Raw genomic sequence first — 57,407 nt, 5'->3', positions numbered from 1 at the left:
CAGAGCTGATCCAGGAATCGGGGTTCAACGACCTTAAGGTCGCCGACATCTGCAAGCGCGCCGGATTTGCTCACGGCACCTTCTATCTGCACTGGCAGGACAGACGCGGCATCGCCCATGATGTGCTCACGGCCTTCATGGAAGCCATCCGCCAGCACCGCCCTCCTCGCCAGCCAGGCCAGGACTTCTATGGCCGGCTCGTCGCGGGCCATCTCTACTATATCGATGTCTACCGCCGGAATGTCGGCCTGATGCGTTGCCAGGGCCAGCTCGCCGACCAGCTCGCCGATTTTGCCCAGATCGGCCTCCAGGCGAATGTGGCGCTTGCCCGTCGCGTCGTACGCTCCGTCGATCGCGAACTGGCGGGCGACGTCCGCGAACCCGAGCCGCAACGCCTGGCCACGGCGCTCAGCTGCATCGCGATGGTCGACAAGCTGCTTCACGAGGTTTTCGCGCGGGGCCTCGACCTGGGGCTGGACGATCGCGGCCTCGCCGAAAACCTTTCCCGGAGCTGGTACCGCGCGCTGACTGGAGGCGATGTCTCCTGCGGTTGAGGCTGCCCATGCTTCGCCGCTGGGAACATAAAAAATCCCACTGGCGTTGAGGGATCGCAGGGGACGATCCGTGACAGGCAAGCTCCAGAGCTATCGCGCCAAGCGCGACTTCAAAAAGACCAGCGAGCCGACCGACGCGGTCGCCGTGGCGGCCTCGGATCGGCTGCGCTTCGTCATCCAGAAGCACGATGCGACGCGGCTGCATTACGATCTGCGGCTCGAGCTCGACGGCGTCTTCAAATCCTGGGCCGTGACCAGGGGACCGTCGCTGGATCCGAGTGACAAGCGGCTTGCGGTCGAGGTCGAGGATCATCCGCTGGCCTATGGCGACTTCGAGGGAACGATCCCCAAGGGTGAATATGGCGGCGGTACCGTGCTGCTGTGGGACCGTGGGTTCTGGGAGCCCGAAGGCAAGCTCAGCCCGCAGCGCCAGCTCGAGAAGGGCGACCTTAAGTTCACGCTCGAGGGCGAGCGCCTGCACGGCAGCTTCGTCCTGGTGCGCATGCAGCGCGACCGGAACGGCGGCAAGCGCACCAACTGGCTCCTGATCAAGCATCGTGACGATCATTCGACCGAGGACGATGGCGAAGCGGTTCTGGAGGCAGACAGATCTGTCGCCTCGGGCCGCTCGATGGCGGCAATAGCGGCTGGGGAAGGCCGCTCGCCAAAGCCATTCATGCTGGCCCGGGACGTCCTGACGCCGGACGCAGAGTGGGATAGTCGCAAGGGCCTGGCTGCGCGGCAACGCCAGCAGCCGGCCAAGTCGACCTCAGCGCGCACCACGATGGCGACTGCGATGCCGGCTTTCGTCGAGCCGCAATTGTGCAAGAGCGTGGAACGCCCGGCCAACGGTGCCGGATGGGTGCATGAGATCAAGTTCGACGGTTACCGCATCCAGATGCGGATCGAGGCCGGCGAGGTCACGCTGAAGACCCGCAAGGGGCTGGACTGGACTGAGAAGTTCGGCGCGATCGCCAAGGCTGCGAAAGGCCTGCCCGATGCGATCATCGATGGCGAAATCGTCGCGCTCGACAGCCACGGCTCGCCCGATTTCGCGGCGCTTCAGGCTGCGCTGTCCGAGGACAGGACCGAGGATCTCGTCTTCTTTGCGTTCGACATGCTGTTCGACGCGACGACGGACCTGCGCGAGATGCCGTTGCTGCCGCGCAAGGAGCGCCTCAAGGCTTATCTCGATGAGCACGCCGACGGCGTCATCCTGCGCTATGTCGAGCATTTCGAGACCGGCGGCGATGCCGTGCTGAAATCCGCGTGCAGGATGTCCCTCGAGGGCATCGTATCGAAGGCCGTCGACGCGCCCTATGTCTCGGGACGCAGCGACAGCTGGAGGAAGGCCAAGTGCCGCGCCGGCCACGAGGTCGTCGTCGGCGGCTGGTCCACCACGGATGGCAAGTTTCGGTCGCTGCTCGTCGGCGTCAACCGCGGCTCGCATTTCGTTTATATCGGCCGCGTTGGTACCGGCTATGGCGCAGCCAAGGTCAAGGCGCTGCTGCCGCGGCTGGAAGCTGCCGCCGCGAAAGCATCGCCGTTCACAGGTGTCGGCGCTCCAAAGCGCGCGCCGGGCGTGACCTGGGTCCGGCCGGAACTGGTCGCCGAGATCGAGTTCGCGGGCTGGACAGGCGATGGCATGGTCCGCCAGGCCGCCTTCAAGGGCCTGCGCGAGGACAAGCCGGCCGAGGAGGTCGAGACGGAGCTTCCGGCCGACCCGGAGACGACCGAGACACCGCAGCCCAATCTCAAGCCCAACCCGAGGCCACAGCCGGCCCGAGCTCGGGGCCGTGCGGGGAGGGCGGAGGTCATGGGGGTCAGCATCAGCCACCTCGACAAGGCGCTCTGGCCAGATGCCGAGGATGACCGGCCCGTCACCAAGCAGGACCTCGCCGCGTATTTCGAGTCGGTCGGAGAATGGATGCTGCCGCATATCAAGGGGCGGCCCTGCTCCCTCGTTCGCGCCCCGGACGGCATCGGTGGCGAGACGTTCTTCCAGCGCCATGCGGGCATGGGTACTTCCAACCTGTTCGAGTTGGTCCGCGTGTTCGGCGACAAGAAGCCCTACCTGCAGATCGATCGCGTCGAGGCGCTGGCGGCTGCGGCCCAGGTCGGCGGCATCGAGCTCCACCCGTGGAATTGCGTTCCCGGCGATCCCGAGACGCCCGGGCGCCTGGTCTTCGATCTCGATCCCGGCCCCGGCCTGGACTTCGACGACGTGATCGCTGCCGCGACCACGATGCGCGACAGGCTCGATGCGCTGGGGCTGGCCAGCTTCTGCAAGACGACGGGAGGCAAGGGCCTGCATGTGGTCGCCCCGCTGGCCTCGGCCAAGCGTGCGACTGTCGAGTGGCCAGCAGCCAAGGATTTCGCCCGTCGCGTCTGCGCTGAATTGGCCAGCGACGAACCATCGCGCTATGTCGTCAACATGGCCAAGCGCCTGCGCAACGGGAAGATTTTCCTCGACTATCTCCGCAATGATCGCATGGCGACGGCTGTCGCACCGCTATCGCCACGAGTGCGTCCTGGCGCCCACGCGTCGATGCCGCTGACCTGGTCGCAGGTGAAGCCGGGTCTCGATCCCGCGCGCTTCACGGTCAGGACTGTCCCCGGCCTGCTCAGGAAGACCAAGGCCTGGGAGGGGTATGACGAGGCCGCCGGATCGATTGTCGATGCAATCAAGAAGCTAGGCCAGCGCAGTGAGGCGGCCTGACGGGTTGCCGCAATCTCCGGCATTGGAACGAACTGTCCTGGCGCCGCGTTCACCGGGACTGTCGGGAGGGATCTGAGCATGGCGCCGCGGACGTTCTGGAAGGGCTATCTGAAGCTGTCGCTGGTGACCTGCCCGGTGGCCATGATGCCCGCCCATTCCGAAAGCGAGAAGGTCCGCTTCCATACGCTGAACCGCCAGACCGGCAATCGAATCCAGAGCCGTTTCGTCGATGCGGTCACCGGCAAGCCGGTTGCCGACGATGACGAGGTCAAGGGCTACCCGAAGGGCGACGACGAATACGTCATGCTCGAGGATGACGAGCTTGATGCCGTCGCGCTTGAGAGCACCCGGACGATCGACATCCAGACCTTCGCCCCACGCTCCTCGGTCGGCTGGATCTGGTACGATACCCCGCACTACCTCGTGCCCGACTCCAAGGTCGGCGAGGAAGCCTTCTCGGTCATCCGGGAGGCGATGAAGCGCACCAAGACCGTCGGGATCTCCCGGGTTGTGCTGTACCGGCGCGAGCGGGCCGTGCTGCTCGATGCGCGGGACAATGGCATCGTCCTGTGGACGCTGCGCTACGGCGACGAGGTGCGGCCAGAGAAGGATTATTTCGCCGGGATCAAGGACGCCGAGCCCGACGCCGATCTGCGCCCGCTGATGGACAAGTTGATTACGACCCGCACCCGGGACTGGTCTCCCGACCTCGCCAGGGACCCCGTCCAGGACGAGCTGCTCTCGATCATCAAGGCCAAGCAGAAGGGCCGCAAGGTTACGAAGGCCACGGCAGCTCAGCCTGCCGACAGCAATGTCGTCAGCATCATGGACGCGCTGAAGAAAAGCCTCGAACCCCGTCGGAAATGATCAACTCGCCTTCTTGCGTTGCGTCGGCTTCGCGGTGACAGGCGGCTTTTGCGCGGTCTTGGCCGCGCCGCCCTTGGCGCTCTCGCGCAGCGCGTCGAGAAGGCTGACGACCTTGGTCGGTTCAGGCCGCTTCTGCGGCTTGATCTTGCGACCCTCGATCTTCGCCTGGACGAGTTCGGCGAGGGCGCTTTCATAGCGATCGTCGAATTCCCGGGGATCGAAGCTGCCGGCCTTGGTCTTGATGATGTGCTCGGCAAGCTCGAGCATCTCGTCGTCGATCTTGATCTTCGGAATATCGCTGAACGCATCCTCGGCGGAGCGAACCTCGTAATCGAAGTTGAGCGTCGTCGCGATCAGGCCAGCGCCCTGCGGCCGGATCAGGATGGATCGCATCCGGCGGAAGATCACGGTCCTGGCCAGTGCGGCGGATGACTGCTTTTTCATGCCCTCGCGGATCAGCGCGAAAGCCTCAGACGCGACGGGCGTGCTGGGCGCGACGTAATACGGCTTGTCGAAGAAGATGTCGTCGATCTCGTCGCAGGGCAGGAAGGTTTCGACGGTGAGCGTCTTGTCGCTTTCGGGAATGGCAGCTGCGATCTCCTCGGGCTCGAGGATGACGTATTCGCCATTGCCCTTGTCGTAGCCCTTCACCTGGTCGGCGCTCTCGACCGGCTTGCCGGAGGCCTCGTCGATGAACTGACGCTGGACGCGATTTCCGGTCTTGCGGTTGAGGGTGTGGAAGGAGATCCGCTCGGACGTGGATGCGGCGGTATAGAGCGACACCGGGCATGTCACCTCGGCTATCTTGAGAACGCCCTTCCAGACAGCACGTGGAGCCATGGCCGTTCCCCCTCGGACACGCCCACGCGGGCGCAGGCGGGAAACGAGCAGGCGACGCCAATGGTTCCCTGCTCAGGGGCTGGTAGCCTGGCGTGCCATCCGACGCGCAAGGGCGATCTCGCTGCGTCGGACGCTCTTCGGTGAGCCCGCTTACTCGATCGCCTTGAACAGGTTGAGATAGCGCTCGCGTTCCTTGCTCGGCATGGCGGCGGGCAGGGGCGGAAGCTGGAAGCTCCAGGTCTCCGTCAGCTTGCGCCCGTCGAGTTCGAGAGCGGCCGTCAGATCGGACGCCACGGTCGAATCCTTGACCCTGACCCGGTAGGTCAGGCGCCAGCCCTTGATCGCGGGGTTGGGCCGAAGCTCAGTGCCCACGATATCGACATTGTCGTTGGCGCCCACGCGAGCGACGAGTGCGGCGTCGGGCTTGAGCTCGCTCAGTGCCGGTCCCTTGAAGTCGACCAGGAAGGCGAGGGTGCCGTCATAGGCGCGGATCAGGTTGGGCTGATAGACCTCGCCCGAACTGCGCATGGTCTGCCAGACATAGGATGGCCCGTCTTTCAGGATCGCGGGCTCGTCCATGGTCCAGTGGACGCGATAGTCGAACTGCATGGGCTGGCCCGGAGGCGGCAGGGTATCGGGCGCCCAGAGGCTCACGATATTGTCGTTGGTCTCGTCGGCCGTGGGGATCTCGACGAGGCGGACATGGCCCTTGCCCCAGTCATTCGTCGGCTCGATCCAGGCGCTCGGGCGCAGATCGTAGCGATCCTTCAGGTCCTCGTAGCGCGAGAAGTCGCGGCCGCGCTGGAGCAGGCCGAAGCCCTTGGGATTCTCGACGGCATAGTTGCTGATCGCGACCTTGCCGACAGGGTTGTTGAGCGGACGCCAGATCCACTCTCCTGAACCGGTGCGGATCGCAAGACCGTTGGAATCGTGGATGGCAGGCCGGAAATTATGGGCCAGTGCCGGCTGGTTCGGCCCGTGCAGGAACATGCTGGTCAGCGGTGCGATGCCGAGGGTGCCCGGCGCGACGTCCGCACGCAGGAAGACCCGCGCCTTGACGCCGAGCACGGAGTCGGACCCCGGCGTCAGGGTGAATTCATACGCGCCGGTCGCGCGCGGGGAGTCGAGCAGGCCGTAGAAGGTCACGGACTGGTCCTGCTTGGCGGGGCGGCGGATCCAGAATTCGCGGAAAGCGGGAAACTCCTCCGGGATCGGCAGGCCCGTGTCGATGGCCAGGCCGCGCCCTGAAAGCCCGTAGATCTGGTCCTTTCCGATGACGCGGAAATAGCTCGCGCCCAGCACGCTCATGATCTCGTCATGCTTGCCGGGCTGGTTGATCGGATAGGTCACCCGGAACCCGGCCCAGCCGAGTTTGCTGGTCTGCTCGCGGTCGAAATGCAGGTCGCCGAAATCGAAGCGGTCGGGATCGTAGGGGATCTCCTTCGCGGCGCCGTCGATGATCTCGTTGATCTTCACCGGCGTGTTGAAGTGCATGCCCTGGTGGTAGAAGGCGAGCTGGAACGGGGAGTCGATCTCTGCCCAGGCGAAGCGTTCGCGCCGCGGCTGCAGCTTCAGATAGTCGGAAAACTGCATCTTGCTGAAGACTTCGGGCAGGTTGCTGACCGGCGCCACATAGGGCGCATCCGCCAGCGCCTTGGCGCGGGCCGTGACCTGCTCCAGGCCGAAGCCGGCGCGCCGGTCCTGCGCGAATGCAGGGCTGCCGAAGGCCAGCGCGCCCAGGGCCAGCCAGCCCAGGGCCGCGCCTGCGAAACAGGGCTTGCTACGGGACAATCTGGACCAGACCGAAGTCAAGCTGCGCCGGATCGGGAGGCGAGGGCCCTGATCGCAGAGCCCCGCCGCGGGACGGGTCGACAAGTTCACAGAAGCTCCTTTAAGAAGGCCCTACGGCAGGACGGCGCGCCCGTACTGCATTGGCCGCAGCGCGCAGAGCACAAATGCCTATCATCGAGACAAGGGTCAAGGAATGAGCGCCAGACAGCTTGACCCGCGCCCGCGATGTCTCCTGCCTCCACAATCGAAGTGAACAAGCACGACATGGATGAAGCAAACGGTGTGCCCCCAGCCCACGGGCGGGTGGCCGACTCTGTCGCGGATGCAAACATGCAGGGCCTCTCGCGGCGCCAGGCCCTCGGGGCCATCGCCTCGGCCATGGCGGCAGGAATGGCCGCAAACCTCGGTGTGAGCGGGCCGGTCCTGGCCAAGACGCCGGCCGTTCAGGCCGCCAAGAAGGCGCTCGTCGATGATTTGATCGCGCGCATGACGGTCGAGGAAAAGGTCGGCCAGCTCCGCCTGATCAGCATCGGGCCGGAGATGACGCACGCCCAGCTGATGGACGAAATCGCGGCCGGGCGCATCGGCGCGTCGTTCAATACCGTCATCAGGCGCGACAACCGGCCGCTGCAGGAAGCGGCGATCAAGCGCAGCCGTCTCAAGATCCCGCTGTTCTTTGCCTATGACGTCGTGCACGGCCATCGCACGACCTTCCCGATCCCGCTCGGGCTCGCTTCGAGCTTCGACATGGCTGTGATCGAGCGCATGGCGCGCGTTTCCGCCGTCGAGGCCTGCAATGACGGCGTCGACATGACCTTCGCGCCGATGGTCGACATCAGCCACGATCCGCGCTGGGGCCGCACCTCGGAAGGGTTCGGCGAGGACCCCTATCTCGTCAGCGAGGCGGCGCGCGCCGCTGTTCGCGGCTTCCAGGGCGAGGCTGTGGACCGCTCCGACAGCATCATGGCTGCCGTGAAGCACTTCGCTCTCTACGGCGCCGTCGAGGGCGGCCGCGACTACAACACGGTCGATATGAGCCCGCTGCGCATGCATCAGGTCTATCTGCCGCCTTATCGCGCTGCGATCGACGCCGGTTCGGGCGGGGTCATGGTCGCGCTGAACTCGGTCAACGGCGTGCCGGCTACCGCCGATACCTGGCTGCTGCAGGACCTGCTGCGCGATCAGTGGGGCTTTGCCGGCATCACGATCAGCGATCACGGTGCGATCACCGAACTGATGAAGCACGGCATTGCGCGCGATGCGCGTGAAGCCGCCAAGCTCGCGATCAAGGCCGGCGTCGACCTCAGCATGGCCGACCAGGTCTATCTGGCGGAGCTGCCTGGCCTGCTCACTGCGGGCGAGATCTCCATGGCAGAGCTCGATGCGCGCGTCCGCGCGGTCCTGGGCGTAAAGTACGATCTCGGCCTCTTCGCCGATCCGTTCCTGCGCATGGGCAAGCCGGAGGATGACCCGGTCAACGAGAAGGCGGACAGCCGCCTGCATCGCCAGCCGGCGCGCGAGATCGCCCGCGACACCATCGTGCTGCTCGAAAACCGCAACCAGACCCTTCCGCTGAAGAAGGCCGGGACGGTCGCGCTCGTCGGCCCGCTGGCAGATTCAGGCCTCGATATCCTGGGCAGCTGGTCGGCCCAGGGCGTGGCCACGCAGGCCGTGACCGTGCGTGCCGGCTTCGAGACCGCGCTCGCCGGCAAGGCGCAGATCCTGCATGCGCGCGGCTGCAACATCACCGACGATCCCAAGATCGTGGAGTACCTGAACTACCTGAACTGGGACACGCCTGAGGTCATCCAGGACCCGCGCACGCCGGAGGCGATGATCGCCGAGGCCGTGGCGCAGGCGCAGAAGGCGGATGTCGTCGTTGCCGTGATCGGCGAAGTGCGCGGCATGTCGCATGAATCCTCCAGCCGCGTCAGCCTCGAGCTGCCGGGCTCGCAGCGGGCGCTGCTCAAGGCGCTGAAGGCGACGGGCAAGCCGCTGGTCGTGGTTTTGATGAATGGCAGGCCGCTCGCGGTCACCTGGGAAAAGGACAACGCCGACGCGTTGCTGGAGACCTGGTACACCGGAACGGAGGGCGGCAACGCCATCGCGGACGTTCTGTTCGGCGATCACAATCCGTCGGCCAAGCTGCCGATCAGCTTCCCGCGCTCGGTCGGCCAGATCCCGACCTACTACAACCACCTGCGCATCGGCCGCCCGCTAACCGAAGGCAAGCCCGGCAACTACACCTCGCAGTATTTCGAGGAGGCGAACGGGCCGCTCTATCACTTCGGCTATGGCCTCAGCTTCAGCCGCTTCAAGCTGTCGGGCCTCAAGCTGTCGGCGACGCGGATCTCGCGCGGCCAGACGCTGACCGCCGAGGCGACGCTGACCAATGAGGGCGCCTATGCGGGCGCCAACGTCGTGCAGCTCTACATCTCCGACACCTACGCCTCGATCGCGCGGCCGGTGAAGGAGCTGAAGGGCTTCCAGAAGGTCATGCTTAAGCCGGGCGAGAGCCGCGTCGTGCGCTTCGAGATCGGCGAGGAGCAGCTGAAGTTCGTCAACGGCAAGCTGGTCGAAGTCGTCGAGAGCGGGCACTTCAACGTGCAGCTTGGCCTCGACTCGCGCGATGTGCTCGAGCAGGGCTTCGACCTCGCCTGATCGCGCCATAGGCCGCGACAGCTTGGCCTGACCTCTGAGGCGCCTGTCATGCAGGCGTCATCGAGGCGCGTCATGGCCCATCCCCCTGCGGCTCCGCCGCAGGCGACGGGAGCGGGCCATGGCTATTCACATCACCGGCGGGCGCGTCCTGCTCGACGATCTCGAGCAGGTCGACATCGCGACCGACGGCGCATCCATCTCTGCGATCGACGGCGTCGAGCCCAGGCGTGGCCTGCGCCTCGATGCGACCGGGCTGCTCGTGCTGCCGGGCCTCGTCGACTGCCATGGCGATGCCTTCGAGCGTCATATCATGCCGCGTCCCAAGGTCGGCTTCGACATCGATCTCGCGCTGCGCGATACCGACCGGGCGCTGGTTTCCAGCGGCATCACCACAGCCTTCCATGGCGTGACCTGGTCGTGGGAGCCGGGGCTCCGCGGCGCCGGTAATGCCAGGCGCCTGTTCGAGCGCATCGACGCGCTTACGTCCGATCTCGCCGTGGATACGCGCTTTCACCTGCGCCACGAGACCTTCAATCTCGACGCCGAGGACGAGATCATAGCGTGGCTCGCGACGGGGCGCGTCGGCCTGCTCGCCTTCAACGACCACACAGAAGGCACGCTGCAAAGCCGGCATCGCGCGGACAAGGTCGGCAAGATGGCGGAGCGCTCCGGCCTCGGCGCCGATGACTTCGCCGCACTCGTCGAGCGAGTCTATGCCCGAAAGGGCGAGGTCGCGGCCTCGGTGACGCGGCTCGCCGCGGCCGCCCGCGCCCATGGCGTGCCGATGCTCTCGCATGACGACATGACCCCACAGATGCGGCGCTGGTATCGCGGGCTCGGCGTCGGGGTCGCCGAGTTTCCGATCGACGAGGCGACGGCACGCGAGGCTGCCGACCATGGCGAGGCGATCGTCTTCGGCGCCCCCAATGTCGTGCGCGGGGGCTCGCATCTCGGCTGCCCCGGCGCCGAGGATATGGTGCGCGCCCGCCTCTGCACGATCCTCGCCTCGGACTATTATTACCCGGCCCTGCTGCATGCGCCCTTCATCCTCGCCCGCAACGGCTCGGCCGGCTTCGCCGATGCGTGGGCGCTTGCCTCGAAAGCGCCGGCCCAGGCTTTCGGGCTGGACGATCGCGGCGTGATAGCACCCGGAAAGCGTGCCGATCTCGTGCTGGTCGACGATAACGATCAGCCGCGCGTCGTCGCGGTGGTCGCGGCCGGCAGGCTGGTTCACCTGACCGATCAGGCCGTGCTGGACTGAGCCGGGCCGCGACGTCGGATCTGCCCTTCCGGCAGCGTGGCCCGTGCGCCGCTCTCCCCTGCAATCTGCGAATTGAGCGGTCCGGTTTATCGAGCCTTAACCCTGTCACCATACGCATCGAAGGCAGGTTAACAGAATGCAGTGCTCGCGAATCCGATGCGTAAATTCCAGATCCTACCCGCCGCCAATGACCGCACTTCCGACGAGCTCCTGCCGGCGCGCGGGACGCGCAATCCGGGCGCGGCTTCGTCCGGCAGGGCTGAACTGAACGATGCCGTCGGGCAGTCATCCATCCCGCCGAGTGTCCGCTTTACCCGGACGCCCGACAGGCTCCGTCCTGGCCGGGCCGAAGTGCCGGCGATGCCGGTCGTCGACGCCGCTCCCGTTCCGGCAGAGCCCCAGCCTCAGCAACAGCCCCAGGCGCAAGCGCAGTCCGCCATTCCGACTGGCCGCGTCCTGTTCGGACGTACGCCGGATCGGTTCCTTCGGCAGACCTGGGTCGAGCCGGCCGTGGTCGAGCCGATGCAGCCTGAGGAGTATGTCGCGGAGGTCGAACCTCAGGAGTTCGGCGGGCACGAAGACGACGCAGCGTACGCGAGCGCCGAGCCCGTAGCCGAGGTTCACAGGCCCGCCGAGGCGCCCCGCGCGCCCGTCACGCCATTCAGCTTCCTGTCGGATTCGGCGTTCTGGGAATTCGTCCCGGGCGCGGAGCAGGGCGACGACGAGCCCGAATGCGATACCCTCGAGATTGAGCCTGTATCGGCGAGCGCCGAGCCCGAGATCTACGACGAGCCGCAGGTGGATGAACCCGCGCCGCTCGCTCGGGCGAAGCCTGTTCCAGTCCCCGCGGCCCCGGCCGTGGCCCGGCAGGCGGATGCCGGCCGCTTCACCTGGCAGCAGCCCTACAGCGTCAACCTCAGTGCATTTGCGCGCCTCGCACCCACGGTCGTTCAGGCAGCCAAGCAGCCCGTCGAGCCGGTTGCCGCGGTCGCAGTCCCGGTGGCGGGCAGGGGAGTTGTCGTGTCCCGAACGGCGCGCGCGAAGACCGCGCCACTTGCCGGCTTGCCCGTCGCTCCCGCGGTCGAGCCGGCTGCGCCTGTATCGCAGTTCGCCGGGTTCGAGCTGCCGCCGATCACGCTTCTGGCCGAGCCGAAGATCTCGTCCGAGCCGGTGATGCCCATCGAGATGCTTCAGCAGAACGCCGGTGTGCTCGAGGGCGTGCTGGAGGATTTCAACGTCAAGGGCGAGATCGTCCAGGCCTGTCCCGGCCCGGTCGTGACCTTGTACGAACTCGAGCCCGCGCCAGGCATCAAATCCTCGCGGGTCATCGCGCTGGCCGACGACATCGCGCGCTCGATGAGCGCGATTGCGGCCCGCGTCGCGGTCATCCCCGGCAAGAACGCGATCGGCATCGAGCTGCCCAATGCCAAGCGCGAGACGGTTTTCCTGCGCGAATTGCTCTCCAGCCCCGAATTCGAGAGCTCCAAGCACAAGCTGGCGCTCGGGCTGGGCAAGACGATCGGCGGCGAGCCGATGATCGTCGACCTCGCCCGGATGCCGCATCTGCTCGTCGCCGGCACCACCGGCTCGGGCAAGTCGGTCGCGATCAACACCATGATCCTGTCGCTGCTCTATCGGCTCACGCCCGAGCAGTGCCGCCTGATCATGGTCGACCCCAAGATGCTGGAACTGTCGGTCTATGACGGCATCCCGCATCTCCTCACCCCCGTCGTGACCGACCCGAAGAAGGCCGTCGTCGCGCTCAAATGGGCGGTGCGCGAGATGGAGGAGCGCTACAAGAAGATGTCGAAGCTCGCCGTGCGCAACATCGACGGCTTCAACGCCCGTGTCGGCGAGGCCAAGGCTGCCGGCGAGATCATCACCCGCACGGTGCAGACCGGCTTCGACAAGCACAGTGGCGAGGCGATCTACGAGGAAGAGGTCATGGACCTCGAGCCCTTGCCCTACATCGTCGTCATCGTCGACGAGATGGCCGATCTGATGATGGTCGCCGGCAAGGAGATCGAAGGCACGATCCAGCGCCTCGCCCAGATGGCGCGCGCGGCCGGCATCCACGTCGTGCTCGCCACCCAGCGCCCCTCGGTCGATGTCATCACCGGCACGATCAAGGCGAACTTCCCGACCCGGATCTCCTTCCAGGTGACCTCGAAGATCGACTCGCGCACCATCCTGGGCGAGCAGGGCGCCGAGCAGCTCTTGGGCCAGGGCGACATGCTCTACATGGCCGGCGGCGGCCGGATCACCCGCGTGCACGGCCCCTTCGTCTCGGACGCCGAGGTCGAGAAGGTGGTGGCCCATCTCAAGACCCAAGGCCGGCCGCAATATCTCGAGGCCGTCACCTCCGAGGAGGAGCCGGCGGGCGAGGGCGAGGACGGCGCCGTCTTCGACAAGAGCGCGATGGGCCAGGCCGAGAGCGACGACCCCTACGAGCAAGCGGTGGCGGTCGTGCTGCGCGACAAGAAGGCCTCGACCTCCTACATCCAGCGCCGCCTCCAGATCGGCTACAACCGCGCCGCCTCGATCATGGAGCGGATGGAGAACGAGGGCATCGTCGGCCCCGCCAACCATGCCGGCAAGCGCGAGATCATGGTTGAAGCCGCCCAGCCTCGCGTCGAGGAGGACTGAGCGGTGATGCAGGCTGCTGCCGCGGCTCTCGTGGCAGCGGATATCGCGATTTTACGATGGACTTCGCTGCGCCAGTTCGCGCATGGGAGGTCATGGAATTCGACGACCCGGCCACCGGCAGTATCTGGCATATCGTGATCCCCGTGGTCATCGCCGTGCTGATGAACGTCTTTGCAGTATTTCTCCTGGCAAAGGCGTTCCCGCCGCAGCGCCATGCCGCGCAACAGGAAAGCCCGGCCCCGGTGTCGAAGCCCGCGCTCTGACCCGCGCATCCTGTCCCGGGACCTGATCCGGAGTTCAGCTGTTCAAGTGACGAAGGGGCAGTTGCCGTGTTAGCAGGCAGTGCGATGCGAACCCTGCCAGCGAGTTGCCCATGACTGTGCCGTTCAACGATCTCAAGCGCCGCCACGCGCCGCTGCGTACCGAGATCCTGGCGGACGTCGGCGCCTTGCTCGACAGTGGCTGGCTGATCGGCGGCAAGCCCGTCACGGATTTCGAGCAGGCCTTTGCGAGATGGTGCGGCGTAGCCCATGCTGTCGGGGTCGCCAATGGCACCGACGCTCTTGAGTTCGCCCTGCGAGCGGTCGGCGTCGGCGCGGGCGACGAGGTCATTTGCGTGGCCAATGCCGGGGGCTACGCCACCGTCGCCTGCCAGACCATCGGCGCGCGACCGGTCTACATCGATGTCGATCCGGAGACGCTCCAGCTCGACTTCGGCCAGATCGGCGCGACCCTGTCTGCCAGCAGCCGGGCGATCATCGTCACGCATCTCTACGGCCTGATGAACGATGTCGCGGCCATTCGCGCGGAGCTCGTCCGGCTCGGCCGCGGCGATGTCCGGATCGTCGAGGACTGCGCGCAGGCTCATGGCGCGATGCGCTGCAGCGCACGCGCCGGCTCGCTCGGCGACATCGCGGCCTTCAGTTTCTATCCCACCAAGAATCTCGGCGCGATCGGGGACGCCGGCTGCGTGGTTTGCCAGGAACAGGACCTGGCGACCGCCGTCTCGGAACTGCGCCAATATGGCTGGCGCGGCAAATACCATGTCGCTCGTCCGCATGGACGCAACAGCCGGCTCGATCCGATCCAGGCGCTCGGCCTGCTGCGGCAATTGCCTTTGGTCGATGAGGACAATCGCCGGCGCCGAGCCCTGTGCAGCTTCTACCGCGAGAACCTGCCGCCTGGCTGGCGCTTAATCGGGAACGATGATCCGAGCTTCGTCGGGCATCTCGCGGTGCTGGTTGCGCCCGACGAGCCCAGCCGCGAGGCGATGCGGGCGGCGCTCACCCAGAGCGCCATCGGTACGGACATTCACTACCCCGTCCTCGATTGCGACCAGGCCGCGTGGCAGGGGCTTGGCCGCGTTGTCGGATCGCTCGATGTCAGCCGCTCCGCGACGAAGCGCATCCTGAGCCTTCCCTGTTTTCCCGAACTGAGCCGGGCCGAGCAGGCCGAGGTCGTCCAGGCCGTCAGCAAGGGCGGTTCGCGCGCATGACGACAGATGCCCCTGTCCTGGCGAGCCGGATAGCGCACAGCCTGGTGATCCCCGTCTATCGCAACGAGTGCAACATCCCGGCCCTGCTGGCGGCGCTTGAAGCTCTGTCCCGCGAGATCGCCGATTTCGAGGTCGTCTTCGTCGTCGACGGCTCGCCTGACCATTCGGCGCAACTGCTGCAGGCCGGCCTGAAGGCCGCGCCCTATGCCTGGCAGCTGGCGGAGCTTTCGCGCAATTTCGGGTCCTTTGCCGCGATCCGGCAAGGTCTCGGTTTGGCGCGCGGCAAGTTCGTGGCCGTGATGGCGGCCGATCTGCAGGAGCCGCCGGAACTGATCACACGCTTCTTCGCGGAACTTGCGAGCGGGGAGGTGGATGTCGTCGTCGGCAGCCGCAGCGCCCGCAGCGACCCGGTCCTGTCCTCCTTGTCCTCGCGCATTTTCTGGGCGCTCTATCGCCGCCTCATCATGCCGCAGGTGCCGGAGGGCGGCGTCGATGTCTTCGCGTGCAACACCGTGTTCAAGCGCGCCCTGCTGTCGCTCGAGGAGCGCGAGAGCTTTCTGATCGGGCAGTTGTTCTGGGTCGGTTTCCGCCGGCGGGAGGTCACGTACGAGCGGCGCGAGCGCGAGGTCGGCACGAGCGCCTGGACCTTCCGGAAGAAGCTCTCCTACATGCTCGACGGCATCTTCGCCTTTTCCTCGCTGCCGATCAGCCTGCTGCTCTGGATCGGCGTGCTGGGCACGCTGGTCTCGACGATCTCGATCGCCGCCGTGTTCGGTTCGTGGTTGGCTGGCGCGATCCGCGTTCCCGGCTATGCACCGATCATGCTGGCAATCATGTTCTTCGGTTCGCTAACGACATTGGGGCTGGGTACGCTCGGCGGCTATGTCTGGCGCATCGCCGAGAACGGCCGGCGCCGGCCGCTCTCGCTGATCATGAGCCATCGCAGCGCCGATGCGCCGCCGCATGGAGACGACCGGATCGGCGATCGCCCGTAATCCGGACGATCTCGGCTTCGCCAGCGCTACAGCAGCGTCGCGACGCGCGTCAGGGCTTCCTCGGTCGAGGCGAGGTCGGAGACCAGCGCGATGCGGATATAGGCCTGCATCGGGTTGGGACCCTCGGGATGCTTGGTGAGATAGGCGCCCGGCAGGACCTTTACGCCCCCCTCGGCCCAGAGCTTGCGCGCCGCGACCTCGCCGTCGCCGACATCGAGCCAGAGGTAGAAGCCGCCCTCGGGGCGATAGAAGCCGAATCGGCCGGCGAGCAGGCGCTCGGCGATATCGAATTTGGCGCGGTAGAGCGCGCGTGCCTCGACGACATGGGTCTCGTCGCTCCACAGCGCGGTCGCGGCCTCCATCGTCGCGAACGGCGTCGCGGCGCAGCTATAGTTGCGCAGGCGGGTCAGCAGGTCGATCGCGTGCGGCGAGCCCACCGTGAAGCCCGACCGCAGCCCGGGCGCGCTCGAGCGCTTCGAGAGCGTGTGGCACACCATCAGATTGTCGAGCGAGCCGCCCAGCGCCGCCGCGACTTCGAGCGCGCCCGTCGGTGGCAGGTCGGTGGAGTAGATCTCCGAATAGCACTCGTCGGAAACCAGCAGGAAGTCGTGCTTGCGCGCGAGTTTGAGGGCCCGCTCGATATAGGCGAAATCGGCGACAGCGCCCTGTGGGTTGGCGGGCGTGCACAGATACATGATCTGCGTGCGGTCGAGCATCTCGGGCGTCAGGGAGTCCAGATCTGGCAGGAAGCCGGTTTCCTTGGTGGCGGTCAGGAACACCGGCTCCGCGCCGGCAATAACCGATGCGCCGACATAGGCCTGGTAGAAAGGGTTCGGCATCAAGGCGAGCGGCTTTGGGCCGCCTTCGGTCGCGTTGATCGCCACCGTCGCGGCCATGTACAGCGATTCGCGGGAGCCGGCGCAGGGTGCGATCATCGTCTCGGGATCGATCATGCCGGCCGGTAGCGTGTAGCGCCGGGTCAGCCAGGCCGCGCAAGCGGCACGGAAATCAGGCGTGCCGTTGATCGGCGGATAGCGGTTCCAGCTGTCGCTGCGCGAATTGATGATCTCGCCGACGAAGGCTGGCGGCTGATGCCGGGGCTCGCCGACCGAGAGATCGATGGGCGGTCGGTTGGAGGCAGGCGTCGCCCCGGCGATGAGTGCGGCCAGCCGGCGGAACGGGTAGTCGCGCAGGCCCTCGATACGCTGGTTCAGCATGGTCTCGTCGTTCCTCCCACGATATCGGCGCTTCTCGATAGCGACGCGCAGAGCCTGCGTCGTCGGGCGCCGGAGACGCGTAGCGAAGCTCCGGCCCAGGGCATAGCCCTCTCGATGGCATGGTGGGGTTGATCAGGCCGCGGCCGCCCTGGTGAGCGCGCGCTGGGTTTCCACCAGTTCGACGGTGGCCTTCAGCGGAAGATGATCGGAGGCGAGCCGGGAAAGCGGCGTGTCATGCGCGGCCAGTTCGGTAATCAAACCCTGCGGCCAGCCCAAGATCCTGTCCAGCGCAAGCATCGGGCGCCGCGACGGAAAGCTCGCCGGCGGCTTTTGGCCGCTGAAATAAGGCTCCAGCACGTCGAGCGCGGATCTGCGGCGGCGGCGCCATTCGTTGAAATCGCCGAGCAGGATCGTCGGCATCGGCGCGAGTTCCAGGAAGGCATGCAGCAGCGTCGCGGCCTGGTCGACCCGCGAACGTCGCAGCAAGCCCAGATGCGCGGCGATTACGCGGAACCGGCCCTCTCCGAGATCGAGCTCGGCCACGACCGCGCCGCGTGGCTCGATGCCGGGCAGCGTCAGGCGGAAACGCCGGTAGAAGGAGGGCTCGCCGCGCACCAGCAGGGCGTTGCCATGCCAGCCATGGCCGTCGACGACGTCCGACTGGACGAGCAGGTGCAGGCCGGTCTCGCGCTGGAGCAGATCGGGATCAAGCAGGCCGGTGCGCTTGCCGAAACGGCGGTCGACCTCCTGCAGGGCGACGAGATCGGCGCCGATCTCGCCGAGTACGTCGATGATCCGGCCGGGCCGTACCAGCCGGTCCATGCCGCGGCATTTGTGGATGTTGTAGGAAGCGACCTTCAAGAGAACCTCGGACGTCCAGACGGAGAGGGCAGGCTAGAGATAAGGCATCAGCAGCCGCGCGGCGGCGTCGCGGATCTTCACGAGACCCCAGCGCGCGTCGATCTCGGCCAGCGTGATCGGCTCGATGCACTTGGCGTCGATGATCCGACTGAGCGTTTGCGCGAGATCGCCATCATGAAACTCCACGGTCAGCTCGAAGTTCAGCCGAAGGCTGCGCGCATCCCAGTTGGCGCTTCCGATCAGGCACCATGAATCGTCCACCGTCATCAGCTTCGAGTGGTCGAAGGGCGGCGGCGAACGCCAGAGCCGGCAGCCTGTCTTCAGCAGCGGCCTGACATGAGCCCGCGCCGCCCACCCCATCAGCCGGTGATTGTTGATCGCCGGCATGACGAGGTTGACGCAGACTCCGCGCAACGCTGCAAGTTGCAATGCCGTGATCACCTGCTCGTCGGGCAGGAAATAGGGTGTGGCGATCCGGATGGTCGACTTGGCCCCGTTGATCGCCGAGAGCAGCACCAATACGAGCTGGTCGACGCTCTGGTCGGGCCCCGAGCCGATAGCGCGCGCGGGAGCGCCCTTGCGGTCGACCGCATCCTTGAACCAGGTCGGGCCTGCCAGCACTTCCGACGTCGTGAAGCTCCAGTCGTCCTGGAAGCTCTCGGTGATCTGCGTGACGACGGGGCCCTCGACCCGGAAGTGGATGTCGCGCACCGGCTCCTTCGGCTGCGTCGCCAGCAGGTTCTCGGCCCCGATGTTCAGGCCTCCCACAAAGGCGGTCTCCGCGTCGATCACGAGGATCTTCTTGTGCAGCCTCAGGTCCAGCAGCGGCATTTTCCACGGCACGATGGAATGCAAATACCGCGCCGCCGGTACGCCGGCCAGCCGCAGGCGGTGATACGCCGCCGATCGCAGGAAGCCGCCGCCGAAGCCGTCGATCAGCACGCGCACCGCGACCCCACGCTGATGCGCCCGCGTAAAAGCGTCGATGAACTGTTCGCCGAGATGGTCGGTACGGAAGATGAAGGTCGCGAAGGCGATGCTGGTCTGCGCGGCCTCGATCGCGGCCAGCATCTCCGGATAGGCTTCGTCGCCGCTGTCGAAGATCGCGGTGACCCGGCCGGGCTCGCTGGGCGTCCCCGTGATTTTCTCGACTGCGACGAGCAGGCTGTGCCCCGCCGCGCTCGTACGCCTGCCGGACGAGGAACGGGGCGTTCCTGAATCCGGACCGCGCAGCCGTTGGGCCCGGCGCTTTACGCGGTTGATCCCGAAGGCGAAGTAGAGCAACGCGCCGAAGAAGGGGGACAGCCAGGCCAGCCCGATCCAGCCGATGGCGGCGGGCACGTCGCGCTTGCGCATCAGCGCATGGATCGTCACCGCGCCCGCGCTGGCGAAATGGAGGATCGTGAGGGCGAGGGTCCCGTTTGAAAGCAGGATCGACGATAGCGCTGCGGTATCCATGTAACGCTTGCGTACTACGAATTCGGGCGCTCAGGAACTGCAGCCTGACACGCCGCGCCCGGCTCCGCAGTGCGACGCGTCAGGTCCCGCAGAAGGTCTGGAGGACGCGCTCTTGCTGCGTCGGCGGTTTCGCATAATGCGACAGGCCCGGCCGGTCCTCGAAGGGAGCGGAGAGGACAGCGAGCAATTCCTCGAAGGGCGCGAAATCGTCACGCTCGACGGCAGCCTCGATCACGGCTTCGATGCGATGATTGCGCGGGATGAACAGCGGGTTGACCGCGCGCATCGACGCCGCGCGTTCGCCGTCGAATTGGGGCTCGAGCGTCAGGCGCTGCCGCCAGTCGACAAGCCAGGTGTCTAGCCCGGCAGGGTCGGCGTAGAGGGTACGCAACAGGGTCGCGTCGCAGAGGGGATCGGAGGCCTCCGCGAGATGGCGCATGGTTAGGGTATAGTCGGCGCCACCCTGCTGCATCACCGACATCAGCTTGCCGATCAGCACGACGTCGTCAGGCTGCTGCGTGAACAGCCCGAGCTTGCGTCGCATTCCGGCGAGGAACGCGGCTTCGAAAGCGCCCGCAAAGCCCGCCAGCGCAGCCTCCGCCAGCGTGATGGCCTGGTTCTGGTCGTCAGGGAGCAAAGGCAGCAGTGCCTCCGCCAGCCGAGTTAGGTTCCAGCGCGCGATCGGCGGCTGGTTGGCGAAGGCATAGCGGCCGCGCTCGTCGATCGCGCTGAACACGGTGGCGGGGTCGTAGGCGTCCATGAAGGCGCAGGGGCCGTAGTCGATGGTCTCGCCGGAGATCGACATGTTGTCGGTGTTCATCACGCCATGGATGAAGCCCACCAGCATCCATTGCGCCACCAAGCTGGCCTGCGCGGCGATGACCGCTTCCAGCAAGGCGAGGTAGGGCATCTCGCGCGTCGCGACCTCGGGATAGTGCCGGGCGATGACGTGGTCGGCGAGAAGCCGCAACGCCTCGGCGTCTCCACGCGCGGCGAAGAACTGGAACGTGCCGACACGGATATGGCTCGAGGCGACACGGGTCAGGATCGCGCCCGGCAGGGGCTCCTCGCGCATCACGGTTTCGCCGGTCAACGCTGCGGCAAGCGCCCGGGTCGTGGGAATGCCGAGCACAGCCATCGCTTCGCTGACGAGATATTCGCGCAGAACAGGCCCCAGCGCTGCGCGCCCGTCGCCGCGCCGCGAGAAGGGCGTGCGGCCGGGGCCCTTGAGCTGGATGTCGCGACGCCGGCCCTGGCGGTCGATCACCTCGCCCAGCAGGATCGCGCGGCCGTCGCCGAGCTGCGGGCTGAACTGGCCGAACTGATGCCCGGAATAGGCGGTCGCGATCGGCTCCGCGCCGTCTGGAATGCGATTTCCGGTCAGGACCTCAACGCCTTCCGGGCTGCCCAGCCAGGCGGGGTCGAGCCCCAGCTCCTCGGCCAGCGCATGGTTCAGGCGGATCAGCCGCGGCGCGCGCACTTCGCTCGGCAGCGTGCGCGCGAAAAAGCGCTCCGGCAGGCGCGCATAGCTGTTCTCGAATGCGATGACCGTCATAACCGACCCAATATCCTGACAGGCGCGCGCTGCGCGACGCGGCGCGCATGTCCGCTCCGCTCAAGATGTGACGGCAATCGCCGTGATCAAGGGGCGGCCCTGCATTGCACCCCGGCGCCAATCATGCTCGCTAGGCTGCAGCTCCCGCACCGGATTCTCCATGACGCGCTTCACATTTCTGCACGCCGCAGACCTTCATCTTGGCAGCCCGCTCACCGGGCTGGCAATGAAGGACGAGGATGTCGCGCGGCGCTTCGCAGCTGCCAGCCGCGGCGCCTTCACTGATCTGGTGTCTCAAGCCATCTCGGAGCAGGTCGCCTTCGTGCTCGTTGCCGGCGACATCTATGACGGCGACTGGAAGGACACCGCCATCGGTCTGTTCTTCAACCGCGAGGTGGCGCGGCTCGCTCGCGCCGGCATTCCGCTCTTCATGATCCGCGGCAACCACGACGCCGAAAGCGAGATCACCAAGGCGGTGACGCTACCCGACAATGTCGTCGAATTCTCCAGCCGCAAGGCTGAGACGCAGCGGCTCGAGGCGCTGAAGGTCGCAATCCACGGCCGCAGCTTCGCCGATCGCGCCGCGACCGAAAACTACGCGCTGGCCTATCCCGCGCCTGTCCCGGGTTGGCTGAACATCGGCATGCTGCATACCTCCTGCGAGGGCAATGCGGCCCATGCCGTCTACGCGCCGTGCAGCATCGCCGAGCTCGTCGGGCGCGGTTACGACTACTGGGCGCTGGGCCACATCCACGAGCAGGCGGTGCTGCATCGCGATCCCTGGATCGTTTATTCGGGTAATCTGCAGGGGCGCAGCGTGCGCGAATGCGGACCCAAGGGCGCCATGCTGGTCGATGTCGCCGATGGGCGCATCGCCGGCACGAGACCTCTGGTGGTCGATCGCGCCCGCTGGCTGCACCTCACCATTCCTGTTGAGGGCATCGTGGACGAGGCGGCAGTGTTGCACACCCTGCGCGAAGCCATGCAGGCGCCGCTCGGCGAGAGCGCAGGGCGGATGACGGCGCTGCGCGTCACGCTGACCGGAGCGACTGCCTTGCATGGCGCCTTGCGCGCGCGCCGCAACGACCTGCGCGACGAAGTGCAGGCGCTGGCAAACCATGTCCATGAGGATGCGTGGCTGGAGGCGTTCAAGCTCGCCACGACGGAACTGCCGGCGGTGCGAGACGTCGCGGCCGATACCAGTGGGCAGGACCCTGCCGCGCTGCTGCTCGGCCTTGAGCATGACGACGAGTTGCGCCAGCGAGCTGGAGAACTGGTTGCCCTGGTGCGCGGAAAACTGCCCGGAGGGCTCAGCGAAACCGCACTCGACGATCTCGACGCGATCCTGGCCGAAGCGCGCTCGCTCGCCGCCGCGCGCGTGCTCGGGAGCGTGGCCTGAACCATGCGGCTGCTCTCGCTCGATCTGGAACGCTATGGTCCCTTCACGGGCAAGCGCCTCGAATTCCGCCCCGACGCCCGGCTGCATGTCGTGTTCGGCCCCAATGAGGCCGGCAAGAGTTCCTCGCTTGCCGCCGTCACTGATCTCCTGTTCGGCGTCAAGCGGCAAACGCCCGACGACTTCCTGCGACCCGGCAAGGAAATGCGCCTGGGCGCGACGATCCGCGACCGCAACGGCAATGATGTCTTCTTCTGGCGGCGCAAGCTCAAGCCGCTGCTCAGCGATGCCGCCAATGTGCCCTTGTCGGATGACGCGCTGGCGCCGTTCCTGGGCGGGCTCTCGCGCGAAATCTTCCGGCGCGCCTTCGGGCTCGACGCGGAGGCCTTGCGTCGCAGCGGCGACGAGTTGAAGGCGAGCGACGGCGAACTCGGCGCCGCCCTGTTCTCGGCGGCTTCCGGCCTGCGCGGCGTGAGCGAAATCAAGAACGCGATGGAGCGCGAGGCGGATGGCATTTTTGCGAAGACCAAATCGCAAAACAGGGTCTTCTATCAGGCGTTGGATCGCTTCGAAGCTGCGCGCAAAGCGCTGCGGCAACATGAGACCCGCACCGGTGATCTGAAGGCGCTGCGCGAGGAGCTCGGTACGCAGGCGGAGCGCGGCAGCCAGATCACCCGCCGCCGCGCCGAGATCGCGGTCGAGCGTGCACGGCTCGAGAGCCTTCGCCGCGCCGCTCCGATCCTGCGCGCCATCGACGCCGACGAGGCGCTTCTGGCCGGGCTTGGCGCCTTGCCCGCCGCGCCAGAGGGGGCAGGGGGCCGGCTGGTCGATGCCGTCGGCAAGGCCGGCCTCAGCGAGGCTGCACGGCAGGACGCGGAGCGTCTCGCTCAACGCCTCCGCGAAGAGCATGACGCGATCCGGTTCGACCAGCGCCTGCTTGAGCGAGCGGCCGAGATCGAACGGCTTCAGACGGATCTCGGCGCCTACCAAAAGGGCCTGATCGACCTGCCGGCGGTCGAGCGCGAGGAGGAGGCCGCCGCGCGCCAACTCGCCGAGATCGCCTTGCGGCTCGGCCTGCCCGATGTCGAGACATTGGTCGGACGGCGGCCCGACGATGCCGGTTTTGCCCGGCTGTCCGATCTCGTCGAAGCAGGGCTGCGGCTCGATCAGGCGCGCGTGGCAAGGGTCGCAGACCTCCAGCGCGAACGGGGTCTCCTCGAAGAGCGGCGACGCGACCATGGTCAGCGCGCCATCCTCGGCGATCCCCGTCCGCTCCGCGAACGCCTCTCGGCGTTGGCGGATCTGCGCCGCCTTGCCGAAATCGCCCATGATCACGCCGCCGCCAACGCAAGCGAGACTGCGGTGCTGGAGAAGGAGGCCGCCCGGCTTTCGCCTCCCGTCGCGGATCTCGCGGCGCTCGCCTCGACCTCGCTGCCGTCGCGCGAGACCGTCGCCGGCTTCGCAACGCGCCTTGCTGTGCTCGACGATGAAATGCGGGCTCAGCGGCAGGATTTGCAGGCGGTACGCCGCGAGGCGGCCGGCTTCGCCGAGCGCCTTGCCAATCTCGCAGCCGGCGCGCCGCTTCCGACACCGGAGCGCATTTTGGAGGCACGCGCGCGGCGCGACCAGCATTGGCAGTCTGCGCGCGCAGCATTGTTTGGTGAGTCCGTCTCAGGTTCTGCGCTGGCGCAGGCTGCCGCCGGTTTCGAGACGGCGCGCGCGGAGGCCGACGCGCTCGCCGACGCTGCGATCAGCGATGCACAACGTCTGGCCGCCCATGAAGAGGCCAGCCGGGGGCGCCTGCGTAGCGATGCGCTTGTCGCGAGCCACGTCGAGCAGCTTGCGGTCGTCGAAGGGCAGCGTGAGCTCATTCTGGCAGAATGGGTGAAACTCTGGGAGCCCACGCACATCGCGCCGCTGTCGCCAATCGAGATGGCGGCCTGGCTCCAGGTTGCGTCAGGACTGCTCGAACGCCACGGCCGCTTGCTTGGGCGTCGCGAGCAGGAGCGTGGCATCGTCGCGCAGCTCGATGCGGCGCGGCCGGCGCTCACGGAGCTGCTTGCCGATCTCGGCTTGCCCCTGATGCCGGGCCTGCCGGTCGCGGCGGAGCTGAAGCGAGCCGCCGCCGAAATCGACAGGATGGCGCAAGGCTGGGAGGCGGTGCGCACCGCGCAGACGCTGCTGGATGACATCGAGTTCCGCATTCGCCACGCCGAGGCCGATGCAAAGACCCTCGACGCGGAACTGGAAACCTGGAGACAGGCCTTCCGCACAGCCTTGCCGCTGATCGGTCTCGCCGAGACCGCGACGATACCCGAGGCGCAGGCGAGCCTCGCGGCCTGGCGGGAGGTTCCGGCCCTGGCCAGCGAACGCGACCGGCTGAAGCGACGTGTCAGCGGCATCAGGCGGGACGCGGCCCGCTTTTCCGCCGATGTCGGCGGGCTTGCTAGCGAACTCGCACCGGACGTCGCGGGGAGCCCCGACCAGATCCTGCGCCATGTCGGCCAGCAACTGACCCTGACGCGCGAGGCCCGGGTCAAGAGCGAGGCGATGGCGCGCCGCATCACTGAGGCCCATTCCGCCGCGCAGACCGCGCAGGCGCTTCGCGATTCTGCACAGCAGGCGCTAGCCGCCCTCGCGAGCGGGCTCGGCCTGGGGGCCGATGCCGCACTGTCAGAGATAGGCGCTGCGCTGGCGCAACGCGACGCGATCGTAACCGCGCTGCGGCAGCGCCGCAACGAACTGGCCAATGCCACGGACGGCCGCGACGAGGCCGAATTGCGCAGTGCGCTCCTCGATTGCGATCCGGCGCTGGCCGCAGCCGAGATCGAGCGGCTCGAGCAGGAACGGCTCCGCCTTGAAGCGGAAGGGCAGGAGGCTTTTGCTGCCGCAAAGCAGGTCGGCGCGAAAATCGAGGGGCTTGGAGGCGTCGTGGCTGCCGAACTCGCCATGCAGCAGCGCCGGGGCGCCGAGAGCGAGATGCTCGAGGCGGCGCGCGAATGGGCTGTACTCAGCATCGGCGCCCTGATGATCGGCACCGCCATCGCGCGCCAGCGCCAGAGCCGGCAGGAACCGTTGATGACGCGCGCCGGTGCATTCTTCGCTACGTTGACCGGTGGCGCATTTGCAGGCCTGGGCCAGTCCTTCGACGAGGCGGACATTCCCCATCTCGTCGGACGCCGGGCCGGCGACGCGGAACTGCATGTCGGCGCCATGAGCGAAGGCACGCGCGACCAGCTCTACCTTGCCCTACGCCTGGCCTATCTCGAGGATTATGCTGCCCGCGCCGAGCCGCCGCCGTTTCTCGCCGACGACCTCTTTGCCTCCTTCGACGATGCCCGCACCGCCAATGGCCTGAGGGCCCTGGCCGAGATCGGCGGTACGGTCCAGCCGATCCTGTTCACGCATCACCGCTTCGTGGCCGACACTGCGACGCGCGAACTTGGAAGCGAGGTGGACATCATCGATCTCCGCTAGCGCCAGCCCAAACCCGCGCTAGCGCCGCCAGAAGCCCGCTAGCGCGTTGCTCCGAGCGGGTTGGGCAGGGGCGCGTTGATCGCATCGCCGGTCGAGCGAGCGGTTTCGCCGATCGAGCGCCCGACGGCCTCGACATTGTCGCCGAGGTTCTGCCGCGTCTTCGGGTCGATGATCGCGATGGGCGCCGAGAGCGCCAGCCCGGCCGCCGTGCCGACAGTGACGGCGGCGCCGGTCGTGACCTGCATCAGCCTGTCGCCCAGCCCGACATGGGAATCCGTGATCGGCTGGCCGGTGATCAGGCGGCTGCCGATTAGGCGCACCACATCCGGGGTTTCGGCGAACTTGCCATGGTTCAGCCGGTCGTCGGATTTGAAACTGGTCAGGTTCACAACGGTGATCTTGTCGGCGGCGAGTTCGCTGCGATAGGGCTCGGCCTCGGGGTCGATGGCGCCTAGCCGCGCGGTGCTCTCCCAGATGCGCCGCGACATCGCCAGCGCCCGGTCGTCCTGCGAGACAAACAGCGTGAATCGGGTCTGGCTCTTGCCGATATCGGCGACCTGGGTGCGGAACACGTCGACATCGACATCGGGCGAGGCGAGCATGACATTGGCGATCTTGGGCGCTATCTTGCCGTTGCGGATCGCCATTTGGCGCAGCGATTCCAGCGCCAGCCAGTTGCCCATGGAATGCGCCAGTACCGAGACCTCGCCGACGGACGGGTCGCGCGCCAACGCCTGCAACAGGTCCTCCAGCGCGTTGCGAGAGTAATTCGCGCTCTCGCGATCATAGCCATAGGCAAGCAGCGAGCCGCGCGAGGGCCAGGTGAACAGCACCGGCACGACGCCAGCGCCCGAATCATGGACGATCTGCGCGAAGCGGTAGACCGCATCCTCGAAACGGTTGTTGAAGCCGTGGATGAAAACGAGGACGCGGCGCTTGGGAGCCTTGGCGGCGGCACGGTTCAGGCGGGCAAGCGCCGCGGCGCGGTCGAGCCGATCGACTTTGAGCGTGACGAATTCCTTCTCGGGATTGCCCGGCAACCTGCTCGGCCACTGGACCTCGCCGACCTTGCGGGCGCTGTCCGGCGGGATCGAAACGGTGATCTCCGCGAAATCGGGCTTCATACCGCGCTCGCCTGAGAACAACACGCCGTTGTCCGGGTCGCGCGAGCGTGTGGTCGCCACGAGCATCGTGACCTTGCTGGTATCCGTGGCGACGGATGTAACGGGTCCGAGCACGCCGCGCACATCGCCGGCGCATCCGCCGAGCAGCAGCGAGAGGGCCGCGCCAAAAAGTCCACCTGCTGCCCGCACCATCACGCACCCAACCCGGCCAAGTCATTCGTTCGACAAAGCATAAACGGCGCACGCCGCGGAGTCCGGGGCTTTCGTCGGATGAGCCGAATTTCCTGTGGCGAGCCGAGCCCCGTAACATCTCGGTGCATTGTGGTTCGGCCGGACGAAAATCGCCTGAGCTGCATGCAGCAGCGGCCCGGGGAGGCCGAGTATGTTCATCGCGACGCTGCTGGACGGCAGGTTTGACCGAGTATCCGCAGTCTTTGCAATAAACGAGCCGCCGTGACTTGGACGATAGTCGAATACTATGCCGCAAATATAGCCGCCTTAGCTCTTTTTGGACGCGGTCGGGTGCGAATGCCCATCTCGGAACGCCTTTTTGATCGATGGAATGCTGTTGACACTCGCAGTCGCGGCGGTGCAGCATCCGCCCAAGGGAAACGGTCAAGAAGAATGATAACGATGCTGTATTGTGATGTTGGCCATGGCTGACGACGTTATTCTTTCGACGTCTGGGTTAACCAAGGATTTCGGCGGCTTTACCGCCGTGAATGGCGTCGATCTCAAGGTCAAGCGTGGAACGATACACGCCTTGATCGGCCCCAATGGGGCAGGCAAGACGACCTGCTTCAACCTGCTGACCAAGTTCCTCGCGCCCAGCAAGGGCTCGATCGTCTTCAATGGCCGCGACATCACGCGCCAGCAGCCCGCCGAGATCGCGCGGCTCGGTCTTGTGCGCTCGTTCCAGATCTCGGCTGTTTTCCCTCAGCTTTCGGTCCTGACCAATGTCCGCGTCGCGTTGCAGCGCAAGCGTGGCGACAGCTTCGATTTCTGGCGCTCCGAGGCGGTGCTCACCGCGCTCGAGGACGAGGCGATACGGCTGCTCGATTCCGTCGGCTTGGCTTCCTACGCCAACCTCACGGCCGGCGAATTGTCCTATGGCCGCAAGCGCGCGCTGGAGATCGCCACGACGCTGGCGCTCGATCCCGAGATGCTGCTGCTCGACGAACCCATGGCCGGGATGGGTCGTGAGGATGTCGAGCGCATCGCCACGCTGATCAAGAAGGTCTCGGCCAATCGCACCATCCTGATGGTCGAGCACAATCTCTCCGTCGTCGCCTCGCTGTCGGACCGCATCACCGTGCTGGCCCGCGGGCAGGTGCTCGCGGAGGGGGACTACGCTGCGGTCTCGAAGGACCCGCGCGTGATCGAGGCCTATATCGGCTCGGGAGGCGACCATGCTCACTGAGGCCACTGCGCGGGCGCCGGCGACCACTGCCGAGCCGCTGCTCAAAGTGCGGGGGCTCGAGGCCTGGTATGGCGAAAGCCATGTCYTGCACGGCATCGATTTCGACGTCGCGCCGGGCGAGGTGGTTACGCTGCTCGGCCGCAACGGCGCCGGCAAGACCACGACGCTGAAGTCGATCATCGGCATCATGGCGAAGCGCAAGGGCTCGATCACCCTTGAGGGCCAGGAGACGATCGGGCTGCCGTCCCGCACGATCGCGCGCATGGGCATCGGCTTCGTGCCGGAGGAGCGCGGCATCTACGCCTCGTTGAACGTCGAGGAGAACCTGATGCTGCCGCCTCAGGTGAAGCCGGGCGGGCTTTCGGTGGAGCAGATATTCACCCTGTTTCCCAACCTCAAGGAGCGCCTGAAGAGCCAGGGCACCAAGCTTTCGGGCGGCGAGCAGCAGATGCTGGCGATTGGCCGCATCCTGCGCACCGGTGCCAACCTGCTGCTCCTGGACGAGCCGACCGAGGGGCTTGCGCCGGTCATCATCGAGCAGATCGGCCGCACCATCGCGAAGTTGAAGCAGGACGGGTTCACCATCATCCTGGTCGAGCAGAATTTCCGCTTCGCCGCGACGGTCGCCGACCGCCACTACGTCGTCGAACAGGGCAGGGTCGTCGACATGATCCCCAATGCCGAGCTCGACGCCAATATCGACAAGCTCCACGGCTATCTCGGGGTGTGACCGGTCAAAGCCGCGCGAAACAAAACCAAGACAAAGTCGAAAACGACATCATCTCAGGGAGGTACAACATGAAGCTCAAGTCTATCCTCACGACGACGGCGCTGATGGGTCTTATGGCCAGCCCCGCCCTTGCACAGCAGATCACAGTCAAGGCCGGCGTCCTAAACGACCGTTCGGGCCTCTATGCCGACCTCTCGGGCGAGGGCTCCGTCCTTGCGGCACGCATGGCGGTCGAGGACTTCAAGGCCGCCGACAAGGGCATCAAGGTCGAGATCGTCTCGGCCGATCACCAGAACAAGCCGGACGTCGGCTCGACCATTGCCCGGCAGTGGTACGATCAGGATGGCGTGGACGTGATCCTCGACGTTCCTACCTCCTCGGTTGCGCTGGCCGTGCACCAGATCACCAAAGAAAAGAACAAGATCCACATCAATTCAGGCGCGGCCTCGTCCGACATCACCGGCAAGGCCTGCACGCCCAACACGATCCACTGGACCTATGACACCTACGCTCTGGCGCAGGGCACGGGCGGCGCGATGGTGAAGGCCGGCGGCGACACCTGGTTCTTCCTGACCGCCGACTATGCCTTCGGCCACGCGCTCGAGCGCGACACCGGCGCGATCGTCACCAAGAACGGAGGCAAGGTTCTGGGCGCCGTGCGCACACCGTTCCCGGGCACGGACTTCTCGTCCTTCCTGCTGCAGGCTCAGGCCTCCAAGGCCAAGGTCATCGGCCTCGCCAATGCCGGCGGCGACACCATCAACTCGATCAAGCAGGCGGGCGAGTTCGGCATCGTCGCTGGCGGCCAGAAACTCGCGGGCCTGCTGGTCTTCATCACGGACGTGCACTCGCTCGGCCTGCAGACCGCGCAGGGGCTGGTTCTGACGGAATCCTTCTACTGGGACACCAACGACCAGACCCGTACCTGGTCCGACCGGTTCGCCAAGGCCAACGGCGGCAAGAAGCCGAGCATGGTGCAGGCCGGCGTCTATTCCGGCATGCTGCACTACCTGAAGGCCGTCGAGGCCGCGAAGTCGAAGGACACCACCGCGGTGATGGCCAAGATGAAGGAACTGCCGACCGACGATCCGCTGTTCGGCAAGGGCTCCGTGCGCGCCGACGGCCGCAAGATGCACGACATGTATCTCTTCGAGGTCAAGAAGCCCTCTGAATCGAAGGGTCCGTGGGACTACTACAAGCAGATCGCCGTGCTGCCGGCCGAGCAGGCGTTCCGCCCGCTCGCCGAGAGCGAATGCCCACTCGTCAAGAAGTGAGCGTCGACCGGGCCCCCCTGCCGGGCGTCAAACCCCCAGGCGTCATCCTCGGGCTTGCCCCGAGGATCTCATGACCAGAGATTGCTGGTTTTCGAGATGGTCAAGTCAGGCCCGACCATGACGCATCGGACCATGGTCCCGGGCTCTTTGGCCCGGGATGTCGCAGGCATCCCAGTCGCATTTTTAGACGCAACGATCTGAGCCCCGCATGTTCGAGCTTCTCGGAATTCCGCCCCAAGCGCTGTTCGGCCAGGTCCTTCTCGGGCTGATCAACGGCTCGTTCTACGCAATCCTGAGCCTGGGGCTCGCGATCATCTTCGGCCTGCTGAACATCATTAATTTCAGCCATGGCGCCCAATACATGATGGGCGCCTTCGTGGCCTGGATGTGCCTGAACTATCTCGGCATCAACTATTGGGTCGCGCTTCTGCTGGCGCCTCTGCTGGTCGGCGCGACAGGCGTCGCGATCGAACGATTGCTGCTCAAGCGCATCGCCCATGTCGACCACCTATACGGCCTGCTGCTGACCTTCGGGCTGGCCCTGATCATCCAGGGCCTGTTCCGCAACAACTACGGCTCGTCGGGCCTCCCGTACCAGATCCCGGCCGAACTGCGGGGCGGGCAGAACCTCGGCTTCATGTTCCTGCCCTATTATCGCGGCTGGGTCGTGGTCGCTTCGCTCACGGTTTGCCTCGCGACATGGTTCCTGATCGAGAAGACCAGGCTTGGCGCCTATCTCAGGGCTGCCACCGAGAACCCGACCCTGACACAGGCTTTCGGCATCAACGTGCCGCTGATGGTGACGCTGACCTATGGGTTCGGCGTCGCGCTGGCTGCTTTTGCGGGCGTCCTGGCTGCGCCGATCTACTCGGTGAACCCGAATATGGGCGCCGACCTCATCATCGTCGTCTTCGCCGTGGTCGTCATCGGCGGCATGGGCTCGATCCTGGGCGCCATCGTCACCGGCTTCGGGCTCGGGCTGATAGAGGGCCTGACCAAGGTGTTCTATCCGGAAGCCTCCGCGACGGTTATCTTCATCATCATGGTGCTGGTGCTGCTGGTGAAACCGGCCGGCCTGTTCGGGCGGGCGACGTGATGCGGATGTCGTCATCGCGCGCGCAGCGAAGCACGCCAGCCTCGCGCGCCACGTCTCCAGGATTGCTTCGCTGCGCTCGCACTGACGGCTCGAGGATCTGACCATGGCCGATATCGCCACCATCGACGCCGCCGCCGGATCGCTCGTTCCGGCTGAGACCACCAAGGGCACGCAGCGCCTGCATCGCGGCATCCTGATCGGGCTTGCGGTGCTGCTCGCCATCGCGCCCTTCGTTCTGTACCCCGTCTTCGTGATGAAGGTGCTGTGCTTCGCGCTGTTTGCGCTCGCCTTCAACCTTCTGCTTGGCTATGGCGGCCTGCTCTCCTTCGGCCACGCCGCCTATTTTGGCATGTCGAGCTATGTCTGCGCCTATGCGGCCAAGTATTTCGGCCTGACGCCGGAGCTGTCCATCCTGCTCGGCGTGGCGGTGGCGGCCGCGCTCGGTGCACTCTTCGGCGCTCTGGCTATCCGCAGGCAGGGCATCTATTTCGCCATGATCACCCTGGCTCTGGCGCAGATGGCCTACTTCTTCTCGCTGCAGACGCCGCGCTTCACCGGCGGCGAGGATGGCATCCAGGCCGTGCCCCGCGGAAAGCTGTTCGGGATGATCGATCTCGCCGACGACCGCGCGCTCTACTGGCTCGTGGCAGCGATCTTCATGGGCGGGTTGCTGCTGATCTACCGGATCATCCATTCGCCCTTTGGCCAGGTCTGCAAGGCGATCCGGGACAACGAGCCGCGCGCGATCTCGCTCGGCTACCGCGCCAACCAGTATAAGCTCGCGGTCTTCGTGCTCTCGGCGACGCTGGCGGGCCTCGCCGGTGCGACCAAGGCGATCGTCTTCCAGCTCGCCTCGCTGACCGACGTGCACTGGTCGATGTCGGGCGAGGTCGTGCTGATGACGCTGGTGGGCGGCCTCGGCACCGTGTTCGGGCCGATCGTCGGTGCGCTGGTCATCGTCTCGATGCAGAACTACCTGGCATCGCTGGGCGCCTGGGTCACGGTTGTTCAGGGCGTGATTTTCGTGATCTGCGTGCTGACCTTCCGCGAAGGCATTGTCGGCCTCATCGCCAAGCGCATCGGCCGCCCGCTCTGAGAGCGCTGGGGCGGCTGTTGGACCTCAGCAGAGGCTGGCTTGCAAGGTTTTGTTCCTGACAGAAAATACGCCGTCATCCCGGGCCTCCCTTTGGTCGTCCGGGATGACGGCGCGCTTCGATCTTTCAGCTCTGACCGACTGAGATGGGACGTTCCGCCACGACGGGCGTGGCCCCTGTCAGATTTCCTTGGCGTCCAGCCGCCGATAGAGCGGCAGCGCGAAGGGCGCGATCTTTCGCACGATGTCCCGGAAGGGCTGCGGCTTAGGCTCTGAGAGCGGCAGGCCGAGCGTCTCGATGGCGGTGCCTTGCGTTGCCTTGGCGAGTTCGCGCCCAAGTGAAATCGACAGCGCGACAGCCCGCCCGTTGCAGCCGACCCAAGCGAAACCGTTGGGGCCGAGCTGGTGGACGCGCGGATAGCCCGGCACCTGCGGCTGCAGCAGATTGTCGGGCGTCATGCCGACATAGCCGGACCAGACATAGTCGAACGTGACCTCGCCGAGCTGGGGCCAGAGCCGCTTCAGCCGCGCGGCGACAGGCGTGCGAAGGTTTGCTCCGCCAGCGCCGGGGAAGACCGCCGCCCCGCCAGTCACCAGCCGGTTGCGGGCATCCCAGCGCGCGAAATAGAGTTCGCGATGCGTGTCGGAGACGGCCTGCCGGCCGGGGATGATGGTCTTGGCTATGTTATCGCTGATTGGCGTCGTCGCCATCTGCCAGGACAGGACGGGTACGACCTCGTTGGCCACGGCAGGCGCCAGTTCGCGCGCGAACTCACCGGTATAGGCATTGGTCGCCAGCACCAGCGCGCGTGCGGTCACCGAGCCGTTGGCGGTCTTCACGATCCAGCGGTCGTTCTCGCGTGCCATCGAAAGCGCGGGCGTGCGTGAATGGATCACCGCGCCGAGCTTCAGCGCCACCTCTGCCAGCCCCCGCGCCAGCGCCAACGGATTGATATGGCCGCCGGTACGGTTCCAGAACCCGCCGAACCACGCCTCCGAACCCAGCATGGCGGAAGCCGCCTGCCTGTCCAGCAATTCGACCGGCGCGCCGATCGCCGACCATTCGCGGACGCGCTTCTCGGCCAGCTTGAAGCGGCCGGGCGAATGCACAGGCTGAACCCAGCCCGCCTGCTCGGCTTCGGCGGGGATCGCATATTTGCGGACGAGATCGAACAGGTATTGCGCGCTGTCGCGCAGCACGGCGTTGAAGCGCTCGCCGGCTTCGCCATGGCGCCTGACCATCGCGGAAGGGTCATGGCCCGCCAGCGTGGGAATCACCTGCCCGTTGTTGCGGCCGGACGCGCCCCAGCCGGGTTCGGCTGCCTCCAGCACGACGACGTCGATGCCGGCCTCGCGCAGATGGATCGCCGTCGAGAGGCCCGTGAAGCCCGCGCCGATGATGACGACATCAGCGGCGACATCGCCCGCCAGCGCCGTGAGCGCAGGGCCCGCCGGAGTCGCAGCAGCCCAGAGGGAGGGCGGCCAGGGGGGAGAAGTCTCGGTCATTGGTCTTGCTTTCGGTCGGGGCGCACAAACTGGCCTGCGTATCGGATAGACCGATGCGGGCTGCAATCCCATGCTGCTTGGCCAAGCGAGCCATGACAAGGCAGGCTCTATCTGCGCAACGCCTGTCTCGGGGAACTGTTTGCTATCGTAAATGACAAAAATAGAAGAATATTCTTTTCAAATCATTGTTTCTCCTTATTCTTGAATTTTCCTTCTCTGCGTGACTAGTTGAGGAGGGGTTGGCGATACCGGCCAGCGACTGCGGGGCGCGATGCCTGGGCGGGCGTCGGTGTCTGGCGACCCCTTTTGGGTTCTGCTTGGGGAGTTGGCTTCATGCCGCTGAAACATGTTCATGGCGTCGATCACGCCGTCATCACGGTGCGCGATCTCGACGCCTCGGCGCAGCTCTGGCGCGATTTGGGCTTCACGGTTTCGCCGCGCGGCACGCACTCGGCTATTCTCGGCACCGGCAACTACACGATCATGTTCGGCGAGGACTATCTCGAGCTGCTCGGCATCCTGACCGATACCGAGCACAACCGTCCGACCCAGGAATATCTCAAGAAGGGCGAGGGCATCGAGCGCGTCGCCTTCACGACCGACGATGCTGCTGCCGGCGCCGAGGAGCTCAAGGCGCGCGGCCTGGCGCCGCTTGGCCCGGTCCATTTCGGCCGTCCCGTCGACCTGCCCAATGGCGGCACCGGCGAGGCCAAGTTCAATGTCTATCGCTGGCCGCTGGACCAGGCGCCGGGCGGAATGCGCATCTTCGCCTGCCAGCACCTGACCCGCGACACCGTCTGGATCCCGGAGCTGCAGAGCCACGCCAATGGCGCAAAGCGCCTCGTGCGCATCGAGGTCCTGTCGGCGGATGCGAAGGCCGCTGCCTCGCAGCTAGCTGGCCTGATCGACCAGCCGGCCGCGCACGAGGGCGACGCCTGGCGCGTGCGCTCGGGCAATGGCCGCGCCGACTTCCTGTTCTACGACGCTGCCGGGTTCGCCAGCCGTTATCCGGAGGCCGCGCGCAAGGGCGGCACCAGCGGTGGCGTCTCTGCGATCGTGATCGAGACGAGCGACGTTGCCGCCGCGACCAAGACGCTTGGCGCCAACGCCGTCGCGCATGACGGTGCCGTCAGCGCTCCGGCCAACGCCGCCAACGGCATCGTCGTCAGTTTCGTCGCGGCCTAACACCCGCGCCGACCGAAGCCTTAGCCTGCCTCACATCAGCTGACCGGCCCTTGAGTCCGCCATTCGGCGCCGAGGGCCATTTCAGGAGATCTGCCATGGATATGACCCGCCGCGCCGCGCTGCTGACCAGCGCCGCCATCGCCTCGAACGTTCTCTTCCCGATGCGGTCCTTCGCGCAGGAAACGCCGCGCAAGGGCGGCGTCTTCACGGTGCATTACGGCGCCGAGCAGCGCCAGCTGAACCCCAGCCTCCAGGCATCGACCGGCGTCTACATCATCGGCGGCAAGATCCAGGAACAGCTCGTCGATCTCGACGCAAACGGCAATCCGGTCGGCGTGCTCGCCGAGAGCTGGGAGACCACCCCCGACGGCAAGACCATCACCTTCAAGCTGCGCCCCGGTGTGAAGTGGCATGACGGCAAGCCCTTCACCTCGGCGGACGTGCAGTTCACCGCGATGGAGATGTGGAAGAAGATCCTGAACTACGGCACCACGCTGCAGCTCTTCCTCACCGCCGTCGATACGCCCGATCCGCTGACCGCCGTGTTCCGCTACGAGCGCCCGATGCCGCTCAACCTGCTGCTGCGCGCGTTGCCAGACCTCGGCTACGTCTCGCCGCGCCACATCTATGAGGGCAAGGGCGACATCCGACAGAACCCGGCCAACCTCGCCCCGATCGGCACCGGCCCGTTCAAGTTCGTCTCCTATGAGCGCGGCCAGCACGTCATCGCCGATCGCAATGCCGATTACTGGCGGCCGAACGCGCCCTATCTCGACCGCATCGTCTGGCGCGTCGTCACCGACCGCGCCGCGGCTGCGGCGCAGATGGAAGCCGGCCAAATCAACTACAGCCCGTTCTCGGGCCTGACGATCTCGGACTCCGCGCGCCTGTCGAAGGATCCGCGCTTCATCGTCTCGACCAAGGGCAATGAGGGCAACGCCCGCACCAACACGATCGAGTTCAACTTCCGCCGCAAGGAGCTGGCCGATATCCGCGTGCGCCGCGCCATCGCCCATGCGCTGAACATCCCGTTCTTCATCGAGAACTTCCTGGGCGACTTCGCCAAGCTCGGCACCGGCCCGGTGCCGTCGGTCTCGACCGACTTCTACCCGGCCGACAACGGCCCGCAGTACCCCTATGACAAGGCGCTCGCCGCCAAGCTGCTCGACGAGGCCGGCTTCAAGGCCGGCGCCGGCGGGACGCGCTTCTCGGTGCGGCTGCTGCCTGCGCCCTGGGGCGAGGACATCACCCTGTTTGCCACCTTCATCCAGCAATCGCTGGCCGAGGTCGGCATCAAGGTCGAGGTCGTGCGCACCGATGGCGGCGGCTTCCTGAAGCAGGTCTATGATGACCACGCCTTCGACCTCGCCACCGGCTGGCACCAGTACCGCAATGACCCGGCGGTCTCGACGACGGTCTGGTATCGCTCGGGCCAGCCCAAGGGCGCGCCCTGGACCAACCAGTGGGACTGGACCGACCCGACGATCGACAAGATCATCGACGACGCCGCCACCGAGGTCGACGTCGCCAAGCGCAAGGCGCTCTATGGCGACTTCGTGCGCCGCGCCAACACCGAGCTGCCGATCTGGACGCCGATCGAGCAGATCTTCCAGACGGTGATCACCGCCAAGGCCCGCAACCATTCCAACAATCCGCGTTGGGGCTCGAGCTCCTGGCACGACCTCTGGCTGGCCGAGTAAGCCGCCGACTCCACCTGAAGGCGGCAACGTCCGCGCTGTCATCCAGGATCTCCGCTTCGCTGCGTCACGCTGCGTCCGGGATGACGGCGTCGGCCGCTTGGCAGCGCACTCTCCTTGGGAGCCCTCGCTGGATGAGGGCTCCCATCTCAGCTTGAACACGACTAGTTTGGACTTCAACGTGCCGATCCGATTTCCCACACGGTGCATGACATGCGTGTGCTGAGCCTCGCGGGGCGGCGCCTCGCCGCCTCGATCCCGACCCTGTTCCTGATCCTGATCGGGGTGTTCCTGCTATTGCAGCTCGCACCGGGCGATACCGTCGATGCGCTGATGGCGCAGATGGGCGGGGGCGATGCCGCGACCGCCAAGCAATTGCGCGAGTTCTACGGGCTCGACCTCTCGGTCGGCGCGCAACTCGTGAATTACCTCTGGCGTCTCGTGCGGCTCGATCTCGGCTTTTCGGCGATCTACGGCAAGCCGGTTTCAACTGTCATCGCCGAGCGTCTGCCTGCAACGCTCCTGCTGATGATCGCATCGCTTTCGATTGCCTTCTTCTTCGGCATCATCCTGGGCGTTGTCGCGGCGCGCGGCGTCAACCGCTGGCCCGACACGCTGATCTCGACGCTAGGACTGGTCTTCTACGCCATGCCGACCTTCTGGTTCGGGCTGATGTCGATCGTCGTCTTCGCGATCTACCTGCAATGGTTGCCGGCCGGCGGCTTCGAGGACATCACGGTGGGCCTCACCGGCCTCGCGCGCACGCTCGACATCGCCCGGCATCTCGTGTTGCCGACGCTGACGCTCGCGCTGTTCTACATGGCGATCTATCTGCGGATCATGCGTGGCTCGATGCTCGAGGTCCTGAACCTCGATTTCGTCCGCACCGCCCGCGCCAAGGGCATGGACGAGACCCGCGTGGTGGTGAAGCACGTGCTGCGCAACGCGCTCCTCCCAATGGTGACGCTGATCGGCCTGCAGGCCGGCACGATGCTCGGCGGCTCGGTGGTGGTCGAAAGCGTCTTCTCGCTGCCGGGGCTCGGCCGTCTGGCCTATGAATCCGTCATCCAGCGCGACCTGAACACGTTGCTCGGCATCGTCTTCGTGTCGGCCCTTCTGGTCATCGCCGTGAACTTCATCGTCGATCTTCTCTATGCCCGGCTCGACCCGCGCATCACGACGGGGGCCTGAGCATGGCTGTCCTCAAGCTCTATTTCCGTAGCCCGCCGGCGATTATCGGCCTGTTCCTGCTGCTTTGCGTGCTCGCCATGGCGGCGTCGGCGAGCTGGCTTTACCCGCGCGACCCGCTGGCGCTCGCAGGGCGGCCGCTGGTCTGGCCCTTCGCCAATCCGCGCTTCCTGCTCGGTACGGACAACTCCGGCCGCGACATCGCTGCGCAGATTTTCCACGGCGCCCGCATTTCGCTGCTGATCGGCCTGGTCGCCACCGCGATCTCGATCCTGATCGGCATCACCGTGGGCGCGCTGGCCGGCTATTATGGCGGCTGGGTCGACACCGCGCTGATGCGCGTCACGGAAGCGTTCCAGACCCTGCCGAACTTCCTCCTTCTGCTGGTGCTGGTCGCGGTCTTCGGCTCGACGATCACGACGGTGACGGTGGCGATCGGCATCGTCTCCTGGCCGGCCTCGGCCCGTCTGACCCGCGCCGAGTTCCTGTCGCTGCGCAACCGCGAATTCGTCCAGGCCGGCCGCACGCTCGGCCTGCGCGATGCAAAGCTGATCTTCGGCGAGATCCTGCCCAACGCATTGCCGCCGGTCATCGTCTACGCCTCGGTCGTGATGGCTATCGCCATCCTGCTCGAAAGCGCGCTCGCCTTCCTGAAGCTGTCGGACCCCAACGTTGCCTCCTGGGGCAATCTGATCGGCGCCGGCCGCGATGTGCTGCGGGTGCAGTGGTATGTATCGGCCATTCCCGGCGTCGCCATCCTCGTCACGGTGCTGGCGGTCTCGCTGGTCGGGCAGGGCCTCAATGACGCCCTCAATCCAAGGCTGAAGGGCCGATGAACGCCATTCTTCAACTCGACGCCGTCAGCGTCAGGCTGCCCAAGGGCGCCGATCGCTCGCATGCCATGCAGGAGGTCTCGCTCACAGTCGCGGCCAACGAGATCCTCTGCGTCGTCGGCGAGTCCGGCTCGGGCAAGTCGATGACCGCCAATGCGATCATGCGGCTGCTGCCGGGCAATGTCGAAATCGACGCCGGCCGCATCCAGTTCGAGGGGCGCGATCTCGCCAAGATCGGCGAAGCCGAGATGCGCAAGGTCCGCGGCGCCGGCATCGCCATGATCTTCCAGGAGCCGATGACGGCGCTGAATCCGCTGCGCAGCATCGGCGACCAGATCGGCGAGATGTTCGAACTTCACACCGATCTCTCGAAGAAGGAGATCGCCGCCCGCGTGCTCGAACTGCTGGAGGAGGTCCGGATACCGGATCCCGCCCAGGCGGCGAAGGCCTATCCGCACGAACTCTCCGGCGGCCAGCGCCAGCGCGCCATGATCGCCATGGCACTGGCGCTCGACCCCAAGGTACTGATCGCCGACGAGCCCACCACTGCGCTGGACGTCACGACGCAGGCGCAGATCCTCGAACTCATCCGCGACATGCAGCGCCGCAAAGGCACGGCCGTGTTGTTCATCACCCATGATTTCGGCGTTGTCGCCGAGATCGCCGACCGCGTCGTCGTGATGCGGCAGGGCCGGGTGGTGGAGCAGGGCACCACGAGCGCCGTGCTCGACAACCCGCAGCACGCCTACACCAGGCAGTTGATCGCGGCCGTGCCGCCGCTGAAGGCGCCGCCGCCGCGTCCGCTGTCGTCCGAACCGATCCTGACGATCGAACATGTCTCCAAGACCTATCGGACGGGTGGTTTCCTGGGACGCGGACAGCGCGTCACGCATGCGGTCAAGGACGTCTCGCTGCTGCTGCCGAGAGGCGGCACGCTCGGCATCGTCGGCGAGTCCGGTTCCGGCAAGTCGACGCTGGCACGTTGCTTGGTGCGCCTGATAGATCCCGAGAGTGGCGAGATACGCCTCAACGGCCGCGATCTCGCAAAGCTGACCCGCGAGGAGATGCGGGCCGAGACGCGCCATATCCAGATGGTCTTCCAGGATCCCTTCGCCTCGCTGAACCCGCGTCGCAAGGTCGGCGAACTCGTCGCGCAGGGCCTGATCGTCCATGGCACGCCACGCGCAGAGGCGCTGGCGAAGGCGCGCGAGTTGTTCGCGCTCGTCGGCCTCGATCCGGCCTCCACCGATCGCTATCCGCACGAGTTCTCGGGGGGGCAGCGCCAGCGTGTCGGGCTTGCCCGTGCCTTGGCGCTGGAGCCGGACGTGCTGGTCGCCGACGAGCCGGTCTCGGCACTCGATGTCTCCGTGCAGGCGCAGGTGCTGAAGCTTCTGGCAGATTTGCGCGAGAGGCTCGGCCTTTCAATCGTGTTCATCACCCATGACCTGCGCGTCGCGGCGCAGGTTTGCGATCTCGTGGCGGTGATGCGCCGTGGCGAAGTCGTCGAGGCCGGGCCTATCGGCGAGGTTTTCGGCAATCCGCAGCATGCCTATACGCAGGCGCTGCTGGCCTCGATCCCAGGCCGTGAATTCGGCCTTAATCGACGCGCCGAGCCGGTGCCCGCCTGAGCCCACGCAAAAGCAAGGCTGCTTCTCGTCAAAGCCTGTTCCGTATCCGGCGCGCGCTGCTAAGGTCGCGCCGCATCTAAAACGGTTAAGCCAAAAAACGACGAGGATACGCATGTCTGGGCACAACAAGGTCGCCATCATCACCGGTGCGGGTTCGGGCGTCGGCCGCGCCGTCGCGATCGCATTCCTGAAGGACGGCTACCGCACCGTCCTGGCCGGCCGCAGGGCCGACGCGCTGCAGGAGACGATCACGCTCTCCGGCGCTCCGGCGGAGCAGGTTCTTGCTGTCCCGACGGATGTCACCGACCAGGCCTCGGTGCAGAACCTCTTTGCCAAGACCAAAGAGGCGTTCGGCCGTCTCGACGTGCTGTTCAACAATGCCGGCGTCAATGCGCCCGGCGGGATCATGCTGGAAGACCTGACGCTCGCGCAGTGGCAGGCGGTGGTCGATACCAATCTGACGGGGCCTTTCCTGTGCACGCAGGAGGCCTTCAAGCTGATGAAGGCGCAATCGCCCATGGGCGGCCGGATCATCAATAACGGCTCGATCTCGGCCCATGCGCCGAGGCCGAATTCGGTGGCCTACACGGCGACCAAGCATGCGATCACCGGCCTGACCAAGACCGCCGCGCTCGACGGGCGCAAATACGACATCGCGGTGGGCCAGGTCGATATCGGCAACGCGCTGACCGAGATGGCCAAGCGCATGACCACCGGCGTTCCGCAGGCCGACGGCACCAACAAGGTCGAGGCGGTGATGGACGTCGACAATGTCGCGACCACAGTACTGCACATGGCCAACCTCCCGCCGGAGGCGAACGTGCTGTTCGTCACGGTGATGGCTACCAAGGCGCCCTTCGTCGGCCGCGGCTGAAGCGTCACGCGTCATTGCGAGCGCAGCGAAGCAATCCAGATCTGCTGTGTTCCGCGGTCCCTGGATTGCTTCGTCGCTGCGCTCCTCGCAATGACGAACCCGCAATGCGGAGGACCTGGAGATGGCGGATCAACGCGCCGACCCCTGGGTTGCCCGCGCCTACACGCTCACCATCTGGGGCATCGCGCTCGGCATTCTCGTCTTTGCGATCGGCGTGGTCGCCTGGGCGCTTGCGATCGGCAATACGCAGCTGTTCAAGGACGGCGTCGACTGGGTCTATGACATCGCGCTCTATGGGATTGCGGCCATCGTCTTCGGTCGCGATGCGCGCGCCGAGCGGGTGGCGGCGCTTATCATCGGCGCCGTCATGGCGATTGCCGGGCTGCACACGCTCTACGACCTCCGGGACAAGATCGTCAGCCCGCGCCCGATCGAGATCTGGACGCTGGGCTTCTCGGCCGGCAGCGCCATCGCGATCGCTCTCATCATCGTGGGCGTGCTCTGGCGCTTCCGGGGCGAGACGAATCCGGTCATCAAGGCGACCTGGCTTTCAAGTCGCAACGACGCGGTCTCGACCGCTGGCTTCGCGCTGGTCGGGCTGGTCGCGCGGGCCGCGCCGGTGCGGTGGCCGGAATATCTGTTCGATATCGTCATCGCCGCGATCTGTTTCCAGGCGAGCTGGGCGATCTGGCGCTCTGTCCGCGACTCCGCTGCCGGCGCCGCCGCCCAGCCGGATTTGCGCAACAAGGCGCAGACAGAGCCCTTCGGCGGGCTATAAAGGCACAGACGTCTCGTCAGGATGCCGCTCATGTCGATCGCCCAGAAACTGCCTTCCATCCTGATCGCCAATCGCGGCGAGATAGCCTGCCGGGTGATCCGTACGGCCAGGCGGCTGGGCCTGCGCACCATCGCCGTCTACTCCGACGCCGACGAGGAGGCGCTCTTCGTCGAGATGGCCGACGAGGCCTATCGCATCGGCCCGGCCCCGGCGCGCGAGAGCTATCTCGACGCCGACAAAATCCTGGCCGTGGCGAAGCAGGCCGGCGCCGCCTGCATCCACCCAGGCTACGGATTTCTCTCCGAGAACGCCGATTTCGCCGATGCCTGCGCGGCTGCGGGCATCGTCTTCGTCGGGCCGCCGGCCTCCGCCATCCGCGCCATGGGGCTCAAGGACGCCGCCAAGGCGCTGGTCGAGAAGGCGGCCGTACCCGTGGTGCCGGGCTATCACGGTGCCGAGCAGCATGTCGCGTTCCTCGCCAAGGAGGCCGAGCGCATCGGCTACCCCGTGCTGATCAAGGCGGTCGCGGGCGGCGGCGGCAAGGGCATGAAAAAGGTCGATCGCCCCGGGGATTTCGCCGACGCGCTGACCAGCGCCCAGCGCGAGGGCCAGAACGCCTTTGGCGATGCTCGTGTACTCGTCGAAAAATACGTGCTCTCGCCGCGCCATGTCGAAATCCAGATCTTTGGCGACAGCTTAGGCAATGTTGTCCACCTCTACGAGCGCGACTGCTCGCTGCAGCGCCGCCACCAGAAGGTGATCGAGGAGGCGCCGGCACCCGGAATGACCGACGAGGTCCGCGCCGCCATGGGCAAGGCCGCGACGGAAGCGGCGAGGGCGGTCGGCTATGTCGGCGCCGGCACCGTCGAGTTCATCGCCGACGGGCGCGAGGGTCTGCGCGCCGACCGCTTCTACTTCATGGAGATGAACACCCGGCTCCAGGTCGAGCATCCCGTCACCGAGGCGATCACGGGGCTCGATCTCGTCGAGCTTCAGCTCAGGGTCGCTGCCGGCGAACCGCTTGGATTTACCCAGGCGGATGTGACGGCGACAGGCCACGCCGTCGAGGCCCGGCTCTATGCCGAAGATCCGGAAAAGGGTTTTCTGCCGTCCACCGGCAAGCTCTGGGCGCTCCAGTTCCCCGAGGGCGAGGGGATCCGCATCGACACCGGCGTCGAGGCCGGCGACACCGTCACGCCGTTCTACGACCCGATGATCGCGAAGGTGATCGCCCATGGCGCAACGCGCGACGAGGCGCTCGACCGGCTCGGCGCGGCGCTGGGCGAAACCATCGTCGCCGGCCCCCGTACCAACCTCGCTTTCCTCAAGAAGCTGACCGAGGCCAAAGGCTTTCGCGAGGGGCCCTTCGATACCGGCTTCATCGAGCGCAACATCTCCGCGTTGGGCGCCGAGCCCCAGCCGCTCGATGCCGCGGCGGTCGCGGCGGCTGCGCTGCATCTCGAGGAGGAACGGGAACTCGCCGGCATCCTCCAGGCAGCGGAGCGCACCGATGGCGAGGCGCGATCGCCCTGGCTGGTGGCGGATGCCTTCTCGCTGATGCCGCGCCCGGTGCTCGGCCTGCCGCTGCTGGTCGATGGCGAGCGCGTCGAGGCGCAGATCGAATGGCATGAGGAGGGCGCTCGCGTCAGCCTGCCCGGCCACGAGATCGACGAGGGCGAGCACGAGATCGCGCTGGCCGAGGCCGAGCGCGGCGTTTTCCTCGCGTTGCATAATGGCCGGCAGACGGCGGTTTCGTTGTTCGATCCGTTCAGCGTCGATCTCGATGCGGCGGGCGGCTCCGGCGGCGTCATCAAGGCGCCGATGCATGGCAAGCTGATCGCGCTTTTCGTTGCCGTCGGCGAGACCGTGCTGAAGGGCCAGCGCCTGGCCATCGTCGAGGCCATGAAGATGGAACACGTCCTGACCGCCCCGCGCGACGGCACCGTCACGGAGGTCGTGGGCGAGCCCGGCGCTCAGGTGGCCGAGGGCGCGAAGGTCGTGGTGCTGGGCGAGTAGTATCAGCCTGAGCAAACACCGTCATTGCGAGCAAAGCGAAGCAATCCAGGGGACGTAGCGCCCTGCACTCCTGGATTGCTTCGTCGCTGCGCTCCTCGCAATGACGGCGAGGGCTCAATCCCGGCCGATGATCGGGAACTGCTCGACCTCGTAGATCTGCCCTGAGACCGGCGCGCTTTCCTCCGAGAGCCAGAATGCGGTGTGCGACGCGACCTCTTCCGGCTGCATGATCTGGCCCGACGGCGCGTTGCGCAGCGGCACCGCGTTCTGCCAGCCGGGCTTGCGGCCCTCGCGCTGCTGCGTGGCGTCCTCGTTGGCGGTGAAGGTCCAGCCGACATTGAGCTGGTTGACGCGGATGAGTTCGGGCCCGAGCGTGTTGGCGAGGTTGCGCGTCATCGTCATCAGCGCTCCCTTCGACATCGAATAGACCGTCAGGTTCGAGAGCCCGCAATAGGCATTGATCGAGCCGACCGTGACGATGGCGCCGGGCGATTTCTGCAGGCGGAAGGCGCGGATCGCGGCCTCCGCGCAGAGCAGGGGGGCCCGCGTGTTGATCGCGAACATGTGGTCGAAGAAGACGGCCGTCGTCTCGCCGAGCACGCCGCGGGGATAGATGCCGGCATTGTTGACGAGCCCGTCGATGCGCCCGAAGGCTTTCACCGTGGCGTCAACGATCGCCTGGGCGGTTGCGGGGTCGGCGAGGTCTCCCGTGACGCCGTGCGTAGCCGCGCCGAGGTGGCGACAGGCTGCATCGACCTCTGCCTGCTCGCGCCCGTGGATGACAACCTTGGCTCCCTCGGAGACGAGGCGCTCGGCCATCGCGTAGCCGATCCCACTCGTCGCGCCGGTGACGAGAATGGCCTTGCCTGAAAGTCCGCGCATCGGTCCAGATCTCCTCATGGATTTGAGTACAGCCGCACTGAGCGGCCGTCACGTCTGTGGAGAAACGTCGCAGGTGCTGGCCGGGTTGCCCAGCCCGCAGTAAGTTGGCGGCCATGTCGCTTCATATGCTCAAGCTCTGCGTCGGCGCCGAATCGATCAGCGATCTCGAGGAATGGATCGAGGAACAGCAATTGCTGCGCCGCCGCTCCGGCCGCGCCGAGGAGCAGACGCACACAACCCGGATGGTGCCCAAGCGCGTCGAGGAGCTCGTCGACGACGGTTCGCTGTATTGGGTGATCAAGGGCCAGATATCGGCCCGGCAGCGCCTGCTGGAAATCAGGCCGTTCACGGACAGCGACGGCATCGGCCGCTGCCATCTCGTGCTCGAGCCGGTCGTGGTCGCGGTCGAGCCGCGTCCCTGCCGCCCGTTCCAGGGCTGGCGCTATCTCGCCGACAAGGACAAGCCGCGGGACATCTCCAGCCGCAGCGGCGACCTCGGCATCATGCCCGAGGAGATGCGGCGGGAACTGGCCGAGCTGGGATTGTTGTGAGCCAAACCGTCATTGCGAGCGAAACGAGGCAATCCAGGAGCGGCAGCGCTCTACGTACCCTGGATTGCTTCCGCTTCGCTCGCAATGACGATGAGCTGGCCTAGGAGGCGCGTTACACGCCGATATTGTCGATCAGTCGGGTCCCGCCGATCCGCGCCGCCACCAGAATGCGGATTGGCCCATCGGCGAGCGAGGTGATCGGCGCCAGCGTCTCGGCGTGCCGCGCCTCGAGATAGTCCAGCTCGAAGCCGGCCGAGATGATCGCGCCCTGCGCGTCGGTGACCGCCTTGAAGAGATCGTCTCGGTTGCGCAGCCGCGCCGCCAGCGTCTGCATGACCTCGTGCAGCAGTGGCGCCAGCGCGCGATGCTCGGCCGAAAGGTAGCGGTTGCGCGAGGACATCGCTAACCCATCGGCCTCGCGGAAGGTCGGCAGCGGCACGATCTCGATTCCGAGATCGAGGTCGGCGGCCATGCGGGTCACCACCTTGAGCTGCTGGTAGTCCTTCTCGCCAAACACCGCGAAATCGGCGCGGCTCTGCGTGAACAGCTTTGCGCAAACCGTTGCCACGCCTTCGAAATGAGTTGGCCGGAACCGGTCGTCCAGCCCCACCGCAGCCGGGCCCAGCAGCAGGATGCGGGTCGCGAAGCCGGCGGGATACATCTCCTCGACGGGCGGGAAGAACACCGCGTCGCCGCCGGATTCGGCGAGCATGGCGCAGTCACTGTCGAAGGTGCGCGGGTACTTCTTGAAATCCTCATGCGGCGCGAACTGCGTCGGGTTGACGAAGATCGAGGTGATCACCCGCCTTGCATGCTTCTGCGCCTCCTTCACCAGCGCGATATGACCGGCATGGAGCGCGCCCATGGTCGGCACCAGCGCAACCTTGTCCCCGGACGCGTGCCAGCCGGCGACCGCCTCGCGCATGGCAGCAACCGTTTCGAAAACCGCGATACCGGACATGGCGCTTCTTTCGTGTGAGCTCTCAGCCGGGCTGAGTTCGATGTTGGGCGTTCGCGGGGACGGGTAGCAAATGCGCCGCCGATGGCCAATATCAGAGATGCCGCGCCGGCCGCTGTTCTACTCACGAAGGCTCCATGACCGACAAGACCAACCGCTCCCTCGACAAGGCCGCCGCAACGGGCGTAGCGGGCCGCTCCGCGCCTGGCGAGATCGATCGCTTTCTGGGTGCCGCGCGCCAGCTCGCGCCGCTGGCGACAGGCGAGGCCGGGCGACTTGTCTTCGCGCTGGACGCCACGATGAGTCGCCAGCCGAGTTGGGACCTCGCCTGCTCTCTGCAGGGCCGCATGTTCGAGGTCGCGGCGGCAACCGGCGGGCTGGCCGTGCAACTGGTCTATTTTCGCGGTCTGGCGGAATGCCGGGCCTCGGGCTGGGTCGGCGAGCCCCAGCGACTGAAGGGCATGATGCAGAAGATCCAGTGCGTAGGCGGCCAGACCCAGATCGCGCGGGTGCTCAAGCACGTCCGTGACGAGGCCAACGCGGTGCCCCTGCGCGCTTTCGTGCTGGTCGGCGACGCCATGGAGGAGGATGCCGATGCGCTCGCGGCGCTTGCCGGTGAACTGGGCCTGCGCGGCATCCGTGGCTTCCTGTTCCAGGAGGGGCACGATCCCGCCGCGAGCGCTGCTTTCGCGATGATGGCACGGCTGACCGGCGGGGCTCATGCCCGCTTCGACGTCAATGCGCCGGGCTCGCTGCTGGATCTGCTGCGCGGCGCTGCGGCCTACGCCAGCGGCGGGCGCGAGGCATTGTTTAAACTCGCCGGCGCAAGCCCCGCCGTCAAAGGCCTGCTCGGTTCGATCGACGGCGCCGGGAGGGCTTCACGGTGACGTTGCTCTTCGGTGTCGCCGTCGTCATCGTGATCTGGTGGGCGTCGAAAATCTTCGCCAGCGCCAATCCGAAACTGCTGGCCAAGGCTGTGAAGACGGGCGGCGGCATCGTCGCGCTCGGCGTGGCCGGGCTCCTGATGCTGCGCGGCCGCCTCGACATGGCGATCTTCGTCGGCGGCGTCGGCGCCTGGCTGCTGGGCTGGAGCGCCTATGGTCCAGGTGGCATCCGGTTTCCGTGGGGCAATGACAAGATCGAGACAGCAGGCAAACGCTCGAAGGTCGCCTCCGCGATGTTGGCCATGGAACTCGACCATGACAGCGGCGGGATGACCGGACAGGTCACTGGCGGTGCCTATGCCGGACGCGACCTCGACAGTCTTAGCCTGCCAGAGATCGCGACGCTGATGCGCGAATGCCTGGCGCGTGATCCAGAGGGTTCGCGCCTGCTAGAGGCATATCTCGACCGCCGGACGCCCGGCTGGCGTGAAGACGCAGACCGTCACGCTCACGCGGGGCAGGGCGGCGCGTCGAGCGCGGGCGCGATGTCGCAGCAGGAGGCCTACGAGATCCTGGGGCTTCAGCCGGGGGCGGGCGAGGCCGCGATCCGCGATGCCCATCGGAGCCTGATGAAGCGGATTCATCCGGATGCCGGCGGCTCCAGCGGCCTGGCCGCTCGCGTCAATCAGGCCAAGGACGTCCTTCTGAAGTGACGTGAAGGGCTGGGAGAGGGGGTGTATCATGGGGACGTTCCGACCTTTCCCGTGAGGCTCAGCCGCGCGTCGCGAAGCAGGCGAAACCGTCGCGCTTCAGTTTGGCGCAGGCGATGTTGGCGTCCTTGGAGTCGTCGAAGCCGGCGAAGCGTGCACGGAAGAGCGTGGCGCCACCCTTCTCGACCTTCTCGGTGAAGCCGGAGGCGACAGCGAGCGGGCCGGAGGCCTTGGAGCGGGCGCGGGCCAGGATGTCCTTGGCCTTGGCCTCGTCATCGGTCGCGCCGAGCTGGATGATCCACTTGCCGGAAGCCACGGCCGGGGCCGAGCGAACCTCTGTGGCCTTGGGCTCTGCGGCGGCCTTGGCGAGGGCGGTGATGCCGCCGTCAAGCTTCTTCTCTGCGACCACGGGGGCGCTCTCGGGCTGGCGCAACTCGATTTTGCGCTGCTCGGGCTTGGCGTCCTGCGGCCTGGCCTCGGCCAGCTTCTGCGCGACCGGCTGATCCTCGGGCTCGGCGACCTTGGCGATCGACGAGGTCACGTCGACATTCGCCGGCGGGCGCAGGACCTTGCCGTCCACGGCAGGTGCGCCGATCGACCAGCGCATGGCGGACGGCGTCGTGGTTGCCGTGACGGTGCGCATGTTCGAGATCTGAAGCGGGGGAGCACCGGCATTGATCGGGCGCGGCGGCGCGATCGGCGTCGTGGTGGTGGCAGACAGCGCGGTGTAGGCGCGGGCTGCGGCCGGGATCTGCTGCTCGGGCTGCTGGACGCGCGGGCGCGGCACCGGCAACGGCGCGGGCTCTGCGGCGGCGGCCGTCACGACGGGCTGCGGCGCTGCGACAGCGACCGGGCGACGCGGCGGCTCGTCCTGCTCGATGGCTTCGGCGACCATGGTCGAGGCGCGGCCGGAGGTGGCGGCACGGGGCAGGTTGGCGACCACGAGGTCGGCCATGATCTTGTCGCGCGAGGCACCCGAACGGCCGCCGAGCACGATGGAGACGATCTGCCGGCCCTCGAGCTTCGCGGAGGTCATCAGGTTGAAGCCCGAGGCGCGGGTGTAACCGGTCTTGATGCCGTCGACGCCTTCGATCCGGCCGAGAAGCCGGTTATGGCCGCGCACCGTGCGCTGGCCGTACTGGAAGGAGCGGGTCTGGAACAGCGGGAAATAGCGCGGGAAGCGCTCCTGGATCGCGCGGGCCAGGATCGTCAGGTCGCGCGCAGTGGTCAGGTTCGGCGGCGAGTGCGGCAGGCCATGGGGGTTGTGGAAGCGGCTCGAGCTCATGCCGAGCGCGCGCGCCTTGCGCGTCATCATCTCGGCAAAGGCCTCTTCCGACCCGGCGATGGCCTCGGCGACGACCACGGAGGAATCGTTGGCCGACAGCGTGATCATGCTCTTGATGACGTCTTCGACCGCAATCGTGGAGCCGGGACGCAAGCCGAGCTTGGTCGGAGGCTGCGAGGCGGCGTAGCTCGACACCTTGAGCTCGGAATCCATCGTGAAGCGGCCGCGCTCCATCTGCTCGAAGAGCATGTAGAGCGTCATGACCTTCGTCAGCGAGGCGGGGATGCGCGGCGCGTCTTCGTTAACGGCGTGCATCGTGCGGCCGCTCTTCACGTCCACGACCATGGCGGCGTAGGGCGGCGTATAGCCCCCGCCAGCATTGTGGTGGCGACGCTTGCGAGCCTCGGCAGGAGAAGCGACCACGCTGGCCGCAACCGTGACGATGCCGATCAATCCGACGAGCGTGCGAAGACGCACGCGCCGGGAACCAACGCTACCAAAAACCATGCAACTCGCCTCAACAGAACTCACGTCCCGATCCTGCGCCGCGTCAACAAACGTGGCGCGAAGGACACAGTTAGGGAGGTTAGGACGATGCGGTTACGGAGCCGTTAAAACTCTAACGATCCGCAACTGAACGGTCGGCGATTTCTGCAATGCGGGAGCGTCTTGACATTTATGTTGCGGTGCACAATATGAGGGTAGTCCCGGTGATGAAGCTTCATCAGACCTTGAGGACGAGAAACCTGGGCCTTCGTGGCTCGTCAGCACAGGCGGCACGTTTCGTGTCGAGGGAACGCACATGATCCAGCAGTTCGACACCATCCAGAAGGCTTCCAAAGAGAACGTCGATGCGGCCCTGAAGGCCTTCGGCGTCACCTCCAAGGGCGTGCAGACCATCGCCACCGAAGCCACCGACTACGCCAAAAAGTCCTTCGAGGCCGGCACTGCCACGATCGAGAAGCTCTCCGGCGTGAAGACGCTGGATAAGGCCATCGAGATCCAGGCCGACTACATCAAGACCGCTTTCGAGGGCGCCGTCGCTCAGATGACCAAGATGGGCGAGCTCTACACCGCTCTCGCCAAGGACGCCTACAAGCCGTTCGAAGGCATCGTCGCCAAGGCCGTTCCGGCCACCAAGTGAACGGATCCGCGTGAGGCCGCACACCTTCGGGTGTTGCAGGCTCTGTGAGTTACGTTCGCGTTAGGGAAAGCCCGGCTTCGGCCGGGCTTTTTCTTTGCGTGCGACAGAGGCAATCCGGCTCCTCTGTTTCAACCGATTGAAAACTGGGCCGCGATGGCGCATTTGTTTGATGCTGCGGCTTCGCAGCGTCACCGAACCGATGGTCCCGCCGATGCTCGACAAAGCGATCCCGCCGCGCACCCTCAAGCTGAACGGCGCCGACAATGTCGCTGTCGCGGTCGATCCCGTCGATGTCGGCGTCACCGTCAATGGCGTGACCGCGCTCAAGCGCATTCCGCGTGGCCACAAGCTGGCTCTCAGCCTGATCGCCAAGGACCAGCCTATCCGTAAGTTCGGCCAGATCATCGGCTTCGCGACGCAGGACATCCTGCCTGGCGATTGGGTCCACGAGCACAACACCGGCTTCCATGCCTTCGAGCGCGACTATGACTATTGCGCCGAGGCCAAGCCCGAATTCGTGCTGCCCGTCGAGCAGCAGGCTACTTTCGAAGGCTTCCGCCGCAAGGACGGCAAGGCTGGAACCCGCAACTATGTCGGCATCCTGACGTCGGTGAACTGCTCGGCCTCGGCCGCGCGCTTCATGGCCGAGGAGGTCAAGCGCTCCGGCATCCTCGCCGACTATCCCAATGTCGACGGCGTCATCGCGCTGACGCACGGGACCGGCTGCGGTATCGACTACAATGGCGAGAGTTTTGAGGTGCTGAAGCGCACCACCTGGGGCTATGCCTGCAACCCGAACATGGCGGCGGTGCTCGTCGTCGGCCTCGGCTGTGAAGGGTTCCAGATCAAGCGCATGAAGGACGCCTATGGCGTCGAGGAGAGCGATGTCTTCCGCACCCTGACGATTCAGGAGACCGGTGGCACCAAGAAGGCGGTCGCGGCCGGCATCGATGCGCTGAAGATCATGCTGCCGATCGCCAACCGGGCCGTGCGCGAGACTGTGCCCGCCTCGGAACTGATGCTGGCCCTGCAATGCGGCGGCTCCGACGGTTATTCCGGCATTACCGCCAACCCGGCGCTCGGCGCCGCAGTCGACATCCTCGTCGAGCATGGCGGTACCGCGATCCTCTCCGAGACGCCGGAAATCTACGGCGCCGAGCACCTGCTGACCCGCCGCGCCGCGACCCGCGAGACCGGCGAAAAACTCGTCGGCATCATCAAGTGGTGGGAGGACTATACCGCCCGCGCCCGGATGGACATGAACAACAACCCGTCGCCCGGCAACAAGGCCGGCGGTCTCACCACGATCCTCGAGAAGTCGCTGGGCGCCGCCGCGAAGGGTGGCACCAAGACGCTGGCGGCGGTCTATCACTACGCCGAGCAGGTCAAGGACAAGGGCTTTGTCTACATGGACACGCCCGGCTACGACCCCGTCGCGGCGACAGGGCAGGTGGCGGGCGGCGCCAACATCCTCGCCTTCACCACCGGTCGCGGCTCGGCCTATGGCTGCAAGCCCACGCCTTCGGTGAAGCTCGCGACCAATACGCCGATCTACGAGAAGATGATCGACGACATGGACATCAACTGCGGCGACATCCTCGACGGCGTCACACTGGAGGCCAAGGGGCGCGAGATCTTCGAGACGCTGCTGAAGGTTGCCTCGGGCGAGCGCTCGAAATCCGAGCAGCTCGGTTATGGCGACGCCGAATTCGTGCCCTGGCAGATCGGCGCCACGATGTGAGGGCGTCAGCCCTGTAGCAGGCGCAGCTGGGTCCCCCACGGGTCCGCGCTCTCGAAGCCACCCGAAACCGGTCGCGTCGGCAGGCCAGCCGACGCCAGCCGCTGCTGTCGATCCGACAGCAGGTCACCATCTGCCGTCAGCAGCGAGAACCAGGACAGCCCGGTCTTGCTCATGTCGCGCGCGCCGGCTCCTGCGCTCTGCCAGGTGTTGAGGGCGAGGTGATGGTGATAGCCGCCTGACGACAGGAAGCTCGCCGTGTCGCGCCGGCTTGTTGGCGCCAGCCCGATCAGGTCGCGGTAGAAGCGGTCGCCGACATCGACATCCCCGACGCGCAAGTGGACATGGCCGATGCGAAGACCCTCGGGAGCACCGGCATAGTCGCTATTGCGGATATCGGTCAGCGCCAGCAGATCGTCGACGTCGAGCCGCTGCGTGCTCATGACGACGCGCCCGTCTTCCCAGCGCCAGCGTTCGGCGGGCCTGTCGGCATAGACCTCGATACCGTTCCCCTCCGGGTCCTGCAGATAGACCGCCTCGCTGACGCTGTGATCGGCAAAGCCGGTCAACGGTGTCTGGTTGCGGGCGATCATCACCAGCCAGCGCGCAAGATCCTTCCGGCTGGGCATCAGGAAGGCGATGTGGAAGAGGCCGGCGGAACTGGCCGGCTCGATTGCGGCATCGGGCTTGGGCTCCAACATCAGCAAGGCGCCCGCGCTCGTTCCCAGGGTGACGCCGGTGAGGCCGCTGGCAAGCACCGACAGGCCGATGACATCCCGGTAGTATGCGCTCATGCGTGCGAGATCGCGCACCCGAAGCGACGCGGCTCCGATCCTCAGCGGGCTGAGGCTGGCGAAGCCGGGGCCTGGAGCGGGCGCCGCGACTGGTCCGCCCTCAGCCCTCGCGGCGGACGCCGCTGCTGCGGCGAGGCATGTGGCGCCTGCCAGGCGCAACAGCGTGCGTCTTGTCGGTGCGGCGGTCATCTCGTCGAACTCCAGCGTCGCACCGCAAGGCCACAAATCCGGCAGCGATGCACGTCACGACGCCGTGAGTAGTGACGCGGACCACTCGCTCTCCGTTTCTGTCGTGACGTCATCCCGATTGACAGTTCCCAAGGCCTAGGCCCAGATTTACATCGATTTCAGCGCTCGGGGGAGTAAATCGATGCGAAGGATCCTGCTTGTAACCTTGCCGCGCATCTTGCTGGGCCTGATTTTCCTCGCCAGCGCGATCGACGGATTCTGGTGGCTCTCGACGGGGACGCGACTGATCAATCCACCGACCAGCGAGCAGGGCACGGTCTTCCAGCAGGCATTGATGACCTCGGGCTTCTTCTGGCCGCTGATGAAGGCCGTCGATCTCGTGGGCGCGCTGAGCCTCCTGCTCAATTTCGCACCGGCCTTTGGCCTGGCCCTGCTGTCGCCGATCATGGCCGTGATCGTTGCGTTCCACTTCGCCATCAACCCGGGCGGGATGCCGGTCGCGGTGATCCTGATCGTGCTCGGCAGCCTGCTGGTCTGGGCCTATCGCGACCGCTACGCGGCGCTGTTCCGCTGAAGAGCGCGGCCCTGCGTATGCTGCGCCGCTCTCCAAACCATGCGCGTTGCGTCCGTTCCTGGATGAAGCGGATCAGGAGGGCTGGATTGCCAGACTGCCGATCTCAATCCTGCCGGCATGGCGCTGTATCCACTCCCGGAGCGGGAGGGGGGGCCGCGTCATACGGCGCCAGCATTTCGGGACGGGCGGGATAGCCTACATCTGTAAGCCATCCGTGGGAGTGAGCCACACGCGGCGGCAGCCCCATCTCGACCGCCTGCTCGGCGGCGGCAGACGTCACCGTGACGGGCTTCCCCGTGACGTCCGCGAGCGTGGCGGCAATCTCCGCGTGAGAGAGGTAGGCGTCGGCGAGCTCGATCTCTGCGGCGTTGAACAGCTCCGGGGCGGCGAAGGCCGCAGCCGCCACCCGCCCGATCGTATCATAGTAGACGAACGACACCTTGTGCTCGGGTGCCATCGCGATGAGCAGGTCACCTTGCGCACTCAGGCGCGGATACAGAAACTGAGCACGCAGCACCATGTTGTCGATGATCAGCGACGGCCGAAGATAGGTGCGGTACCGGAACGGGGTGCCGCGGACGCCGCGCTCCTGGCCGACTTTCGAGCGCCAATAGTCCTGCTTCATGTCGCCCGCATCTGTGTCGAGCTTGGCTTCCTGCTGGCGCACACCCGAGACGGTGGAGTGGATATACTGTTCGACACCCGCGGCGACTGCGGCATCGAGCAGTCTCGAACTCCGAGGCCGGGGCGCCGTCCTGCTGCATCGAGAACACGGCGCGCACGCCGCTCAGCGCTGCCTCGAGAGAGCCCGGGTCAGAGAAGTCGCCCTTGACCAGTTCCGCGCCAGCCGCAGCCAGCGCGCGCCGCATCGCTGTCGGGGTTGCGAGCCAGCGCGCGGACGACGACGCCATTCTTCAGCGCAGCGATGGCCGCGCTGCCGCCCTGTCCGCCAGTTGCCCCGGTGAAAAGCACGGGCCTTTGATCGGTCGTCGTCATAGGCACTCTCACTGGTGGGGGCGGGAGCGTGACGACTGGGGGCAGCACCTGCCGGCCGCTGGGGCAAGCCGGCGCGACCGCCCGCGGTCTGTATTACAGCGAGAACCCCTGCAGCCGCTCGCTGAGCCCTGCGATGCGTTCGGCGCTGACATTGGCGATCGCGATCCGCAGATGCTGCTCCTGCTCGGGCCCGAAATAGGGGCCGGGCAAGGCGAGCACGCCGCGCTCCTGGGCGAGCTTCTGCGCCACCGCGGCCGCGGGTACGTCTGCGAACGGGTGTGCGACATAGGCGAAATAGGCCCCCGCCGAGAGCACACGCCAGTCGTTCACCGGCGCCATCGCCTCGCGGAACAACGCCGCTCGCGCATTGATCTCGACGCGGTTGGCATCGCGCCATTCGCGGATACCATCGATCGCCCAGCTCACGGCGGCCTGGCCGGCGCGCACCGGGTTGATCTGGATGCAGTCCAGAACCTTGCCGATCTCGGCGAGGACAGGTTCGCCCGCCGTGATCGCTCCCAGTCGCCAGCCCGGCACCGCATAGGCCTTCGAGAAGCTGTAGAGCCCGATCACGCTGCGCTGCCAGTCGCTGGCCGAGAACAACTCGTGGGGCCGCGCCATCTCGGCCGGCAGGAAATCGCGATAGGTCTCGTCGAGCACGAGCCAGATTCCCCGCCGCTCGCAGAGAGCGGCGAAGGCGGCGATGGTTTCGGGTGGGTAGACCGCGCCGGTTGGGTTGTTGGGCGTGACGAGCACAATGGCGCGCGTGCGTGCGTCGATCAGCCGTTCCGTATCGGCCACGTCGGGCACAAAGCCGTTGGCGGGGTCGCAGGGCAGGGGACGCGGCTCGACGCCGAGCATGGTCAGCGTCATCTCGTGATTGAAGTACCAGGGCGTGGGAAGCAGCACATTGTCGCCGGCGCGCGCCAGCGCCATCATCGTGATGACATAAGCCTGGTTGCAGCCGGAGGTAATCGCGATCTCGGAGCTCTGGAACGATGCGCCGTAGAAGCGCGCGATCTCGGCGGCGTAGGTTTCGCGAAGCCCGATGTCGCCGGTGATGGCGCCATAGCGCGTGTTGTCGGGCAGGCTTGCGGCCTCGCCCAGCCGCTGCAGCAGTTCCTGAGGCGGAGCCGAGCCCGGTACGGCCTGGGACAGGTTGATCAGCGGGCCGACGCTGCCATCATAGGCTTGGGCCCAGCCTTGCGCTTGCGGGATCGGCGGCGTGCCGGTGTCGAGAAGGTCGGGGTTCAGGGCGGCGTGCGGTGTCTTGAGCATGGCGTGCAGCTTTGGAATGCGCTGCGGCGTCCGTCAATCGAGCTTGCCCATCATTTGGCTTGGACGCAGGCCGGGCTGTGCCCATATCACTATGGCTGATCGAATTTTCCGCAGACGGATCCGAGACCGTGACCGACGACGAGACCAACGACGCGATCGAGGATCTCCACGCGATGCTGCGCGATGCGGACACTATCGTCACCTTCACGGGCGCCGGCATCTCGACGGAATCGGGCGTGCCGGATTTCCGCTCGCCGGGCTCGCCCTGGATGGTCAACAAGCCGATCCCGTTCCAGGCCTTCACCACAAGCCGCGAAGCCCGCATCGAGGCCTGGCGCCGCAAGTTTGCGATGGACGATCATTATCGCGACGCGGCGCCGAACCGGGGCCATGCCGCGCTCGCCCGCCTGATCGCCGAGGGCCGCTCGCCCGGCCTCATCACGCAAAACATCGACGGTTTGCATCAGGCCTCCGGCATCCCCGACGAGAAGATCGTCGAGTTGCATGGCAACGGCACCTACGCCACCTGCCTGACCTGCGGCTGGCGCCATGAACTCGCCGCGATCCGGCCCACCTTCGAGGCGACGGGTGAACCGCCCGCTTGCATGATGTGCGATGGCCCGGTCAAATCGGCCACGGTCTCGTTTGGCCAGACGATGCCACAGGCGCAGATGCGCCGCGCCTATGAACTCACGCTGGACGCCGATCTCTTCCTCGTCGTCGGCTCCTCGCTGGTGGTCTATCCGGCCGCGACCCTGCCGATGATTGCCAAGCGCAATGGCGCCGAACTCGTGATCCTCAATCGCGAGCCGACTGAACTCGACGAGATCGCCGACCTCGTGGTGAGGGCCGAGATCGGCCAGGCGCTGGGGCGCCTGGCTCGCTAGCCTGTCAATCGCTCGTCGAAAGCGCCAGCCTCAGGGCCAGCGCCCCGAAAACCGCTCCCATCAGCTTCTGCGGCAACCTTGCAAGATGCGGCCGTGTGGCCAGCGCATGGCCGAGACGGCTCGCCGACAGGATCACGAGCCCGTTGGTGATGAAGCCCATCACGTTCAGGATCGTCGCCAGCACCATCACCTGCAGCAGTACCGACCCCGCGTCGGGCCGCAGGAACTGCGGCAGCAGCGCCAGCATGAACAGCGCCATCTTGGGGTTGAGCAGATTGGTCAGCAGCCCCTGGACGTAGATC

47 protein-coding genes (2 of these 47 running past the window's edge) are annotated in these 57,407 nt (G+C 66.4%); 31 read left to right on the top strand and 16 right to left on the bottom strand.

Going from position 1 to position 57,407, the window contains the following annotated elements:
- From AC1D2L_RS01330 to ku (AC1D2L_RS01320), 3 genes are all read left to right on the top strand, one after another.
- On the top strand, nt 1–554 hold the 3' portion of the coding sequence (locus tag AC1D2L_RS01330) for a TetR/AcrR family transcriptional regulator (RefSeq protein ID WP_476844010.1). Its footprint begins 172 nt before the window's first position; 554 of the gene's 726 nt are visible here — the last part of the coding sequence; the start codon falls outside the window, past its left edge; it ends in the stop codon at nt 552–554.
- 70 nt (nt 555–624) lie between these two features.
- Nucleotides 625–3,273 carry a DNA ligase D gene (gene ligD / locus AC1D2L_RS01325; protein WP_476844009.1) on the top strand — a complete coding sequence of 883 codons (2,649 nt, stop codon included), beginning with the start codon at nt 625–627 and terminating at the stop codon, nt 3,271–3,273.
- Between the two features lie 78 nt (nt 3,274–3,351).
- Entirely contained in the window at nt 3,352–4,140 is a 789-nt protein-coding gene (gene ku, locus AC1D2L_RS01320) for a non-homologous end joining protein Ku (protein WP_476844008.1), read from the top strand.
- On the opposite strand, the gene ku (AC1D2L_RS01315) is transcribed toward ku (AC1D2L_RS01320), so the two are convergent.
- Both ku (AC1D2L_RS01315) and AC1D2L_RS01310 read right to left on the bottom strand, forming a co-directional pair.
- Complete coding sequence (ku, locus tag AC1D2L_RS01315) at nt 4,141–4,980, bottom strand: non-homologous end joining protein Ku (RefSeq protein WP_476844007.1); 840 nt, start codon at nt 4,978–4,980, stop codon at nt 4,141–4,143.
- Between the two features lie 150 nt (nt 4,981–5,130).
- On the bottom strand, nt 5,131–6,855 hold the full coding sequence (locus tag AC1D2L_RS01310; RefSeq protein WP_476844006.1) for a glucan biosynthesis protein G: 1,725 nt from the start codon (nt 6,853–6,855) through the stop codon (nt 5,131–5,133).
- A 246-nt stretch (nt 6,856–7,101) separates the two neighbouring features.
- Between AC1D2L_RS01310 and bglX the strand changes: the two genes are divergently transcribed.
- The 6 genes from bglX to AC1D2L_RS01280 all read left to right on the top strand — a co-directional run bounded on the left by bglX (nt 7,102) and on the right by AC1D2L_RS01280 (nt 15,829).
- The gene (gene bglX / locus AC1D2L_RS01305; protein WP_476844005.1) at nt 7,102–9,432 is read left to right on the top strand and encodes a beta-glucosidase BglX; all 2,331 of its coding nucleotides are present in this window, start codon (nt 7,102–7,104) and stop codon (nt 9,430–9,432) included.
- A 118-nt stretch (nt 9,433–9,550) separates the two neighbouring features.
- On the top strand, nt 9,551–10,693 hold the full coding sequence (locus AC1D2L_RS01300) for an alpha-D-ribose 1-methylphosphonate 5-triphosphate diphosphatase (protein WP_476844004.1): 1,143 nt from the start codon (nt 9,551–9,553) through the stop codon (nt 10,691–10,693).
- Between the two features lie 156 nt (nt 10,694–10,849).
- Nucleotides 10,850–13,339: a DNA translocase FtsK gene (locus AC1D2L_RS01295; RefSeq protein ID WP_476844003.1), complete on the top strand. Its 2,490-nt coding sequence runs from the start codon at nt 10,850–10,852 to the stop codon at nt 13,337–13,339.
- A gap of 92 nt (nt 13,340–13,431) precedes the next feature.
- Nucleotides 13,432–13,602 carry a hypothetical protein gene (locus AC1D2L_RS01290; protein WP_476844002.1) on the top strand — a complete coding sequence of 57 codons (171 nt, stop codon included), beginning with the start codon at nt 13,432–13,434 and terminating at the stop codon, nt 13,600–13,602.
- Nucleotides 13,603–13,712: 110 nt separating this feature from the next.
- Complete coding sequence (locus tag AC1D2L_RS01285) at nt 13,713–14,834, top strand: DegT/DnrJ/EryC1/StrS family aminotransferase (RefSeq protein ID WP_476844001.1); 1,122 nt, start codon at nt 13,713–13,715, stop codon at nt 14,832–14,834.
- On the top strand, nt 14,831–15,829 hold the full coding sequence (locus AC1D2L_RS01280; protein WP_476844000.1) for a glycosyltransferase: 999 nt from the start codon (nt 14,831–14,833) through the stop codon (nt 15,827–15,829). The genes AC1D2L_RS01285 and AC1D2L_RS01280 overlap by 4 nt, the downstream gene beginning before the upstream one ends.
- Before the next feature lie 26 nt (nt 15,830–15,855).
- Here AC1D2L_RS01280 and AC1D2L_RS01275 read toward each other — a convergent pair whose 3' ends face one another.
- The 4 genes from AC1D2L_RS01275 to AC1D2L_RS01260 form a co-directional block, all read right to left on the bottom strand.
- On the bottom strand, nt 15,856–17,046 hold the full coding sequence (locus tag AC1D2L_RS01275; protein WP_476843999.1) for an aminotransferase class I/II-fold pyridoxal phosphate-dependent enzyme: 1,191 nt from the start codon (nt 17,044–17,046) through the stop codon (nt 15,856–15,858).
- Nucleotides 17,047–17,178: 132 nt separating this feature from the next.
- Nucleotides 17,179–17,907: an endonuclease/exonuclease/phosphatase family protein gene (locus AC1D2L_RS01270; protein ID WP_476843998.1), complete on the bottom strand. Its 729-nt coding sequence runs from the start codon at nt 17,905–17,907 to the stop codon at nt 17,179–17,181.
- A 33-nt stretch (nt 17,908–17,940) separates the two neighbouring features.
- On the bottom strand, nt 17,941–19,365 hold the full coding sequence (locus tag AC1D2L_RS01265; protein WP_476843997.1) for a phospholipase D-like domain-containing protein: 1,425 nt from the start codon (nt 19,363–19,365) through the stop codon (nt 17,941–17,943).
- 79 nt (nt 19,366–19,444) lie between these two features.
- A complete protein-coding gene (locus AC1D2L_RS01260) occupies nt 19,445–20,920 on the bottom strand; it encodes a protein adenylyltransferase SelO (protein ID WP_476843996.1) in 1,476 nt (491 codons plus the stop codon).
- 160 nt (nt 20,921–21,080) lie between these two features.
- On the opposite strand from AC1D2L_RS01260, the gene AC1D2L_RS01255 reads away from it, so the two are divergent.
- Entirely contained in the window at nt 21,081–22,319 is a 1,239-nt protein-coding gene (locus AC1D2L_RS01255; RefSeq protein WP_476843995.1) for a metallophosphoesterase family protein, read from the top strand.
- Nucleotides 22,320–22,322: 3 nt separating this feature from the next.
- Complete coding sequence (locus tag AC1D2L_RS01250) at nt 22,323–25,793, top strand: ATP-binding protein (RefSeq protein ID WP_476843994.1); 3,471 nt, start codon at nt 22,323–22,325, stop codon at nt 25,791–25,793.
- Between the two features lie 38 nt (nt 25,794–25,831).
- Here AC1D2L_RS01250 and AC1D2L_RS01245 read toward each other — a convergent pair whose 3' ends face one another.
- Nucleotides 25,832–27,109: an alpha/beta hydrolase gene (locus tag AC1D2L_RS01245; protein WP_476843993.1), complete on the bottom strand. Its 1,278-nt coding sequence runs from the start codon at nt 27,107–27,109 to the stop codon at nt 25,832–25,834.
- Nucleotides 27,110–27,572: 463 nt separating this feature from the next.
- Between AC1D2L_RS01245 and AC1D2L_RS01240 the strand changes: the two genes are divergently transcribed.
- The 5 genes from AC1D2L_RS01240 to AC1D2L_RS01220 all read left to right on the top strand — a co-directional run bounded on the left by AC1D2L_RS01240 (nt 27,573) and on the right by AC1D2L_RS01220 (nt 32,533).
- Nucleotides 27,573–28,337: an ABC transporter ATP-binding protein gene (locus tag AC1D2L_RS01240; protein ID WP_476843992.1), complete on the top strand. Its 765-nt coding sequence runs from the start codon at nt 27,573–27,575 to the stop codon at nt 28,335–28,337.
- The gene (locus tag AC1D2L_RS01235) at nt 28,327–29,067 is read left to right on the top strand and encodes an ABC transporter ATP-binding protein (RefSeq protein WP_476843991.1); all 741 of its coding nucleotides are present in this window, start codon (nt 28,327–28,329) and stop codon (nt 29,065–29,067) included. The genes AC1D2L_RS01240 and AC1D2L_RS01235 overlap by 11 nt, the downstream gene beginning before the upstream one ends.
- A gap of 68 nt (nt 29,068–29,135) precedes the next feature.
- On the top strand, nt 29,136–30,341 hold the full coding sequence (locus AC1D2L_RS01230; protein WP_476843990.1) for an ABC transporter substrate-binding protein: 1,206 nt from the start codon (nt 29,136–29,138) through the stop codon (nt 30,339–30,341).
- Between the two features lie 208 nt (nt 30,342–30,549).
- Nucleotides 30,550–31,437 carry a branched-chain amino acid ABC transporter permease gene (locus AC1D2L_RS01225; RefSeq protein WP_476843989.1) on the top strand — a complete coding sequence of 296 codons (888 nt, stop codon included), beginning with the start codon at nt 30,550–30,552 and terminating at the stop codon, nt 31,435–31,437.
- A gap of 103 nt (nt 31,438–31,540) precedes the next feature.
- Nucleotides 31,541–32,533 carry a branched-chain amino acid ABC transporter permease gene (locus AC1D2L_RS01220; RefSeq protein ID WP_476843988.1) on the top strand — a complete coding sequence of 331 codons (993 nt, stop codon included), beginning with the start codon at nt 31,541–31,543 and terminating at the stop codon, nt 32,531–32,533.
- Nucleotides 32,534–32,710: 177 nt separating this feature from the next.
- On the opposite strand, the gene AC1D2L_RS01215 is transcribed toward AC1D2L_RS01220, so the two are convergent.
- Nucleotides 32,711–34,036, bottom strand: coding sequence for an NAD(P)/FAD-dependent oxidoreductase (locus AC1D2L_RS01215; protein ID WP_476843987.1), 1,326 nt, complete (start codon nt 34,034–34,036; stop codon nt 32,711–32,713).
- A gap of 333 nt (nt 34,037–34,369) precedes the next feature.
- Between AC1D2L_RS01215 and AC1D2L_RS01210 the strand changes: the two genes are divergently transcribed.
- From AC1D2L_RS01210 to AC1D2L_RS01175, 8 genes are all read left to right on the top strand, one after another.
- Nucleotides 34,370–35,221, top strand: coding sequence for a VOC family protein (locus tag AC1D2L_RS01210; RefSeq protein ID WP_476843986.1), 852 nt, complete (start codon nt 34,370–34,372; stop codon nt 35,219–35,221).
- A gap of 95 nt (nt 35,222–35,316) precedes the next feature.
- Nucleotides 35,317–36,921 (top strand): ABC transporter substrate-binding protein, encoded by a 1,605-nt coding sequence (locus AC1D2L_RS01205; protein ID WP_476843985.1) that lies wholly within the window; start codon nt 35,317–35,319, stop codon nt 36,919–36,921.
- 210 nt (nt 36,922–37,131) lie between these two features.
- Nucleotides 37,132–38,109, top strand: coding sequence for an ABC transporter permease (locus AC1D2L_RS01200; protein WP_476843984.1), 978 nt, complete (start codon nt 37,132–37,134; stop codon nt 38,107–38,109).
- A 2-nt stretch (nt 38,110–38,111) separates the two neighbouring features.
- Nucleotides 38,112–38,942 carry an ABC transporter permease gene (locus AC1D2L_RS01195; protein WP_476843983.1) on the top strand — a complete coding sequence of 277 codons (831 nt, stop codon included), beginning with the start codon at nt 38,112–38,114 and terminating at the stop codon, nt 38,940–38,942.
- Nucleotides 38,939–40,567 carry an ABC transporter ATP-binding protein gene (locus AC1D2L_RS01190; protein WP_476843982.1) on the top strand — a complete coding sequence of 543 codons (1,629 nt, stop codon included), beginning with the start codon at nt 38,939–38,941 and terminating at the stop codon, nt 40,565–40,567. The genes AC1D2L_RS01195 and AC1D2L_RS01190 overlap by 4 nt, the downstream gene beginning before the upstream one ends.
- Nucleotides 40,568–40,679: 112 nt before the next feature.
- Nucleotides 40,680–41,441 (top strand): SDR family oxidoreductase, encoded by a 762-nt coding sequence (locus AC1D2L_RS01185; RefSeq protein ID WP_476843981.1) that lies wholly within the window; start codon nt 40,680–40,682, stop codon nt 41,439–41,441.
- A 121-nt stretch (nt 41,442–41,562) separates the two neighbouring features.
- A complete protein-coding gene (locus AC1D2L_RS01180) occupies nt 41,563–42,219 on the top strand; it encodes a cation efflux transmembrane domain-containing protein (protein WP_476843980.1) in 657 nt (218 codons plus the stop codon).
- Nucleotides 42,220–42,249: 30 nt separating this feature from the next.
- Nucleotides 42,250–44,235, top strand: a complete 1,986-nt coding sequence (locus AC1D2L_RS01175; RefSeq protein ID WP_476843979.1) for an acetyl/propionyl/methylcrotonyl-CoA carboxylase subunit alpha — start codon at nt 42,250–42,252, stop codon at nt 44,233–44,235.
- A gap of 114 nt (nt 44,236–44,349) precedes the next feature.
- On the opposite strand, the gene AC1D2L_RS01170 is transcribed toward AC1D2L_RS01175, so the two are convergent.
- Nucleotides 44,350–45,117 (bottom strand): SDR family NAD(P)-dependent oxidoreductase, encoded by a 768-nt coding sequence (locus AC1D2L_RS01170; protein ID WP_476843978.1) that lies wholly within the window; start codon nt 45,115–45,117, stop codon nt 44,350–44,352.
- A 113-nt stretch (nt 45,118–45,230) separates the two neighbouring features.
- Between AC1D2L_RS01170 and AC1D2L_RS01165 the strand changes: the two genes are divergently transcribed.
- Nucleotides 45,231–45,668, top strand: coding sequence for a DUF1489 family protein (locus AC1D2L_RS01165; RefSeq protein WP_476843977.1), 438 nt, complete (start codon nt 45,231–45,233; stop codon nt 45,666–45,668).
- A 112-nt stretch (nt 45,669–45,780) separates the two neighbouring features.
- On the opposite strand, the gene panC is transcribed toward AC1D2L_RS01165, so the two are convergent.
- The gene (gene panC / locus AC1D2L_RS01160; RefSeq protein ID WP_476843976.1) at nt 45,781–46,629 is read right to left on the bottom strand and encodes a pantoate--beta-alanine ligase; all 849 of its coding nucleotides are present in this window, start codon (nt 46,627–46,629) and stop codon (nt 45,781–45,783) included.
- Between the two features lie 134 nt (nt 46,630–46,763).
- Here panC and AC1D2L_RS01155 point away from each other — a divergent pair, with 134 nt between their 5' ends.
- Together AC1D2L_RS01155 and AC1D2L_RS01150 are read left to right on the top strand one after the other, a co-directional pair.
- Nucleotides 46,764–47,513 (top strand): VWA domain-containing protein, encoded by a 750-nt coding sequence (locus AC1D2L_RS01155; protein WP_476843975.1) that lies wholly within the window; start codon nt 46,764–46,766, stop codon nt 47,511–47,513.
- A complete protein-coding gene (locus AC1D2L_RS01150) occupies nt 47,510–48,223 on the top strand; it encodes a DnaJ domain-containing protein (protein ID WP_476843974.1) in 714 nt (237 codons plus the stop codon). Before AC1D2L_RS01155 ends, AC1D2L_RS01150 begins: the two co-directional genes overlap by 4 nt.
- 58 nt (nt 48,224–48,281) lie before the next feature.
- Here AC1D2L_RS01150 and AC1D2L_RS01145 read toward each other — a convergent pair whose 3' ends face one another.
- Nucleotides 48,282–49,982 carry an SPOR domain-containing protein gene (locus tag AC1D2L_RS01145; RefSeq protein ID WP_476843973.1) on the bottom strand — a complete coding sequence of 567 codons (1,701 nt, stop codon included), beginning with the start codon at nt 49,980–49,982 and terminating at the stop codon, nt 48,282–48,284.
- Between the two features lie 325 nt (nt 49,983–50,307).
- Between AC1D2L_RS01145 and AC1D2L_RS01140 the strand changes: the two genes are divergently transcribed.
- Together AC1D2L_RS01140 and AC1D2L_RS01135 are read left to right on the top strand one after the other, a co-directional pair.
- Complete coding sequence (locus tag AC1D2L_RS01140; RefSeq protein WP_476843972.1) at nt 50,308–50,649, top strand: phasin family protein; 342 nt, start codon at nt 50,308–50,310, stop codon at nt 50,647–50,649.
- 211 nt (nt 50,650–50,860) lie between these two features.
- On the top strand, nt 50,861–52,390 hold the full coding sequence (locus tag AC1D2L_RS01135; protein WP_476844651.1) for a UxaA family hydrolase: 1,530 nt from the start codon (nt 50,861–50,863) through the stop codon (nt 52,388–52,390).
- A 5-nt stretch (nt 52,391–52,395) separates the two neighbouring features.
- Here AC1D2L_RS01135 and AC1D2L_RS01130 read toward each other — a convergent pair whose 3' ends face one another.
- Nucleotides 52,396–53,370: a VOC family protein gene (locus tag AC1D2L_RS01130; RefSeq protein WP_476843971.1), complete on the bottom strand. Its 975-nt coding sequence runs from the start codon at nt 53,368–53,370 to the stop codon at nt 52,396–52,398.
- Nucleotides 53,371–53,551: 181 nt separating this feature from the next.
- Here AC1D2L_RS01130 and AC1D2L_RS01125 point away from each other — a divergent pair, with 181 nt between their 5' ends.
- On the top strand, nt 53,552–53,944 hold the full coding sequence (locus AC1D2L_RS01125) for a hypothetical protein (protein WP_476843970.1): 393 nt from the start codon (nt 53,552–53,554) through the stop codon (nt 53,942–53,944).
- 103 nt (nt 53,945–54,047) lie between these two features.
- Here the strand turns inward: AC1D2L_RS01125 and AC1D2L_RS01120 are convergent, their stop codons facing one another.
- From AC1D2L_RS01120 to AC1D2L_RS01110, 3 genes are all read right to left on the bottom strand, one after another.
- Complete coding sequence (locus AC1D2L_RS01120; protein WP_476844650.1) at nt 54,048–54,671, bottom strand: NmrA family NAD(P)-binding protein; 624 nt, start codon at nt 54,669–54,671, stop codon at nt 54,048–54,050.
- Between the two features lie 86 nt (nt 54,672–54,757).
- Complete coding sequence (locus AC1D2L_RS01115) at nt 54,758–54,940, bottom strand: hypothetical protein (RefSeq protein ID WP_476843969.1); 183 nt, start codon at nt 54,938–54,940, stop codon at nt 54,758–54,760.
- Nucleotides 54,941–55,033: 93 nt separating this feature from the next.
- The gene (locus AC1D2L_RS01110; RefSeq protein WP_476843968.1) at nt 55,034–56,218 is read right to left on the bottom strand and encodes an aminotransferase; all 1,185 of its coding nucleotides are present in this window, start codon (nt 56,216–56,218) and stop codon (nt 55,034–55,036) included.
- Nucleotides 56,219–56,391: 173 nt separating this feature from the next.
- On the opposite strand from AC1D2L_RS01110, the gene AC1D2L_RS01105 reads away from it, so the two are divergent.
- On the top strand, nt 56,392–57,105 hold the full coding sequence (locus AC1D2L_RS01105; RefSeq protein ID WP_476844649.1) for an SIR2 family NAD-dependent protein deacylase: 714 nt from the start codon (nt 56,392–56,394) through the stop codon (nt 57,103–57,105).
- 4 nt (nt 57,106–57,109) lie between these two features.
- On the opposite strand, the gene AC1D2L_RS01100 is transcribed toward AC1D2L_RS01105, so the two are convergent.
- A protein-coding gene (locus tag AC1D2L_RS01100; protein WP_476843967.1) for a LysE family translocator crosses the window boundary here: on the bottom strand, nt 57,110–57,407 show its 3' portion. The gene runs 335 nt beyond the window's last position; the window shows 298 of its 633 coding nt (coding positions 336–633); its start codon lies beyond the right edge, outside the window — the gene reads right to left on this strand; the stop codon is at nt 57,110–57,112.

It is taken from the genome of Allobosea sp. P1_B10 (assembly GCF_056406735.1).
This window is presented reverse-complemented; position numbering and strand designations above follow the sequence as displayed.

Excerpts from the sequence above, each read along its gene's own strand:
- AC1D2L_RS01190 (WP_476843982.1), top strand. The coding sequence starts at position 38,939 with ATGAACGCCATTCTTCAACTCGACGCCGTCAGCGTCAGGCTGCCCAAG.
- AC1D2L_RS01135 (WP_476844651.1), top strand. The coding sequence starts at position 50,861 with ATGCTCGACAAAGCGATCCCGCCGCGCACCCTCAAGCTGAACGGCGCC.
- AC1D2L_RS01195 (WP_476843983.1), top strand. The coding sequence starts at position 38,112 with ATGGCTGTCCTCAAGCTCTATTTCCGTAGCCCGCCGGCGATTATCGGC.
- AC1D2L_RS01180 (WP_476843980.1), top strand. The coding sequence starts at position 41,563 with ATGGCGGATCAACGCGCCGACCCCTGGGTTGCCCGCGCCTACACGCTC.
- AC1D2L_RS01210 (WP_476843986.1), top strand. The coding sequence starts at position 34,370 with ATGCCGCTGAAACATGTTCATGGCGTCGATCACGCCGTCATCACGGTG.
- AC1D2L_RS01130 (WP_476843971.1), bottom strand. The coding sequence starts at position 53,370 with ATGACCGCCGCACCGACAAGACGCACGCTGTTGCGCCTGGCAGGCGCC.
- AC1D2L_RS01170 (WP_476843978.1), bottom strand. The coding sequence starts at position 45,117 with ATGCGCGGACTTTCAGGCAAGGCCATTCTCGTCACCGGCGCGACGAGT.
- AC1D2L_RS01110 (WP_476843968.1), bottom strand. The coding sequence starts at position 56,218 with ATGCTCAAGACACCGCACGCCGCCCTGAACCCCGACCTTCTCGACACC.
- AC1D2L_RS01205 (WP_476843985.1), top strand. The coding sequence starts at position 35,317 with ATGGATATGACCCGCCGCGCCGCGCTGCTGACCAGCGCCGCCATCGCC.
- AC1D2L_RS01240 (WP_476843992.1), top strand. The coding sequence starts at position 27,573 with ATGGCTGACGACGTTATTCTTTCGACGTCTGGGTTAACCAAGGATTTC.
- panC (WP_476843976.1), bottom strand. The coding sequence starts at position 46,629 with ATGTCCGGTATCGCGGTTTTCGAAACGGTTGCTGCCATGCGCGAGGCG.
- AC1D2L_RS01215 (WP_476843987.1), bottom strand. The coding sequence starts at position 34,036 with ATGACCGAGACTTCTCCCCCCTGGCCGCCCTCCCTCTGGGCTGCTGCG.
- AC1D2L_RS01295 (WP_476844003.1), top strand. The coding sequence starts at position 10,850 with ATGCGTAAATTCCAGATCCTACCCGCCGCCAATGACCGCACTTCCGAC.
- AC1D2L_RS01115 (WP_476843969.1), bottom strand. The coding sequence starts at position 54,940 with ATGACGACGACCGATCAAAGGCCCGTGCTTTTCACCGGGGCAACTGGC.
- AC1D2L_RS01185 (WP_476843981.1), top strand. The coding sequence starts at position 40,680 with ATGTCTGGGCACAACAAGGTCGCCATCATCACCGGTGCGGGTTCGGGC.
- AC1D2L_RS01155 (WP_476843975.1), top strand. The coding sequence starts at position 46,764 with ATGACCGACAAGACCAACCGCTCCCTCGACAAGGCCGCCGCAACGGGC.
- AC1D2L_RS01255 (WP_476843995.1), top strand. The coding sequence starts at position 21,081 with ATGACGCGCTTCACATTTCTGCACGCCGCAGACCTTCATCTTGGCAGC.
- AC1D2L_RS01220 (WP_476843988.1), top strand. The coding sequence starts at position 31,541 with ATGGCCGATATCGCCACCATCGACGCCGCCGCCGGATCGCTCGTTCCG.
- AC1D2L_RS01265 (WP_476843997.1), bottom strand. The coding sequence starts at position 19,365 with ATGGATACCGCAGCGCTATCGTCGATCCTGCTTTCAAACGGGACCCTC.
- AC1D2L_RS01225 (WP_476843989.1), top strand. The coding sequence starts at position 30,550 with ATGTTCGAGCTTCTCGGAATTCCGCCCCAAGCGCTGTTCGGCCAGGTC.
- AC1D2L_RS01175 (WP_476843979.1), top strand. The coding sequence starts at position 42,250 with ATGTCGATCGCCCAGAAACTGCCTTCCATCCTGATCGCCAATCGCGGC.
- AC1D2L_RS01230 (WP_476843990.1), top strand. The coding sequence starts at position 29,136 with ATGAAGCTCAAGTCTATCCTCACGACGACGGCGCTGATGGGTCTTATG.
- AC1D2L_RS01290 (WP_476844002.1), top strand. The coding sequence starts at position 13,432 with ATGGAATTCGACGACCCGGCCACCGGCAGTATCTGGCATATCGTGATC.
- AC1D2L_RS01275 (WP_476843999.1), bottom strand. The coding sequence starts at position 17,046 with ATGCTGAACCAGCGTATCGAGGGCCTGCGCGACTACCCGTTCCGCCGG.
- AC1D2L_RS01250 (WP_476843994.1), top strand. The coding sequence starts at position 22,323 with ATGCGGCTGCTCTCGCTCGATCTGGAACGCTATGGTCCCTTCACGGGC.
- AC1D2L_RS01300 (WP_476844004.1), top strand. The coding sequence starts at position 9,551 with ATGGCTATTCACATCACCGGCGGGCGCGTCCTGCTCGACGATCTCGAG.
- AC1D2L_RS01245 (WP_476843993.1), bottom strand. The coding sequence starts at position 27,109 with ATGGTGCGGGCAGCAGGTGGACTTTTTGGCGCGGCCCTCTCGCTGCTG.
- ku (WP_476844007.1), bottom strand. The coding sequence starts at position 4,980 with ATGGCTCCACGTGCTGTCTGGAAGGGCGTTCTCAAGATAGCCGAGGTG.
- ku (WP_476844008.1), top strand. The coding sequence starts at position 3,352 with ATGGCGCCGCGGACGTTCTGGAAGGGCTATCTGAAGCTGTCGCTGGTG.
- AC1D2L_RS01260 (WP_476843996.1), bottom strand. The coding sequence starts at position 20,920 with ATGACGGTCATCGCATTCGAGAACAGCTATGCGCGCCTGCCGGAGCGC.
- AC1D2L_RS01200 (WP_476843984.1), top strand. The coding sequence starts at position 37,132 with ATGCGTGTGCTGAGCCTCGCGGGGCGGCGCCTCGCCGCCTCGATCCCG.
- AC1D2L_RS01285 (WP_476844001.1), top strand. The coding sequence starts at position 13,713 with ATGACTGTGCCGTTCAACGATCTCAAGCGCCGCCACGCGCCGCTGCGT.
- AC1D2L_RS01125 (WP_476843970.1), top strand. The coding sequence starts at position 53,552 with ATGCGAAGGATCCTGCTTGTAACCTTGCCGCGCATCTTGCTGGGCCTG.
- AC1D2L_RS01165 (WP_476843977.1), top strand. The coding sequence starts at position 45,231 with ATGTCGCTTCATATGCTCAAGCTCTGCGTCGGCGCCGAATCGATCAGC.
- AC1D2L_RS01105 (WP_476844649.1), top strand. The coding sequence starts at position 56,392 with ATGCTGCGCGATGCGGACACTATCGTCACCTTCACGGGCGCCGGCATC.
- bglX (WP_476844005.1), top strand. The coding sequence starts at position 7,102 with ATGCAGGGCCTCTCGCGGCGCCAGGCCCTCGGGGCCATCGCCTCGGCC.
- AC1D2L_RS01140 (WP_476843972.1), top strand. The coding sequence starts at position 50,308 with ATGATCCAGCAGTTCGACACCATCCAGAAGGCTTCCAAAGAGAACGTC.
- AC1D2L_RS01280 (WP_476844000.1), top strand. The coding sequence starts at position 14,831 with ATGACGACAGATGCCCCTGTCCTGGCGAGCCGGATAGCGCACAGCCTG.